Source organism: Cellulomonas sp. (genome assembly GCF_015234515.1).
Taxonomy (GTDB): domain Bacteria; phylum Actinomycetota; class Actinomycetes; order Actinomycetales; family Cellulomonadaceae; genus Cellulomonas.
The window spans coordinates 1-56538 of record NZ_JADGMY010000002.1 but is presented as its reverse complement, the minus strand read 5'-3'; the positions used below and the strand labels follow the sequence as shown (position 1 = coordinate 56538).

56 protein-coding genes and 1 pseudogene (1 of these 57 only partly in view) are annotated in these 56538 nt (G+C 73.8%); 34 read left to right on the top strand and 23 right to left on the bottom strand.

Features of this window, described 5'->3' with window-relative positions:
- Window positions 1–107 carry the 3' portion of an NUDIX hydrolase gene (locus IR158_RS00600; protein ID WP_291808116.1) on the top strand. 502 nt of this gene lie to the left of the window's left edge, so 107 of the gene's 609 nt are visible here — the last part of the coding sequence; its start codon lies beyond the left edge, outside the window; the stop codon is at window positions 105–107.
- A gap of 36 nt (window positions 108–143) precedes the next feature.
- On the opposite strand, the gene IR158_RS00595 is transcribed toward IR158_RS00600, so the two are convergent.
- From IR158_RS00595 to IR158_RS00585, 3 genes are all read right to left on the bottom strand, one after another.
- A complete protein-coding gene (locus IR158_RS00595; protein WP_291808113.1) occupies window positions 144–1226 on the bottom strand; it encodes a COX15/CtaA family protein in 1083 nt (360 codons plus the stop codon).
- 97 nt (window positions 1227–1323) lie between these two features.
- A complete protein-coding gene (locus IR158_RS00590) occupies window positions 1324–2097 on the bottom strand; it encodes an ABC transporter permease (RefSeq protein ID WP_291808110.1) in 774 nt (257 codons plus the stop codon).
- The gene (locus IR158_RS00585) at window positions 2094–3029 is read right to left on the bottom strand and encodes an ABC transporter ATP-binding protein (protein ID WP_291808107.1); all 936 of its coding nucleotides are present in this window, start codon (window positions 3027–3029) and stop codon (window positions 2094–2096) included. The genes IR158_RS00590 and IR158_RS00585 overlap by 4 nt, the downstream gene beginning before the upstream one ends.
- Before the next feature lie 157 nt (window positions 3030–3186).
- On the opposite strand from IR158_RS00585, the gene IR158_RS00580 reads away from it, so the two are divergent.
- The 9 genes from IR158_RS00580 (at window position 3187) to IR158_RS00540 (ending at window position 10984) form a co-directional block, all read left to right on the top strand.
- Window positions 3187–3807 (top strand): hypothetical protein, encoded by a 621-nt coding sequence (locus tag IR158_RS00580; protein WP_291808104.1) that lies wholly within the window; start codon window positions 3187–3189, stop codon window positions 3805–3807.
- 160 nt (window positions 3808–3967) lie between these two features.
- Window positions 3968–4789, top strand: coding sequence for a helix-turn-helix domain-containing protein (locus IR158_RS00575; protein WP_291808100.1), 822 nt, complete (start codon window positions 3968–3970; stop codon window positions 4787–4789).
- The gene (sufB, locus tag IR158_RS00570) at window positions 4786–6243 is read left to right on the top strand and encodes a Fe-S cluster assembly protein SufB (protein ID WP_291808097.1); all 1458 of its coding nucleotides are present in this window, start codon (window positions 4786–4788) and stop codon (window positions 6241–6243) included. The genes IR158_RS00575 and sufB overlap by 4 nt, the downstream gene beginning before the upstream one ends.
- Window positions 6243–7553 (top strand): Fe-S cluster assembly protein SufD, encoded by a 1311-nt coding sequence (gene sufD / locus IR158_RS00565; protein WP_291808094.1) that lies wholly within the window; start codon window positions 6243–6245, stop codon window positions 7551–7553. Before sufB ends, sufD begins: the two co-directional genes overlap by 1 nt.
- Window positions 7550–7882 (top strand): non-heme iron oxygenase ferredoxin subunit, encoded by a 333-nt coding sequence (locus IR158_RS00560; protein ID WP_227562778.1) that lies wholly within the window; start codon window positions 7550–7552, stop codon window positions 7880–7882. Before sufD ends, IR158_RS00560 begins: the two co-directional genes overlap by 4 nt.
- 16 nt (window positions 7883–7898) lie before the next feature.
- On the top strand, window positions 7899–8663 hold the full coding sequence (gene sufC, locus IR158_RS00555) for a Fe-S cluster assembly ATPase SufC (protein ID WP_291808085.1): 765 nt from the start codon (window positions 7899–7901) through the stop codon (window positions 8661–8663).
- A gap of 124 nt (window positions 8664–8787) precedes the next feature.
- Window positions 8788–10134 carry a SufS family cysteine desulfurase gene (locus tag IR158_RS00550; RefSeq protein ID WP_291808083.1) on the top strand — a complete coding sequence of 449 codons (1347 nt, stop codon included), beginning with the start codon at window positions 8788–8790 and terminating at the stop codon, window positions 10132–10134.
- Complete coding sequence (gene sufU, locus IR158_RS00545; protein WP_291808081.1) at window positions 10131–10646, top strand: Fe-S cluster assembly sulfur transfer protein SufU; 516 nt, start codon at window positions 10131–10133, stop codon at window positions 10644–10646. Before IR158_RS00550 ends, sufU begins: the two co-directional genes overlap by 4 nt.
- Window positions 10643–10984: a metal-sulfur cluster assembly factor gene (locus tag IR158_RS00540; RefSeq protein WP_227578535.1), complete on the top strand. Its 342-nt coding sequence runs from the start codon at window positions 10643–10645 to the stop codon at window positions 10982–10984. The genes sufU and IR158_RS00540 overlap by 4 nt, the downstream gene beginning before the upstream one ends.
- Window positions 10985–11160: 176 nt before the next feature.
- On the opposite strand, the gene IR158_RS00535 is transcribed toward IR158_RS00540, so the two are convergent.
- From IR158_RS00535 to IR158_RS00520, 4 genes are all read right to left on the bottom strand, one after another.
- Window positions 11161–12036 carry a neutral zinc metallopeptidase gene (locus IR158_RS00535; RefSeq protein ID WP_291808079.1) on the bottom strand — a complete coding sequence of 292 codons (876 nt, stop codon included), beginning with the start codon at window positions 12034–12036 and terminating at the stop codon, window positions 11161–11163.
- 89 nt (window positions 12037–12125) lie between these two features.
- Window positions 12126–12761, bottom strand: coding sequence for an energy-coupling factor transporter transmembrane protein EcfT (locus IR158_RS00530; RefSeq protein ID WP_291808076.1), 636 nt, complete (start codon window positions 12759–12761; stop codon window positions 12126–12128).
- The gene (locus IR158_RS00525) at window positions 12758–13519 is read right to left on the bottom strand and encodes an ABC transporter ATP-binding protein (protein ID WP_291808073.1); all 762 of its coding nucleotides are present in this window, start codon (window positions 13517–13519) and stop codon (window positions 12758–12760) included. Before IR158_RS00525 ends, IR158_RS00530 begins: the two co-directional genes overlap by 4 nt.
- A 7-nt stretch (window positions 13520–13526) precedes the next feature.
- Entirely contained in the window at window positions 13527–14192 is a 666-nt protein-coding gene (locus IR158_RS00520) for a biotin transporter BioY (RefSeq protein ID WP_291808070.1), read from the bottom strand.
- A 144-nt stretch (window positions 14193–14336) separates the two neighbouring features.
- Between IR158_RS00520 and IR158_RS00515 the strand changes: the two genes are divergently transcribed.
- Window positions 14337–15935 (top strand): ABC-F family ATP-binding cassette domain-containing protein, encoded by a 1599-nt coding sequence (locus IR158_RS00515; RefSeq protein WP_291808067.1) that lies wholly within the window; start codon window positions 14337–14339, stop codon window positions 15933–15935.
- On the opposite strand, the gene IR158_RS00510 is transcribed toward IR158_RS00515, so the two are convergent.
- The 3 genes from IR158_RS00510 to IR158_RS00500 are packed head-to-tail and all read right to left on the bottom strand — an operon-like array spanning window position 15908 to window position 17423.
- Complete coding sequence (locus tag IR158_RS00510; protein ID WP_291808064.1) at window positions 15908–16843, bottom strand: SURF1 family protein; 936 nt, start codon at window positions 16841–16843, stop codon at window positions 15908–15910. The genes IR158_RS00515 and IR158_RS00510 overlap by 28 nt on opposite strands.
- Window positions 16840–17091 (bottom strand): hypothetical protein, encoded by a 252-nt coding sequence (locus tag IR158_RS00505; protein ID WP_291808061.1) that lies wholly within the window; start codon window positions 17089–17091, stop codon window positions 16840–16842. The genes IR158_RS00510 and IR158_RS00505 overlap by 4 nt, the downstream gene beginning before the upstream one ends.
- Window positions 17088–17423, bottom strand: coding sequence for a DUF3099 domain-containing protein (locus tag IR158_RS00500; protein ID WP_291808059.1), 336 nt, complete (start codon window positions 17421–17423; stop codon window positions 17088–17090). The genes IR158_RS00505 and IR158_RS00500 overlap by 4 nt, the downstream gene beginning before the upstream one ends.
- A 145-nt stretch (window positions 17424–17568) precedes the next feature.
- Here IR158_RS00500 and fabG point away from each other — a divergent pair, with 145 nt between their 5' ends.
- The 3 genes from fabG (at window position 17569) to IR158_RS00485 (ending at window position 19771) form a co-directional block, all read left to right on the top strand.
- A complete protein-coding gene (fabG, locus tag IR158_RS00495; RefSeq protein ID WP_291808056.1) occupies window positions 17569–18321 on the top strand; it encodes a 3-oxoacyl-ACP reductase FabG in 753 nt (250 codons plus the stop codon).
- Between the two features lie 65 nt (window positions 18322–18386).
- Window positions 18387–19154 carry an enoyl-ACP reductase FabI gene (gene fabI, locus IR158_RS00490; protein ID WP_291808053.1) on the top strand — a complete coding sequence of 256 codons (768 nt, stop codon included), beginning with the start codon at window positions 18387–18389 and terminating at the stop codon, window positions 19152–19154.
- Window positions 19155–19249: 95 nt separating this feature from the next.
- Window positions 19250–19771 (top strand): histidine phosphatase family protein, encoded by a 522-nt coding sequence (locus tag IR158_RS00485; RefSeq protein ID WP_291808050.1) that lies wholly within the window; start codon window positions 19250–19252, stop codon window positions 19769–19771.
- 52 nt (window positions 19772–19823) lie between these two features.
- Here the strand turns inward: IR158_RS00485 and serB are convergent, their stop codons facing one another.
- Together serB and IR158_RS00475 are read right to left on the bottom strand one after the other, a co-directional pair.
- On the bottom strand, window positions 19824–20474 hold the full coding sequence (gene serB / locus IR158_RS00480) for a phosphoserine phosphatase SerB (RefSeq protein ID WP_291808048.1): 651 nt from the start codon (window positions 20472–20474) through the stop codon (window positions 19824–19826).
- A 95-nt stretch (window positions 20475–20569) separates the two neighbouring features.
- Window positions 20570–21811, bottom strand: a complete 1242-nt coding sequence (locus IR158_RS00475; protein WP_291808046.1) for a glucose-1-phosphate adenylyltransferase — start codon at window positions 21809–21811, stop codon at window positions 20570–20572.
- A 107-nt stretch (window positions 21812–21918) separates the two neighbouring features.
- Between IR158_RS00475 and glgA the strand changes: the two genes are divergently transcribed.
- Complete coding sequence (gene glgA, locus IR158_RS00470) at window positions 21919–23145, top strand: glycogen synthase (protein ID WP_291808044.1); 1227 nt, start codon at window positions 21919–21921, stop codon at window positions 23143–23145.
- 75 nt (window positions 23146–23220) lie between these two features.
- Here glgA and IR158_RS00465 read toward each other — a convergent pair whose 3' ends face one another.
- On the bottom strand, window positions 23221–23979 hold the full coding sequence (locus IR158_RS00465; RefSeq protein ID WP_291808041.1) for a hypothetical protein: 759 nt from the start codon (window positions 23977–23979) through the stop codon (window positions 23221–23223).
- A gap of 45 nt (window positions 23980–24024) precedes the next feature.
- Window positions 24025–26502, bottom strand: a complete 2478-nt coding sequence (locus IR158_RS00460) for a DNA topoisomerase IV subunit A (RefSeq protein ID WP_291808038.1) — start codon at window positions 26500–26502, stop codon at window positions 24025–24027.
- 144 nt (window positions 26503–26646) lie between these two features.
- On the opposite strand from IR158_RS00460, the gene IR158_RS00455 reads away from it, so the two are divergent.
- The 4 genes from IR158_RS00455 to IR158_RS00440 all read left to right on the top strand — a co-directional run bounded on the left by IR158_RS00455 (window position 26647) and on the right by IR158_RS00440 (window position 31970).
- Window positions 26647–29430 (top strand): GNAT family N-acetyltransferase, encoded by a 2784-nt coding sequence (locus tag IR158_RS00455; RefSeq protein ID WP_291808036.1) that lies wholly within the window; start codon window positions 26647–26649, stop codon window positions 29428–29430.
- Window positions 29431–29508: 78 nt separating this feature from the next.
- Window positions 29509–30081 (top strand): DUF5998 family protein, encoded by a 573-nt coding sequence (locus IR158_RS00450; RefSeq protein ID WP_191779176.1) that lies wholly within the window; start codon window positions 29509–29511, stop codon window positions 30079–30081.
- Window positions 30078–31259 carry an alkaline phosphatase family protein gene (locus tag IR158_RS00445; RefSeq protein ID WP_291808030.1) on the top strand — a complete coding sequence of 394 codons (1182 nt, stop codon included), beginning with the start codon at window positions 30078–30080 and terminating at the stop codon, window positions 31257–31259. Before IR158_RS00450 ends, IR158_RS00445 begins: the two co-directional genes overlap by 4 nt.
- 33 nt (window positions 31260–31292) lie before the next feature.
- Window positions 31293–31970: a thymidine kinase gene (locus tag IR158_RS00440; protein ID WP_291808027.1), complete on the top strand. Its 678-nt coding sequence runs from the start codon at window positions 31293–31295 to the stop codon at window positions 31968–31970.
- Between the two features lie 34 nt (window positions 31971–32004).
- On the opposite strand, the gene sepH is transcribed toward IR158_RS00440, so the two are convergent.
- Window positions 32005–33096: a septation protein SepH gene (gene sepH / locus IR158_RS00435; RefSeq protein WP_291808024.1), complete on the bottom strand. Its 1092-nt coding sequence runs from the start codon at window positions 33094–33096 to the stop codon at window positions 32005–32007.
- 162 nt (window positions 33097–33258) lie between these two features.
- Between sepH and IR158_RS00430 the strand changes: the two genes are divergently transcribed.
- A complete protein-coding gene (locus tag IR158_RS00430; protein ID WP_291808022.1) occupies window positions 33259–34128 on the top strand; it encodes an inositol monophosphatase family protein in 870 nt (289 codons plus the stop codon).
- Between the two features lie 221 nt (window positions 34129–34349).
- Window positions 34350–34649 (top strand): DUF4193 domain-containing protein, encoded by a 300-nt coding sequence (locus tag IR158_RS00425; RefSeq protein ID WP_089798812.1) that lies wholly within the window; start codon window positions 34350–34352, stop codon window positions 34647–34649.
- Between the two features lie 25 nt (window positions 34650–34674).
- Here the strand turns inward: IR158_RS00425 and IR158_RS00420 are convergent, their stop codons facing one another.
- On the bottom strand, window positions 34675–35226 hold the full coding sequence (locus tag IR158_RS00420; RefSeq protein ID WP_291808013.1) for a DUF3093 domain-containing protein: 552 nt from the start codon (window positions 35224–35226) through the stop codon (window positions 34675–34677).
- Window positions 35227–35334: 108 nt separating this feature from the next.
- Here IR158_RS00420 and dut point away from each other — a divergent pair, with 108 nt between their 5' ends.
- From dut to IR158_RS00400, 4 genes are all read left to right on the top strand, one after another.
- A complete protein-coding gene (gene dut / locus IR158_RS00415) occupies window positions 35335–35838 on the top strand; it encodes a dUTP diphosphatase (protein WP_291808010.1) in 504 nt (167 codons plus the stop codon).
- Window positions 35839–35953: 115 nt separating this feature from the next.
- A complete protein-coding gene (locus IR158_RS00410; RefSeq protein WP_291808007.1) occupies window positions 35954–36688 on the top strand; it encodes a DUF3710 domain-containing protein in 735 nt (244 codons plus the stop codon).
- Complete coding sequence (locus IR158_RS00405) at window positions 36685–37053, top strand: OB-fold nucleic acid binding domain-containing protein (protein ID WP_291808004.1); 369 nt, start codon at window positions 36685–36687, stop codon at window positions 37051–37053. Before IR158_RS00410 ends, IR158_RS00405 begins: the two co-directional genes overlap by 4 nt.
- 4 nt (window positions 37054–37057) lie before the next feature.
- A complete protein-coding gene (locus tag IR158_RS00400) occupies window positions 37058–37834 on the top strand; it encodes a DUF3159 domain-containing protein (protein WP_291808003.1) in 777 nt (258 codons plus the stop codon).
- On the opposite strand, the gene IR158_RS00395 is transcribed toward IR158_RS00400, so the two are convergent.
- Entirely contained in the window at window positions 37767–38441 is a 675-nt protein-coding gene (locus IR158_RS00395) for a TrkA family potassium uptake protein (protein ID WP_227578562.1), read from the bottom strand. The two genes, IR158_RS00400 and IR158_RS00395, sit on opposite strands and share 68 nt — an antisense overlap.
- Window positions 38438–39088 carry a TrkA family potassium uptake protein gene (locus IR158_RS00390; RefSeq protein WP_291808145.1) on the bottom strand — a complete coding sequence of 217 codons (651 nt, stop codon included), beginning with the start codon at window positions 39086–39088 and terminating at the stop codon, window positions 38438–38440. The genes IR158_RS00395 and IR158_RS00390 overlap by 4 nt, the downstream gene beginning before the upstream one ends.
- Before the next feature lie 127 nt (window positions 39089–39215).
- Here IR158_RS00390 and IR158_RS00385 point away from each other — a divergent pair, with 127 nt between their 5' ends.
- The 4 genes from IR158_RS00385 to IR158_RS00370 all read left to right on the top strand — a co-directional run bounded on the left by IR158_RS00385 (window position 39216) and on the right by IR158_RS00370 (window position 45892).
- A complete protein-coding gene (locus tag IR158_RS00385) occupies window positions 39216–41219 on the top strand; it encodes an APC family permease (protein ID WP_291807994.1) in 2004 nt (667 codons plus the stop codon).
- On the top strand, window positions 41209–42471 hold the full coding sequence (locus IR158_RS00380; RefSeq protein WP_291807991.1) for a class I SAM-dependent RNA methyltransferase: 1263 nt from the start codon (window positions 41209–41211) through the stop codon (window positions 42469–42471). The genes IR158_RS00385 and IR158_RS00380 overlap by 11 nt, the downstream gene beginning before the upstream one ends.
- 118 nt (window positions 42472–42589) lie before the next feature.
- Window positions 42590–42766: a translation initiation factor 2 gene (locus IR158_RS00375; RefSeq protein WP_291807989.1), complete on the top strand. Its 177-nt coding sequence runs from the start codon at window positions 42590–42592 to the stop codon at window positions 42764–42766.
- A 312-nt stretch (window positions 42767–43078) separates the two neighbouring features.
- Complete coding sequence (locus tag IR158_RS00370) at window positions 43079–45892, top strand: aconitate hydratase (protein WP_291807987.1); 2814 nt, start codon at window positions 43079–43081, stop codon at window positions 45890–45892.
- Window positions 45893–45975: 83 nt separating this feature from the next.
- Here IR158_RS00370 and IR158_RS00365 read toward each other — a convergent pair whose 3' ends face one another.
- Together IR158_RS00365 and IR158_RS00360 are read right to left on the bottom strand one after the other, a co-directional pair.
- Window positions 45976–46872, bottom strand: a complete 897-nt coding sequence (locus tag IR158_RS00365) for an aminoglycoside phosphotransferase family protein (protein WP_291807984.1) — start codon at window positions 46870–46872, stop codon at window positions 45976–45978.
- A gap of 14 nt (window positions 46873–46886) precedes the next feature.
- Window positions 46887–47303: pseudogene (locus IR158_RS00360) on the bottom strand (substrate-binding domain-containing protein); the annotation flags it as partial.
- A gap of 172 nt (window positions 47304–47475) precedes the next feature.
- On the opposite strand from IR158_RS00360, the gene IR158_RS00355 reads away from it, so the two are divergent.
- Entirely contained in the window at window positions 47476–47619 is a 144-nt protein-coding gene (locus IR158_RS00355) for a hypothetical protein (protein ID WP_366928390.1), read from the top strand.
- A 9-nt stretch (window positions 47620–47628) separates the two neighbouring features.
- Here IR158_RS00355 and IR158_RS00350 read toward each other — a convergent pair whose 3' ends face one another.
- The 3 genes from IR158_RS00350 to IR158_RS00340 are packed head-to-tail and all read right to left on the bottom strand — an operon-like array spanning window position 47629 to window position 50470.
- Window positions 47629–48309: a CoA pyrophosphatase gene (locus tag IR158_RS00350; RefSeq protein ID WP_291807982.1), complete on the bottom strand. Its 681-nt coding sequence runs from the start codon at window positions 48307–48309 to the stop codon at window positions 47629–47631.
- Window positions 48306–49010: a type 1 glutamine amidotransferase gene (locus IR158_RS00345; RefSeq protein ID WP_291807980.1), complete on the bottom strand. Its 705-nt coding sequence runs from the start codon at window positions 49008–49010 to the stop codon at window positions 48306–48308. The genes IR158_RS00350 and IR158_RS00345 overlap by 4 nt, the downstream gene beginning before the upstream one ends.
- A gap of 5 nt (window positions 49011–49015) precedes the next feature.
- Window positions 49016–50470, bottom strand: coding sequence for a GuaB1 family IMP dehydrogenase-related protein (locus tag IR158_RS00340; protein ID WP_291807978.1), 1455 nt, complete (start codon window positions 50468–50470; stop codon window positions 49016–49018).
- Window positions 50471–50557: 87 nt separating this feature from the next.
- On the opposite strand from IR158_RS00340, the gene IR158_RS00335 reads away from it, so the two are divergent.
- The 4 genes from IR158_RS00335 to pflA all read left to right on the top strand — a co-directional run bounded on the left by IR158_RS00335 (window position 50558) and on the right by pflA (window position 56463).
- A complete protein-coding gene (locus IR158_RS00335) occupies window positions 50558–51166 on the top strand; it encodes a DUF4126 domain-containing protein (RefSeq protein WP_291807976.1) in 609 nt (202 codons plus the stop codon).
- Between the two features lie 62 nt (window positions 51167–51228).
- On the top strand, window positions 51229–53106 hold the full coding sequence (dxs, locus tag IR158_RS00330) for a 1-deoxy-D-xylulose-5-phosphate synthase (RefSeq protein WP_291807974.1): 1878 nt from the start codon (window positions 51229–51231) through the stop codon (window positions 53104–53106).
- 124 nt (window positions 53107–53230) lie between these two features.
- On the top strand, window positions 53231–55501 hold the full coding sequence (pflB, locus tag IR158_RS00325; RefSeq protein WP_291807973.1) for a formate C-acetyltransferase: 2271 nt from the start codon (window positions 53231–53233) through the stop codon (window positions 55499–55501).
- Between the two features lie 77 nt (window positions 55502–55578).
- Window positions 55579–56463: a pyruvate formate-lyase-activating protein gene (gene pflA, locus IR158_RS00320; protein ID WP_291807971.1), complete on the top strand. Its 885-nt coding sequence runs from the start codon at window positions 55579–55581 to the stop codon at window positions 56461–56463.
- Window positions 56464–56538: the final 75 nt, after the last annotated feature.

The following is a 56538-nucleotide window of genomic DNA, read 5'->3' as shown; positions in this document are numbered from 1 at the left end:
TGATGGCCGGACGGCTGCACTGCCCGACGACGGTGACCGGCGTGCTGGCGGCCGCTGCTGCGCGCGCCGCCGGCTGGGCCGGGCTCGTGGAGGTCACGCCGTCGTAGGTTCGCGCAGGGCCCGGCGACGGGCCCTGCGCGCGCTCACGCGGCCCGGTGCCGCAGGGTGCCGAGGAAGAGGGCCAGCGCGGCCGTGAGGACGGCAGCGCCGAGCATGTGCAGGTTGACCAGGGCGATCGGCAGCCCGGTGAACAGCTGGACGTAGCCCACGAGTCCCTGGGCGAGCGTGACCCCGAGCAGCACGAGCCCCGAACGCAGCGGCCGGGCCACGCTCGTGGTGGCCTCCGGGGCGGGCACGGGTGCCACACCCCGTGCCGGCTGCGCGGCACCGTCTGCCCGGTCGTACGAGGGCGCGGCGACCTCGGCGCGCCGAGCGCGTACGAGCAGCGCCAGGACGACCAGGAGCGTGCCGACGAACGCCCACACCGACAGCGCGTGGACGCGCGCCATGGCGTACGGGTCGACCGCGAAGCGGTAGCCGACCTCGTCGTCGCCCGAGTGCGGCCCCGCGCCGGTGACCACGACACCCAGCACGAGCATGAGCGCACCGACGAGCACGAGGGCGCGCGCGACAGTCCGCACCCGCGGGTCCACCACGGGCGTCACAGGTCCGTCGCCCTCGCGGGTGCGGACCAGCACCCACGCCGAGACGGCCACGAGGATCATCGACAGCAGGAAGTGCGAGCCGACGACCGCGGGGTGCAGGTCCACGAGCACCGTGATGCCCCCGATCACGGCCTGCACCACCACGCCGACGAGCGGTGCCCAGGCCCACAGTCGGTAGTCGCGCGAGCGGGAGAAGTTGCGTCCCGCGAGCAGCGCGACCGCCAGGGCGACGACGACGAGCACACCGGTCAGCGTCCGGTTGCCGAACTCGATGAGCGAGTGGATGCCCATCTCGGAGTGGAACTCGGGCGTGAAGCGGCCCGGTTCGCAGTACGGCCACGTCGAGCACCCCAGGCCCGACCCCGTCAGACGCACGGCACCGCCCGTGACGACGATGCCGATCTGGGCGACGAGGTTGGCGACGACCGCGCGGGTCGTCCACCGCGGCCGCAGCCGGTCGAGCGCCGCGTCCGTCCTCGTGACGACCGCCCGGAGGCGGCCCGTGCGCGCCGTCGCCACGGGGGACGACTCAGGGGAGGGCGAGGGGGCGGTGCTGGTCACGGGGTCCAGGGTATGTGGCGCGACCGTCGGTCCCGGTGTGTCCGCACGACCCGCTCGTGCGGCGTACGTCTCATCGCCGCGGCGGGCCCGGGTCGGGTCAGTGCCAGCGGAACAGCCGCGCGGCGAGCGCGCCGAGGGCGGCCGTCCAGCCGACGAGCACCAGCACCGGGAGCAGCGGGAGCGTGCCGTCGAGGAGCGCGCCACGCATCACGTCCCCGAGCGCTCCCGACGGGAGCCACGCGGCCAGCGTCGCGAAGGGTCCGGGCAGCCGGTCGGCCGGCAGGATGACGCCGCCGCCGAGCGCGAGGACGAGCAGCAGGAGGTTCGCCAGTGCCAGGACGGCCTCGGCGCGCAGGGTGCCGGCCACGAGCAGGGCCAGGGCGGTGAACGCGGCGGTCCCCAGCACCAGCCCGACCAGCGCGAGCGCTGCGCCGACCGGGTCCGGCCGCCATCCGAGAGCCAGCGCCGCGGCCGCGATGAGCACCACCTGGACGGCCTCGACCGCCAGCACCCCCAGCACCTTGCCCGCGAGCAGCCCGCCACGTCCCAGCGGCGTCGTCGCCAGCAGGCGCAGCACGCCGTTGCGCCGGTCGAACGCCGTGGCGATCGCCTGCGACGTGAAGGACGCGGTCATCACGGCGAGGGCCAGCACGCCCGGTGCCAACAGGTCGATGCGTGCGTCACCGCCCGTGTCGATCTCGATGAACGAGGCCCGCACGAGCCCGACGAGGGCCAGCACCGGGATGACGACGGCCACCAGCACCTGCTCGCCGTTGCGCAGGATCATGCGCGCCTCGAACGCGGCCTGCGCCGCGACGCGGCGCGCGGCGGGTGCCGCAGCGGGCGTCGTGCCGTCGGTGGTGGTCGTCATCGCAGGCTCCGGCCGGTCAGGTCGAGGAAGACGTCCTCGAGGGTGCGTCGCCCCAGGTCCAGCTGCGTCACGAGGACCCCGCGCTCGGAGAGCCACGCCGTGGTGGCCGCGACCGTGCCCGGCACGACCGCACCGGTCACCACCAGGGACGTCCCGGACCTCCGCTCCACCACGAACCGCTCGCCGAGCCGCTCGCCGAGCCCTGCGGGGTCGACCTCGCTCGCGGTCTGCACGACGAGCGTCGCGGCGCCGTCCGGGTCGGTGCCCGCCGCCAGCAGCTCCGGCACGCTGCCCCGGGCGATCACCGTGCCGTGGTCGACGACGACGACGTGGTCGGCGACGTCCTGCGCCTCCTCCATCAGGTGCGTCGTGAGGATGACCGCCGCACCGTCGTCGCGCAGCTCGCGGACGAGCTCCCACACGGCGAGCCGGGACTGCGGGTCCATCCCCGCGCTCGGCTCGTCGAGGAACACGACGCGGGGCCGTCCGACCACGGCGACCGCCAGAGCCAGCCGTTGGCGCTGACCGCCGGACAGCCGCCGCACCGTCGTGCGGGCGAACGCGCCGAGCCCCAGACGCTCGGCCAGCGCGTCGGTGTCGAGCGGGCTCGCGTACATGCGCGCCACGTGGTCGAGCATCTCGCGCGCGCGCACCCCGGTCGGCAGACCGCCGTCCTGCAGCATCACGCCGACGGCGGGCCGCAGTGCGGCCGCGTCGGCGACGGGGTCGAGACCGAGGACGCGCACCGTGCCCGCATCGGGCACGCGCAGGCCCTCGCAGCACTCGACGGTCGTGGTCTTCCCGGCGCCGTTGGGGCCGAGGACGGCCGTGACGCGGCCGGCCTGCGCGCAGAGGTCGAGGCCGTCGACGACGCGGCGCCCGTCGTAGCTCTTGACGAGGCCGCGGACCTCGACGGCAGGGGAGTGCGGCACAGGGCGGGAGTCTAGGTGCTCGCGAACCTCGGGGTCGTGCGGTCGGTGTCCTGGTCGTGGACAGCGCGAACGGCGCATGCTCCGTGCGCTCTAGCCTTCCCGCCGGGGGGCGCGTCCGGATCGTCCCCGTACGCCCGAGCCAGGCCGGGGAGGCCACGTGGTCACGTACCGCATCGACACGACGACTCTGCGAGAGGTCCCGCAGGACGTCACCGCGACGTGGGAGCACGTGGAGCGTCTCGAGCGACGGGGGGCGGAGGGTGACGGCGAGCGTGTCGTGTGGCTGCGGATCCTCGGTGCGCTCGTGTCGGCCGAGCGGCTCGCGTGGTCCGACGTCGTCCGCCACGGCGGTCCGGCCTCGCTCGCCGCGGTGCCGCGTCCCGGGGACGAGGACGTCCCGGCCGGGGCATGGCGCCCGTTGCTGCGCCTGGCCCAGGTCCTGCACTGGCGGAGCCGGTTCGACGACGCGGACCTCGTCGTGGAGGCGGTCCGCCGCGCGGCGCAGTCCGTCGCGGTCCGTCCCGAGGTCGACGACGTGACGCGGCGCGACTGCTCCGCGGTGCTGGCGTTCGCCGACCAGGGGCAGGGCAAGGTCCGCTACGACGCGGGTCGTTGCGTCGAGGCCGTCCACCTGTTCTCGTCGGCGCTCGAGCGGCGCTCGCGCGACGGTGCACCGGCGGACCAGGTCGAGTCGAGCCGGATCGCGCTCGCGGCGGCGAGCAGCCGCGCCGCGAGCGGCAGCGCGGTGCACGGCCCGTGGGAGGCCGCTCGGGTGTGACGTGCGGCACCTTCGGCGCCCGGTAGGGGGTGCAGGAAGGTACGCCTTGCTTGCGGGGATGGATTTCGGCAACAAGGATGTTGCCGATATCGAGCGCAGTCCTGCGTTCGTCCCGTGCGGAGCCCCCAGGCCCCGTGCCACGGCTCCCCGGGAGGTGCGCATGACCGGTCCCACGCCCGTCGTCGACCGCACCCCCGAGCCCGCGCTCGACCACGAGGCGTCGACCCGCAGTCGCATCCTGCAGATCGTCGCCGCCGACGGCCCGGTCAGCGCCGCCGACCTCGCGAGCGCCCTGGACCTCGCGGCCGCCGGGGTGCGCCGGCACCTGCAGGCCCTCGAGGACGCCGACCAGGTGACCGTGCACCGCGGACGCGAGGCGTCGCGGGGTCGCGGCCGACCCGCCCGTCGCTACGTCGTCACCGGTGAGGGTCAGGCGGTGCTGTCGCACCGCTACGCCGAGATCGCCGCCGACGCGCTGACGTTCCTGGCGCGCACGGCCGGACCGCAGGCCGTCGAGCAGTTCGCCGAGCACCGGGTGCGCGAGCTCGAGGAGCGTCACACGGCCGCCGTGGACGCCGCCGGCCCCGACGTCGCCGCGCGCGCCGAGGCGCTCGCGCAGGCGCTCGCAGCCGACGGGTACGCCGCGTCCGTGCGTCCCGTGCCGGGGACGTCCGTCGTCCAGCTCTGCCAGGGGCACTGCCCGGTGCAGGACGTGGCGGCGCAGTTCCCGGCGCTCTGCGAGGCCGAGACGCGCGCGTTCGGACGGCTCCTGGGCGTGCACGTGCAGCGGCTGTCGACCCTGACGTCCGGCGGCCACGTGTGCACCACGAGCATCCCGACCGTCCCGATGCGGACGGCGGACCCCCGCGGTGCCGGACCCCCCGACGACCCCGTCCCGGGCACGACGGCGGACGCCGCCGGCCCCCCACCGACCTCGAACCCACCCGCCCCCGTGCACTCGACGGAAGGACCGACACGATGAGCGCACCCACGGACGACACGGCCACCCGGCCGGCGGCCGCAGAGCCGCTGAGCCAGGACGAGGCCATCGCCTCGATCGGCAACTACACCTTCGGCTGGCACGACCCCGACGTCGCCGGCTCGGTCGCGCGTCGCGGCCTGTCCGAGGACGTCGTGCGCGACATCTCCCGGCTCAAGAACGAGCCCGAGTGGATGCTCAAGACGCGTCTGAAGTCGCTGCGCCTGTTCGACAAGAAGCCCATGCCCTGGTGGGGCGCGGACCTGTCGGGCATCGACTTCGACAACATCAAGTACTTCGTGCGTTCGACCGAGAAGCAGGCCACCAGCTGGGAGGACCTGCCCGAGGACATCAAGAACACGTACGACCGCCTCGGCATCCCGGAGGCGGAGAAGCAGCGGCTCGTCGCCGGTGTCGCGGCGCAGTACGAGTCCGAGGTCGTCTACCACCAGATCCAGGAGTCGCTCGAGGAGCAGGGCGTCATCTTCCTCGACACCGACACCGCGCTGCGTGAGCACCCGGAGATCTTCGAGCAGTACTTCGGCTCGGTCATCCCGCCCGGGGACAACAAGTTCGCGTCGCTCAACACCGCGGTGTGGTCGGGCGGCTCGTTCGTCTACGTGCCGCCGGGCGTGCACGTCGAGATCCCGCTGCAGGCCTACTTCCGGATCAACACCGAGAACATGGGCCAGTTCGAGCGGACGCTGATCATCGCCGACGAGGGCTCGTACGTGCACTACGTCGAGGGGTGCACCGCCCCGATCTACCAGTCGGACTCGCTGCACTCCGCGGTCGTCGAGATCATCGTCAAGAAGAACGCCCGCGTGCGGTACACGACCATCCAGAACTGGTCGAACAACGTCTACAACCTCGTCACCAAGCGGGCGACCGCGGCCGAGGGCGCGACGATGGAGTGGGTCGACGGCAACATCGGCTCCAAGGTCACCATGAAGTACCCCGCGATCTACCTCATGGGTGAGCACGCGCGCGGCGAGACGCTCTCGATCGCGTTCGCGGGCGAGGGCCAGCACCAGGACGCCGGATCGAAGATGGTGCACGCGGCACCGCACACGTCCTCGTCCATCGTGTCGAAGTCGGTCGCGCGCGGTGGCGGTCGCACGTCGTACCGCGGTCTCGTGCAGATCCTCGAGGGCGCCGAGCACTCGGCGTCCAACGTGCTGTGCGACGCGCTGCTCGTCGACCAGATCTCGCGCTCCGACACCTACCCGTACGTCGACGTCCGCGAGGACGACGTGTCGATGGGTCACGAGGCGACGGTCTCCCGCGTGAGCGAGGACCAGCTGTTCTACCTGATGTCCCGAGGAATGACCGAGACCGAGGCCATGGCCATGATCGTGCGCGGGTTCGTCGAGCCCATCGCGCGCGAGCTGCCCATGGAGTACGCGCTCGAGCTCAACCGCCTCATCGAGCTCCAGATGGAAGGGGCCGTCGGCTGATGACGACCACCACGAACGAGACGGCACCCACCGCGGGCCTCTCGACCGACCACTCCCGTGCGGTCGCCGACGGCGCGCACACGCACGGCGGCCTCGTGCCCGAGGCGTCGCGCGCAGCGCGGCCCACGAGCTTCGACGTCGCCGACTTCCCCGTGCCCACCGGGCGCGAGGAGGAGTGGCGCTTCGCTCCCGTCGACCGCTTCGCCGGCCTGTTCGCGGCGGCGAGCGACGGCGTCCTGCCGGGCCGCGGGGTGCTCACCACGGTCGTCGAGGCGCCCGAGGTGCGGGTCGAGATCGTCGACCGCGACGACGCGCGTCTCGGCACCGCGGGCAAGCCCGGCGACCGCACGGCGGTGACCGCGTGGGCGTCGTTCGAGCGCGCGACCGTCGTGACGCTGCCGCGCGAGTCGGTGTCGTCCAAGGTCACGTCGATCGTCGTCGAGGGTGTCGAGGGCGCGGGCCTGGCCGACGCACCCCTCGAGCCGACCGCCGCGCACCTGCTCGTGCACGCCGAGCCGCTGTCGCAGGGCGTCGTCGTGCTCGACCACGTGGGGCACGCCAACCTCACCGAGACGGTCGAGATCGTCGCCGAGGACGGTGCGCACCTCACGGTCGTCTCGGTGCAGGACTGGGCCCCCGGCTCGGTCCACGCCGCGAGCCACCGCGTGCGGATCGGCCGCGACGCGTCGGTCAAGCACATCGTCGTCACGCTCGGCGGCGACGTCGTGCGCATCACCCCTGACACCGAGTTCGTCGGCGAGGGCGCGTCCGTCACGGCGCACGGCCTCTACTTCGCGGACGCGGGCCAGCACCAGGAGCACCGCCTGTTCGTCGACCACGCGGTCCCGAACTGCGTGTCGCGCGTGACGTACAAGGGCGCCCTGCAGGGCGTCGGCGCGCACACGGTGTGGGTCGGCGACGTCCTGATCCGTGCGGCCGCCGAGGGCACCGACACGTACGAGCTCAACCGCAACCTCGTCCTGACGGACGGTGCGCGCGCGGACTCCGTGCCGAACCTCGAGATCGAGACGGGCCTCATCGAGGGCGCCGGTCACGCCAGCGCCACCGGCCGGTTCGACGACGAGCAGCTCTTCTACCTGCGCTCGCGCGGCATCCCCGAGACCGACGCGCGTCGTCTGGTCGTCAAGGGCTTCTTCGCCGAGCTCATCCAGGAGATCGGCGTCCCCGAGGTCGAGGAGAGGCTCAGCGCCGCGATCGACGCGGAGCTCGAGAAGTCGATGAGCGTGATCCTCGGCACCGAGCCGACGGTCGAGGGCTCGCAGGCCGCGCTCGCCACGGAGCGTGCATGAGCGCCCAGCTGGCCTGCTACACCGCGGACGTGCCCGTCGCCGGCGCGCTGCGCGTCGAGCTCGAGGGCGAGGCGGGACCCGTCGAGGTCGCCGTCGTCCGTGACGAGTCCGGCGACTGGCACGCGATCAGCGACATCTGCTCGCACGGTGCCGTCTCCCTGTCCGACGGCGAGGTCGAGGACTGCACGGTGGAGTGCTGGCTGCACGGGTCGAGGTTCGACCTGCGCTCCGGCAAGCCGCTGTCGCCGCCCGCGATCAAGCCCGTCCCCGTCTACCCCGTGACCGTCGACGGCGAGCGTGTGCTCGTCGACGTCGACGCGCCGCTCTGAACCCGAGGAGTACCCGATGTCCACCCTGGAGATCCGCGACCTGCACGTCAGCGTCGAGACGAAGGAGGGCCCCAAGCCCATCCTGCGCGGCGTCGACCTCACCGTGAGCAGCGGTGAGACCCACGCCATCATGGGCCCCAACGGGTCCGGCAAGTCCACGCTCGCGTACTCGCTGGCGGGCCACCCCAAGTACCAGATCACCTCGGGCAGCGTCCTGCTCGACGGTGAGGACGTCCTCGCGATGAGCGTCGACGAGCGCGCCCGCGCCGGCATGTTCCTCGCCATGCAGTACCCCGTCGAGGTCCCCGGCGTCTCCGTGTCGAACTTCCTGCGGACCGCCAAGACCGCGATCGACGGCGAGGCGCCGCCGCTGCGCTCGTGGGTCAAGGACATGCGCGCCGCCATGGACGGCCTGCGGATGGACTCCACCTTCGCTGAGCGTTCCGTCAACGAGGGCTTCTCCGGCGGTGAGAAGAAGCGGCACGAGATCCTCCAGATGGAGCTGCTCAAGCCGCGCTTCGCGATCCTCGACGAGACCGACTCCGGCCTGGACGTCGACGCGCTGCGCGTCGTGTCCGAGGGCGTCAACCGCGTCAAGGCCGGCGGCGACGTCGGCGTGCTGCTGATCACGCACTACACGCGGATCCTGCGCTACATCCAGCCCGACTTCGTGCACGTCTTCGTCGACGGCCGGATCGCCGAGGAGGGCGGCCCGGAGCTGGCCGAGCGCCTCGAGTCCGAGGGCTACGACCGCTTCCTGCCCACCGGCACCGCGGTCTGAGACCGTCGCGACGGCCGCCGGGGTGACCCGGCGGCCGCCGCACCCGTCGTCCCCGGGGCGACCGTCGCCACTGCGTGAGAGCACCGCGCACCGTCGGCCGCCTCCCGTCCGCCCGGAGGACCTGATGACCAGCACGCTCGAGCCGCTGCGGCCCGCACCTGACGACGTGAGCCTGTCGGCCACGGAGCTGGCAGCGGTCCGCGCCGACTTCCCGCTGCTCGAGCGCACGCTGCGCGACGGGCGGCGGCTCGTGTACCTCGACAGCGGTGCGACGTCGCAGAAGCCCGAGGTCGTCCTCGACGCCGAGCAGGACTTCTACGTGCGTCGCAACGCCGCCGTGCACCGCGGCGCGCACCAGCTCGCCGAGGAGGCCACCGAGGCGTTCGAGGACGCGCGCTCCCGGGTCGCCGGATTCGTCGGCGTCTCAGCGGGCGAGCTCGTGTGGACGTCGAACGCGACGGCCGCGATCAACCTCGTGGCGTACGCGATGTCCAACGCGTCCCTGGGCCGCGGGGGAGAGGCGGCACGCCGGTTCGCGCTCGCACCCGGCGACGAGATCGTCGTCACCGAGGCCGAGCACCACGCCAACCTCGTCCCGTGGCAGGAGCTGGCGGCCCGCACGGGCGCGACGCTGCGCTGGCTCGGCGTCGACGACGACGGGCGCATCCGCACCGAGGATCTCGCGACGGTCGTCACCGACCGGACCCGCGTGCTGGCGTTCACGCACGCGTCGAACGTCACCGGGGCGATCACGCCCGTCGAGGCGTTCGTCGCGCGTGCCCGCGAGGTCGGTGCTCTCACCGTGCTGGACGCCTGCCAGTCCGTGCCGCACCTGCCGGTGGACCTGCGCGCGCTCGGCGTGGACCTCGCGGCGTTCTCGGGGCACAAGATGTACGGACCGACCGGTGTGGGTGCGCTGTACGGGCGGCGTGAGCTGCTCGAGGCGATGCCGCCGGTGACCACCGGCGGCTCGATGGTCGAGGTCGTCACCATGGAGTCGACGACGTACGCACCGCCGCCCCAGCGGTTCGAGGCAGGCACGCAGATGGTGTCGCAGGCCGTCGCGCTCGGCGCGGCCGCGCAGTACCTCTCGGAGCTCGGTATGGCGGGCGTCGCCGCGCACGAGCACCACCTCGCGGGTCTGCTGCTCGACGCCGTCGCGTCCGTGCCCGGGGTCCGGGTGGTCGGGCCGACCGAGAACGTCGACCGGCTGGCGGCGGTGTCGTTCGTCGTCGACGGCGTCCACGCGCACGACGTCGGCCAGGTGCTCGACGACGCGGGTGTCGCGGTGCGCGTCGGCCACCACTGCGCGCAGCCCCTGCACCGGCGGTTCGGCATCGCGGCCACGGCCCGCGCGTCGGCGGGTGTCTACACGACGGACGACGACGTCGCCGCGTTCCGGGAAGCACTCGCGGGGGTCCGCGCGTTCTTCGGTCTGGACGACGCGACGACGGACGGGAGGCCCGCATGAGCTCGGCCATGGAGCAGCTGTACCAGCAGGTCATCCTCGACCACGCGAAGTTCCCGCACGGCCGCGGGCTGCCCGAGGGCGCGACCGGCGTCGGCGTCGCGACCGCCGACCACGGCACGTGCGCCGCCACGTCGCACCAGGTGAACCCCACCTGCGGCGACGAGGTGACGCTGCACGTCGACGTCGACACGAGCGGCGAGGTGCCGGTCCTGCGCGAGGTCGCGTGGGAGGGTCAGGGCTGCTCGATCTCGCAGGCGTCGGTCTCGGTGCTGCACGACCTGGTCGCCGGCCAGGACCTGCCCACGGTCGACCGGCTCGCCGCCACCTTCCGCGAGCTGATGCAGTCCCGCGGCGCCGGGGTGTCCGACGACGCGGAGGAGCTGCTCGGCGACGCCGTCGCGTTCGCGGGCGTGTCCCGCTACGCCGCCCGCGTCAAGTGCGCCCAGCTCGGCTGGGTCGCCCTCAACGATGCCCTCATCCTGTCCGGAGCCCGTACGACGGAGGACGCATGACCACCGAACCGATCACCACCCCCGCCGGCCCGCCGACGGCCGCCGACGTCGAGGAGGCGATGCGTGACGTCATCGACCCCGAGCTCGGCATCAACGTCGTCGACCTCGGCCTCGTCTACGGCGTCGTCGTCGACCAGACCAGCACCGCGGTCATCGACATGACCCTCACATCGGCGGCGTGCCCGCTGACGGACGTCATCGAGGATCAGACGGGCCAGGCGCTCGAGGGCCTGGTCGACGGGTTCCGCATCAACTGGGTGTGGATGCCGCCGTGGGGCCCGGAGAAGATCACGCCCGACGGGCGTGAGCAGATGCGGGCGCTGGGGTTCAACATCTGACGACAGGTCGAGACGGGAGCAGACGGCCGGTCAGCCGGACGGACCGCGAGGCGGACGCCCCGAGCTCGTGCGCGAGTACTGGCGTCGGAGCTCCGAGCTGTTCGCTCTGCCCGCCTCATGTCGCCCGGGGCGGGTGCGACTGGATCGCACTCTCGCGGCGGGGTGGGTGGGGTGGGTCAGAGGTCGGTGGCCGCGAACGTGTCGCACGCGGCGAGCGAGCCCTGCTCGTAGCCGATCGTGAACCACTTCTGGCGCTGCTCGCTCGACCCGTGCGTCCAGGTGTCGGGGTCCACGCTGCCACCGGACTGCTGCTGGATGTGGTCGTCGCCGACCGCGGCGGCGGCGTCGAGGGCCTGGGCGAGCTCCTCGGCGGTGGGGGGCTGGAGGAACGTCACGCCGGGCCGGTCCGGGTCCTCGCGCGTCGCGGCGTCGCCGGCCCACATGCCCGCGTAGCAGTCGGCCTGCAGCTCGACGCGCACGGAGTCCGACTCGGCGCCACCACCGCTGCGGTCGGCGGAGTCGAACACGCCCGTGAGGTTCTGGATGTGGTGCCCGTACTCGTGCGCGTAGATGTACATCTCGGCCAGCGGCCCGCCCTGGGCGCCGAACTGCTGCTGCAGCAGCTGGAAGAACGAGGTGTCGAGGTAGATGCCCTGGTCGGGCGGGCAGTAGAACGGGCCCGTGGACGACGAGGCCTGGCCGCACCCGGTGGCGATGCCACCCTGGAACTCGTTGGCGGTGGGCGGCGCGAAGGCCGTCCCGGCGGGGACCGTCGCGGCCCAGAACGCGTCGAGCGACTGCATCGTCGCCGAGAAGCGGCACAGTGGGTCGGAGTTCGCCTGCTCGACCGTGCACTCGGCGACGTCCTCGACCGGCTGGCTGCCGCCGCCCTGCCCGCCGGTGTCGAGGACGCCGGACAGGTCCTGGCCGGTGAACAGGAAGATGGCCAGCGCGATGATCCCGATCAGGCCACCGCCCCCCGCGGCCGCGGCGCCGCGCCCGTGCCGCCGGACGCGGCCACCCTCGAAGCTGCCACCCTCGCTGAAAGTCACGCGCTCACGGTAGTGGGAAGCCCCGCGGGCCGCGCGGGCTGGACGGTCGACCGAGTCGCACGCGACAGCGGCGGCACAGGCGCTGGGTGTCAGTCGGCCAGGCCGCGTGCGGCCAGCGCGTCACCCGTCGTCCGCGCGTGGCCCACCATGCGCACGGCGGCGGGGACGACGACCGCGCGCGGGTCGCGATCGAGGCCGCGGGCGCGCGCGGCGTCGCGCGACTCGCCGACGACCTGCACGAGCAACGGCACCGTCCGCAGGAAGAGCCCCACCGTGAGCGCCACCGTCTCCGGGGGCAGCCCGACGTGCCGCAGCGGCCCGGCCGCGCGTGCCACGACGGCCAGGAGGTCGTCGGCGCGGGTGGTCGCGGTCACGAGGGCACCTGCCAGGACGAGCGTCAGCAGGTCGAGCGCGACCTCGGCCCCGAGCGCGGGACCGCGCACCCACGTCTGGTAGGCGGCGAGCACCGCCGCGGTCACGAGGACCGGCAGGAGCCCGCGCGTCGTGCGGTGCCACGGCACGCGCGCGAGCGCCGTGACGAGGACCACGACCGCGAGGCCGGCCGCCGCCACGACCGGGCCGGCAGGCAGGACCACCGCGACGCCGGTCAGCGCGAGCAGCAGCAGCTTCGCGGCGGCCGGCAGGCGGTGGACGACGCTGTCGCCGGGGTGGTGCAGTCCCAGCGGCCCTGCCCACGGCGGGCGCAGCGGCCGTCCGCGCGTCACGACGCTCCCGCAGGGGCGCGCCCGGCACGGTCGGCGCCGTGCGGGGGCGGTGCGGCCGCCATGAGGGCGCGGTAGCGCGCGAGCGCGGGACCCGGCTCGTCGTCCGCGACGACGAGCCCGCCGTCGACGACGAGGACCCGGTCGGCGCGCGCGGCCGCCTCCAGGTCGTGCGTCACCACGACGACCTGCTGAGGGAGCGACGCGAGCAGCCTGTCCACGTGCGTCCGCCACCGCAGGTCGAGCAGCGTGGTCGGCTCGTCGCAGACGAGGACCGCCGGTTCCGTGGCGAGCACCGCGGCCAGCGCGAGGAGCTGGCGCTGACCCCCGGACAGCGCGTGCACCGAGACGTGCGCGCGGTCCGCCAGGCCGTAACGGGCGAGCGCGTCGAGGGCGCGCGCCTCGCGCTCGCGGGCGTCCGGGACCGCGCGCCGCAGGGACAGCGCGACGTCCTCGACCGGTGTCGGCATGACGATCTGCGCGTCGGGGTCGGTGAACACGAACCCGACGCGGCGCCGGACGGCGGGACCGTCGGACGCCGTGTCGAGCCCGTCGACCCGCACGCGCCCTGCCGACGGCAGGACCAGGCCGTTGAGCAGACGGGCGAGCGTCGACTTGCCGGACCCGTTGGCACCGACGACGGCGACGTGCCGCTCGGTCAGCTGCAGCGAGACCGGGCCCAGCAGGCGCACGATGCGGTCGGGGCCGCCCGCCGGGTCCGGGGACCAGGCGGTGACCTCGGCCGCGTCGAGCTCGATCACGGGCGTCTCAGCGCCTGCCGCGTCGCAGGTCGGGGAAGGCCCGCAGGACGGCCAGCGTCACGGCCGCCGCGAGCAGGTTCTTCACGACGTCCCCCGGCCAGTAGACGAGGTCGATCGCGAGCGCCTCGCGGGCGGTGACGCCGAGACGCGCCATGAGGCCGACGATGCCCGACGGGTGCGTCACGAGGAACGACGAGCCGAGCCCTGCGGCGACGAGCAGGGGGTACCGCCACGCGGGGCGCGCCCGCAGCGCGAGGCCCCCGAGCCACCCGGCGACCGCCGCGGCGAGCGGGAACGCGAGCAGGTAGCCGACGGAAGGCTTGCCCAGCACGCCGAGCCCACCGGTCATCTCCGCGAACACGGGGACTCCAGCCAGGCCGACCACCAGGTAGAGCGCGACCGCGAGGAAGCCCCGCCGGGCACCGAGCACCAGACCGGCGACGACGACACCGAACGTCTGCAGCGTGATCGGCACGGGCGTTCCCGTGGGGATCGCCGGGACCAGCGCGCACGCGGCGACGAACGCCGCGAACGTGGCCACGAGCGCGACGTCGGTGCCCGTCCGGCGCGTGTGCGGGGGTGCCGGGGGATCGGGCAGGAGACCGGGGACCACCGCGTGCGGTTCCGGTGCGGTCGTGGCCGTGGTCCTGTCGTCCGGGGAACTGAGGGACATGCCGTGGCTCCTGCCGGGTGAGGATGACGTGGAGGGTCGGGCGTCCGACCGTTCGCCACGCTAGCGGCTGGGTACGATGGTCGGCGTTTGTGCCGGGAGCCAGAACCCACCCGGTCTTCTCGTAGGAAACCGAGGAACTTCCCTGTGATCACCGCTTCGGGCGTCGAGCTGCGCGTCGGCGCCCGCGTCCTGCTGGAACCGACGACCTTCCGGATCGCCTCCGGCGACCGGATCGGCCTCGTCGGCCGCAACGGTGCGGGCAAGACCACCTTGACCAGGACGCTCGCGGGGGAGACCCAGCCGACCGGCGGGACCATCTCGCGCAGCGGCGACGTCGGGTACCTGCCGCAGGACCCGAGCGCGGGCGACCTGACGCAGCTCGCGATGGACCGGGTCCTCTCGGCGCGCGGGCTGGACGCGATCCTGGCGTCGATGCGCGAGACCGAGGGGGCGATGGCGTCGGCCGACGACGCGACCCGTGACAGGGCCATGGAGCGGTACACGCGGCTCGAGGCGCGCTTCACCGCGGCCGGCGGGTACGCGGCCGAGAGCGAGGCGCACCGCATCACGGCCGCGCTCGCGCTCGACGACCGCGTCCTGGGCCAGAACCTCGGCACGCTGTCCGGTGGCCAGCGCCGCCGCGTCGAGCTCGCACGCATCCTGTTCTCCGGCGCCGACACGCTGCTGCTCGACGAGCCGACCAACCACCTCGACGCCGACTCCATCGTGTGGCTGCGCGAGTACCTCAAGAGCTACCCGGGCGGGTTCGTCGTCATCAGCCACGACGTCGAGCTGCTGCGCGCGACCGTCAACAAGGTGTTCTACCTCGACGCGAACCGCTCGCACCTCGACCTGTACAACCTGGGCTGGGACGCGTACCTCAAGCAGCGGGAGACCGACGAGAAGCGTCGCCGCCGCGAGCGGGCCAACGCCGAGAAGAAGGCCGCGACGCTCCTGGCTCAGGCCGACAAGATGCGCGCGAAGGCCACCAAGGCCGTCGCGGCCCAGAACATGGCTCGCCGTGCCGAGCGCATGCTGTCCGGCCTCGACGCGGTCCGCGCGTCGGACAAGGTCGCGCGCCTGCGGTTCCCCGACCCGGCACCCTGCGGCCGCACCCCGCTGACCGCCGAGGGGCTGTCGAAGTCGTACGGCTCGCAGGAGGTCTTCACGGACGTCTCGCTGGCGATCGACCGCGGGAGCAAGGTCGTCGTGCTCGGGCTCAACGGCGCGGGCAAGACCACGCTGCTGCGGATGCTCGGCGGCCTGCAGGAGCCCGACACCGGTGAGGTCAAGCCGGGCCACGGCCTCAAGCTCGGGTACTACGCGCAGGAGCACGAGACCCTCGACCTCTCGCGCACCGTCCTGGAGAACCTGCGCACCGCGGCACCCGACCTCACCGACACCCAGGTGCGGTCCGTCCTCGGCTCGTTCCTGTTCTCCGGCGACGACGCCGACAAGCCGGCCCGCGTGCTGTCCGGCGGGGAGAAGACGCGCCTCGCGCTCGCGACGCTCGTCGTGTCCAGCGCCAACGTGCTGCTGCTCGACGAGCCGACGAACAACCTGGACCCGGCGTCACGCGAGGAGATCCTCGCCGCGCTGCGCGGCTACCAGGGGGCCGTGGTGCTCGTGAGCCACGACGAGGGCGCGGTCGCGGCCCTGGAGCCCGAGCGCGTCCTGCTGCTGCCCGACGGCGACGAGGACCTGTGGAGCGCCGACTACCTGGACCTCATCGCGCTGGCCTGACGGTCGCGCCCGGCGTCCTGCTGCGCGTCGATCTCGGCGTCCTCGTCGAGCTCGTCGCGGCCACGCGCCCGGCGGGGCCGCGCGGGCCGGGACGGGGGCGCGCCCTCGCCGACGGTGACGACCGACGTCCACTCGCGCCGCGCGGCGACGATGAACGCCACGAAGCCGCCGAGCGCGAAGACCCACCACTGGAACGCGTACGACAGGTGTGATCCCGGGTCGGTGCTCGGCGCGGCCAGCGCGCCCAGCGGCGCTCCCGGCGCGGGGTCCTCGCGCACGAGCGCGCCGTAGGCCGCGTACGGCTCGACGTCGACCCCGCCCGCGGCGAGCACCTGGGCAGGGGCGATGGCCTGCACCTGCCCGGACGGCGCGTCCCGGCCGCTCGTGGGCTCGCCCGGGCGCAGACGGACGGTCGCCGTGACCTCGCCGGCCGGCGGGGGCGGGACGTCGACGTCGACCGACCCGTCGGCCCCCGTGGGCACCCAGCCGCGGTCGACCACCAGGACCCGCCCTGCGCCGACCGGGTCGCCCGCGTCACCGGGCGCCGCGTCCGTCACGAGGAACGGCACCAGGGCGTGGTACGCGGGGGTGCTGTCGACGGGGCGGTTGCGCAGGAGCACGGTCGCGTCGTCGAGGTAGCGCCCGCGGACCTGGACCGAGCGCCAGGCGTCGGACTCGGGAAGCGCGGCGTCGGGGTCCGCGACGACGTCCGTGAGGTCGACGGGTGCGGCGGCGTAGTTGGCCTCCACGACCGCGATGGCGGCGTCCCGGTCGACGTGCCGCTGCCACTGCCAGCGGCCCAGGAACGTGCACGTCACGGCCACGGCGACCGCGAGGACGACCAGGCCGAGCGCCTGCCGACGTGCCGCGGCGCGCAGGTCCCCGCCCGCGGGTCCCGCCCCGTTCACGGCTCGGACCGGACCAGCTCGTCGACGGGGACGACGTCGCGCAGGAAGTCACGGACGCGCAGGTACTCCGACAGGTGCTCGCGGTGCCCGTCGCACGCGAGCCAGACCTTGCGCCGCTCGGGTGTGTGCAGCTTCGGGTTGTTCCACAGGACACCCCACGCGGGCGCCTCGCGGCAGCCGCGTGCGCTGCACACCAGCTCGCCGACGGTGTCGGGGGTGGCCTGCTGCTGGGGGGTCGAGTCGTTCACTGGCCGTCTCCGAGCTCGTCGTGGCGGGGGGCGGGGTCGATCTGGCGCGCCTCGAAGGGCACGTCCGGCGCGTCACGCCGCTCGCGCCCGGCGTTCGCCAGCAGCACCGCCACGTAGGGCAGCACGGCGGCCGCCGTGATGAGCGCGAGCGACACCGCCACCGGGACGTGCGACCAGAGCAGACCTGCGGCGACGAAGCACAGGACGCGCACGCCCATCTGCCACAGGTAGCGGCGCTGCCGGCGCGCGAGGTCGTCGGACAGCGACTCGGGGGCCGAGGTGATGCGGTGCACCTCCGGCTCGGCCCGCGCGGCGCGACGACGTGTGCTCACCACCCGATGGTAGGCGTCGTGCGGCACCGTGGCCGTGCGACGTGGGCCGACCCACACTTTGTGGGCCTCCCACAACGAGGGGCCCGCAACTCAGGACGGCGGGCACCCCGCCACGGCGCCGGGTGGTCGGCTAGCGTCGTGTCCCGTGCCTGCGACGACACCCGTGACCACCCCGGACGCCCCGACCTCTCCCGCACCGCGCTCCGTGCTGGTGACCGGCGCCAACCGCGGCATCGGCCGTGCCATCGCCGAGCGGTTCGTCGCCGCCGGTGACAAGGTCGCGACGATCGTCCGGTCGGGCGGCGCGCCCGACGGCGTCCTGGAGGTCATCGGGGACGTGCGTGACACCGCGTCCGTCGACGCCGCGTTCGCCCAGGTCGAGGCCGCGCACGGCCCCGTCGAGGTCCTCGTCGCGAACGCCGGCGTCACGCGCGACGGCCTGCTGATGCGGATGACCGACGAGGACTTCGCCGAGGTGATCGACGTCAACCTCACCGGCGCCTTCCGTGTGGTCCGGCGTGCGAGCAAGGGGATGATCCGGCTGCGCCGCGGCCGCATCGTGCTCATCTCGTCCGTCGTCGGGATGTACGGGTCGCCCGGGCAGGTCAACTACGCGTCCTCGAAGTCTGCGCTGATCGGCATGGCACGCTCGGTGACGCGCGAGCTCGGGGCGCGGGGCATCACCGCGAACGTCGTGGCGCCGGGCTTCATCGACACCGACATGACCAAGGCGCTGCCCGAGGACCGCCAGCAGGCGTACCTCGGCTCGATCCCCGCCGGACGGTTCGGGCACGCGGACGAGGTCGCTGCGGCCGTGCAGTTCCTCGCGTCCGACGCCGCCGCGTACGTGTCCGGCGCCGTGCTGCCCGTCGACGGCGGCCTCGGCATGGGGCACTGACCCCTCGCACTCCCTCCGCCGGCGCCCAGCGCGCCCGGCCCACCCGACCGAGAGGCACCTGGACCATGGCACTGCTCGAGGGCAAGACCCTGCTCGTCACCGGCGTCCTGACGGACAGCTCCATCGCGTTCCACGTCGCGCGCCTCGCGCAGGAGCAGGGAGCGAACGTCGTGCTGACGTCGTTCGGGCGGCAGCTGCGCCTGACGCAGGCGATCTCGAGGCGCCTCCCGCAGGCCGCGCCCGTCGTCCAGCTCGACGTCACGAGCGAGGAGGACCTCTCCGCACTGGCGGACCGCGTCCGGGAGCACACGGACCACCTCGACGGCGTCGTGCACTCCATCGGGTTCGCGCCGCAGTCCGTCATGGGCGGCAACTTCCTGGCCGGGGAGTGGGAGGACGTCGCGACCGCCGTGCACGTCAGCGCGTACTCGCTCAAGGCCCTCGCGGTGGCGTCCCAGCCCCTGCTGACGCGCGGGTCCAGCATCGTCGGCCTGACGTTCGACGCGCGCTACGCGTGGCCCGTGTACGACTGGATGGGCGTCGCGAAGGCCGCGTTCGAGTCGACCGCCCGGTACCTCGCGCGCGACCTGGGGCCGCAGGGCATCCGCGTGAACCTCGTCTCGGCCGGGCCCATCCGCACGACCGCCGCCAAGTCGATCCCCGGCTTCGAGGCGATGGAGGGTGGCTGGCCCGAGCGTGCGCCCCTCGGCTGGGACGTGCACGACCCCGAGCCGACCGCGCGCGCCGTCGCCGCGCTGCTCTCCGACTGGTTCCCGGCGACGACGGGCGAGATCGTCCACGTCGACGGCGGCGTGCACGCCATGGGGCTGTAGGCGCAGGGGACGGTCGCGAGGGGCGTCGTGTTCGTCACGTCCGTTCTCGCCGCTGCGGCTACCTCGGTGGCGGGGCCGGATGGCACCCTGGTGCCGTGACACTGCGCCGACTCGTCCTCCTGCGGCACGCCAAGGCGGAGCCGGCCGGCGTCGTCGTCGACCACGAGCGGCCGCTCGCCCTCGTCGGACGACGGCAGGCCGCGGCCGTCGGTGCTGCGCTGGCGACCACCGGCCCGGCGCCCACGCACGTCCTGTGCTCGTCGTCGCTGCGCACCCGCCAGACGTGGGAGATCGCACGGACGGCGCTGGTCGCCGCGGGCGTCCCGGGCCCGGTCGTGTCGGTCACGGACGCGCTGTACGACGCGTCCGCGGGTGATCTCGCCGCACTCCTGCGGACGCAGCCCGACGAGGCGTCGACCGTGCTGGTCGTGGGGCACGAGCCGACGATGTCGCACGCGGCCGACGTGCTCGCCGGCCCGACGTCCGACGAGGCCCTGCGCGCACGCGTGCGCGGCGGGGTGCCGACCGCGGCCTGGGCCGTGCTCGAGCTCGACGGACCGTGGGACGCGGTCGCACCCGGGGCGCTGCGGCTGGTCCACCTCGACCGTCCGGCCTGACGGCCCGCGGACGCCGGTGCGGGCGGCGTCGGGGACGCCGCGGTCCGGACCGTCAGGCCGCGAACGGCGCGAGCGTCAGCACGGCGTCCAGGCGCCCGGCCACCGCGACGTCGGCGGCCTGCGCGACGACCGGCTTCGCGTTGAACGCGATCCCCGTCGCGGCGGCGGCCAGCATGTCGAGGTCGTTCGCACCGTCCCCGATCGCCACGGTCCGGCTCATCGGCAGACCGAGCTCGAGCGCCCACGCCGCGAGCGTGGCCGCCTTCGCGGCCCGGTCGACGACCGGCCCGTCGACCCGGCCCGTGAGCACGCCGTCACGGACCTCGAGCCGGTTGGCGTGCACGCGCGTGATCCCCAGGCGCGTCGCGAGCGGTCGTGCGACCTCCATGAAGCCGCCCGACACCAGGCCCACGGGCCACCCGCGGCCCTGGAGCTCGGCCACCAGCTCGACGGCACCCGGCGTCAGCTCGACCTCCGCGAGCACGTCGTCGAACACCGACACCGGAAGACCCGCCAGCGTCGCGACTCGCTCGCGCAGCGACTGGGCGAAGTCGATCTCGCCGCGCATCGCCCGCTCGGTGATCTCCGCGACCACCGGACGGGACCCCGCGTGGCCCGCCAGCATCTCGACCACCTCGCCCGTGATGAGCGTGGAGTCGACGTCCATGACGACGAGCCGGGCAGCAGCCGTACAGGTGTCCACGCCCGCAGGCTAGCGGGCGCCGAGCAGCGGGAGCGCCGGTGTCCGCATGACGTGCGCGCCCGGACGCGTCCGTCCCACGTCGTGGCGGCAGGACGTCAGTCCGTGATGATCGTGCCCTTCGGGACGACGGTGATGCCGCTGTCCGTCACGGTGAACCCTCGGGCACGGTCGTGGTCGTGGTCCAGCCCGATGCGTGCCCGCTCCGGGACGATCACGTTCTTGTCCAGGATGGCGTGGTGGATCTGGGCGTACCGCTCGACCTGCACGCCGTCCATGAGCACCGAGTCCGTGACCTGCGCCCAGGAGTGCAGCCGGATGCCGGGGGACAGGATCGACCCGGACACGGTCGCACCGGACACGACGACGCCGGGGGAGACGATCGAGTCGGCCGCGTGCCCCAGGCGCCCGGCACCCGCGTGGACGAACTTGGCCGGCGGCAGGCCGGTGTAACCGGTGTGCAGCGGCCAGTCGTCGTTGTAGAGGTTGAAGACCGGCTCGATCGAGATGAGGTCCTGGTTCGCGTCGAAGTACGAGTCGAGCGTCCCCACGTCGCGCCAGTAGTCACGGTCGCGGTCGGTGGAGCCCGGCACGTCGTTGCGGATGAAGTCGTAGACCCCGGCGGTACCGCGCTCGACGAACCACGGGACGATGTCGCCGCCCATGTCGTGACGGGAGTTCACGTCCTCGGCGTCGACCGTCACGGCGTTGACCAGGGCGTCGGCGTTCACGACGTAGTTGCCCATCGACGCCAGGATCTCCATCGGCGAGCCGGGGACCGGCGTCGGGTCCGACGGCTTCTCGCGGAACGCGGCGATGCGCGACGGGTCGCCCGGGACCGTCTCGATGACGCCGAACTGGTCGGCCATGTCGATGGGCTGCCGGATTCCCGCGACCGTCAGCTCGGCTCCCGACTCGATGTGGGAGTCCACCATCTGCGAGAAGTCCATGCGGTACACGTGGTCGGCGCCGACCACGACGACGATGTCGGGGCGCTCGTCGTCGATGATGTTCAGGCACTGGTAGATCGCGTCGGCGCTGCCGAGGTACCAGTGCTTGCCGACGCGCTGCTGCGCCGGCACGGCGGCGACGTAGTTGCCCAGCAGCGCCGACATGCGCCACGTCTTGGAGACGTGCCGGTCGAGCGAGTGCGACTTGTACTGGGTCAGCACGATCACGTGCAGGTAGTGCGAGTTGATGACGTTCGACAGGGCGAAGTCGACGAGACGGTAGATGCCGCCGAAGGGCACGGCGGGCTTCGCGCGGTGCGCGGTGAGCGGCATCAGGCGCTTGCCCTCCCCCCCGGCGAGGACGATGGCGAGGACACGCGGCGCTGGCATGCACCCAACCTAGGCCGAAGGGGCGTCCGCAGCGAGATGCACGCGCGCACGAGCGCTAGCGTGTCGCCAGACGACCGGCGGTGGGCCGGTCACGACTGGAGGCAACGGTGCGCGTCGACCTGCTGACCCGCGAGTACCCCCCGCACGTGTACGGGGGTGCGGGCGTCCACGTGGCGGGCCTGACCGCCGTGCTGCGCGAGCTGATCGACGTGCGCGTGCACAGCTTCGACGAGCCCGTCGCCGAGCCCGGCACCCACGGCTACTCCGTGCCCGGCGGCCTGGGCGGTGCCAACGCCGCGCTCGCCACCATGGGCGTCGACCTCGCCATCGTCGACGGCATCGGGCGCGACACGGCCGACGGCGGCACCGACCTGGTGCACTCCCACACGTGGTACGCGAACCTCGCGGGCCACCTCGCGTCGCTGCTGTACGGCGTGCCGCACGTGCTCACCGCGCACAGCCTGGAGCCGCTGCGGCCGTGGAAGGCCGAGCAGCTCGGCGGCGGGTACGCGTTGTCCTCGTGGGTCGAGCGCACCGCGTACGAGGCCGCCGACGCCGTCATCGCCGTCAGCGGCGGCATGCGCGCCGACATCCTGCGCTCGTACCCCGCGGTCGACCCGGCCAAGGTGCACGTGGTGCACAACGGCATCGACCTCGACGGCTGGCAGCGGCCCACCACCGACGAGGGCCTCGCGCAGGCGCGTCGCGTGGTGCAGGACCTCGGCATCGACCCCGACCGCCCGTCCGTCGTGTTCGTCGGCCGCATCACCCGGCAGAAGGGTCTGCCGTACCTGCTGCGCGCCGTCGAGGCGCTGCCCTCCGACGTGCAGGTCGTGCTGTGCGCCGGCGCGCCCGACACGGCCGAGATCCTCGCCGAGGTGAACGCGCTGGTGGCGGACCTGCGCACGCGCCGGTCCGGGGTCGTGTGGATCGACCGGATGCTGCCGCGCGACGAGCTCGTCGCGGTGCTCGCGCACGGCACGGTCTTCGCCTGCCCCTCGGTGTACGAGCCGCTGGGCATCGTGAACCTCGAGGCCATGGCCGTGGGTCTGCCGGTCGTCGGCACGGCGACCGGCGGCATCCCCGAGGTCGTCGACGACGGCGTCACCGGCGTGCTCGTGCCGATCGACCAGGTCCAGGACGGCACCGGGACGCCGGTCGACCCCGACGCGTTCGTCGCCGACCTGGGCGCCGCGCTCGCGGACGCCGTGTCCGACGCCGAGCGCGCGGCCCGTTGGGGCGTCGCCGCGCGTCGTCGCGTCGAGGACCACTTCTCGTGGCACGCGATCGGCGAGCGGACCCTCGAGGTGTACCGCGGCGTCCTCGCCGGCTGACGCGCCCAGCTCGTCCTTCGGCGGCTCAACGGTCGTCGGAGGCCGCCGAAGGACGAGGTCGCGGCGCCGGAGGCCTCAGTCGCGGGTCAGGTGGGTCGCCGCGGCGGCCATCGCGCGGCGCGCGACGCGGTCGACCTCGCGCAGTGCGGTCGACCGTTGGTCGGCCTGCCACGTGTTGACCGCGCCGCCGTCGTCCTGGGTGGCCAGCGCGACGATGCCCCGCAGCCTCGCGGCGCTGGACAGCACACGCAGCCGCTGCGCCTCGATCCCGCGCGGGATCCGGCGCTCGGGCAGCGCGCCGTCCCGCACCCCGGCGATCGCGTCGGCGGCGTCCGGCCGCCACCGCTCGACGCCCAGGGACACGAGGGCCTCGGTCGCGGTCAGCAGGCCCTGCCGCAGGTCGCGCTCGGCGTCCTCCAGCGTGCCGACCTGGGCCCACACCGCCGTGCGCCAGTCGGGGACCGGCGCGGTCCGCCACGTCACCGCGTGGCCCGGCTCGTACACCGACCCGAACTGCTCGACGTGCGGCACGGCCGCGACGGTCCGGGCGCCGGCCCGCAGCAGCACGCACTCGCCGGCCAGCACGGCGTCGTGCGACACCGTGGGCGGCGCGGCGACCGGGTCGCCGGGGACCGGCAGGACGACCGCGACGTCGTCCACCGGGCCGCCCAGCCACGTCAGCCAGTCCCGCAGCGTCACCGGCTCGCCGTCCGCGTCGACCGCGTGCGGCTCGTCGTCCTGCTGCACGGCGGCCACCGTCGCGTCCGGCTCGGCGGACGCGGCGAGCCAGAGCGCGAGCAGGACGGACCGGGGCAGGTCGAGTGCGGCAGCCACGGCACCACGGTAGGCGCTGGGGCGGCCGGCCCGGGACCGCGCGTGTCAGCCGATCGCGTGGACCGGTGCCGTGAGCGGTGCGCCGGAGCCGTCGCGTCGTTCGTCCACCGGTGGCAGGTCGACCGGCTGACCGCCGGACCCGGTGGCCCGTGCGGGCGCCGGACCCACGTGGGCGAGGATCAGTGCGTCCTCGCCCTTGAGGAACCGGTGCGAGCGCACCCCGCCCGTCGCGCGTCCCTTGCCGGGGTACGCGGCGAACGGCGTGACCTTGGCGGCACCGGTCTGCGTGCCCGGCAGCGCGGACGACGAGCCGGAGACGGTGACGACGACGGCGTCCTCGTCGGGCCGCACGACCCCGAAGGCCACCACCCGCGCGCCGGCGGCCAGCTTGATGCCGGTCATGCCGCCCGCGGCCCGACCCTGCGGGCGCACCTGCGAGCCCGGGAAGTGCAGCAACGAGGCGTCGGAGGACACCAGGACCAGCTCGTCGTCGTCGGCCGCGAGGGCGGCGCCCACGACCGAGTCGCCGTCCTTGAGGCTGATCGCCTCCCACGAGTCGCGGTTGTTCGGCACGTCCCCCGGCGCGACGCGCTTGACGACGCCCTGAGCGGTCGCGAGCGCCAGCGGGGGAGCGTCGTCGACCAGCGGCACGAGGGCGACGACGCGCTCGTCCTTCTCGAGCGTCACGGCCTCGCCGACCGGCAGGCCGCCCGACAGCGACGGCGGTCCGTCGGTCGGCGGCAGCGCCGGCAGCTCGAGGACCGACAGTCGCACGACCCGGCCGCTCGACGTCAGCGCACCGATGTCGGCACGCGCGGTGGTGGCGACCGCCGAGGCGACCACGTCGTGCCGGCTGCGCGTCGCGCCGTCGCCGCGCACGGGCGCCACGTCCTCCCCGGTGCGCGCCACCAGGCCCGTGGCCGACAGCAGCGCCCAGCACGGCGTGTCGGGGATCTCCAGGGGTGCGCCGCCCTTCGCCGACGTCGGCGCGCCGGCGGCCCCCCCGAGGCTGGTGCCACCCGCGTGCTCGAGCAGCACGGTGCGTCGCGGCGTCCCGTACGTCGCCGCCACCTCGGCCATCTCGTCGGACGTCACACCGCGGAGCAGCGCGTCGTCGGCGAGGATCGCCTGCAGCCGGGCGATCTCCTCGATCAGCTCGTCGCGCTCGCGCTCGAGCTCGATGCGCGAGAACCGCGTCAGACGACGCAGCCGCAGCTCCAGGATGTACTCGGCCTGCAGCTCGGACAGGTCGAACACCGTACGGAGCCGCGTGCGCGCCGCGTCGGCGTCGTCGGACGCCCGGATGACCTGGATGACCTCGTCGATGTCGAGGATCGCGATGAGCAGGCCCTCGACGAGGTGCAGCCGCTCCTGGCGCTTCCTCAGGCGGTACGACGTGCGCCGGCGCACCACCTCGAGGCGGTGCTCGACCCAGACCCGCAGCAGCTCGACCAGACCGAGCGTGCGGGGCTGGCCGTCGACGAGCGCGACGTTGTTGATGGAGAACGAGTCCTCCAGCGGCGTGTGCCGGTAGAGCTGCTCGAGGACCGCCTCGGGGTGGAACCCCGTCTTGACCTCGATGACCAGCCGCAGCCCGTGCGCGCGGTCGGTGAGGTCGACCGCGTCGGCGATGCCGGAGAGCTTCTTGGACTGCACGCCCTCCTTGATCTTCTCGATGACCTTCTCCGGGCCGACCGTGTACGGCAGCTCGGTGATGACGATGCCCTTGCGCTTCGGGGTGACGTTCTCGATCCGTGCGGTCGCCCGCGTGCGGAACGCGCCGCGCCCCGTGCGGTACGCGTCGCGCACGCCGTCGAGACCGACGATCTTGCCGCCCGTCGGAAGGTCGGGGCCGGGGACGAACCGCATGAGGTCCTCGAGCGTCGCGTCCGGGTGCTTCACGAGGTGCCGCGCCGCCGCCACGACCTCCACGAGGTTGTGCGGCACCATGTTCGTCGCCATGCCGACCGCGATGCCCGTCGCGCCGTTGACCAGCAGGTTCGGGATGGCCGCGGGCAGCACGCCCGGCTGCTTGAGCTTGTTGTCGTAGTTCGGGACGAAGTCCACGACGTCCTCGTCGAGGCCGTGCGTCATCGCCACCGCCGCGGGTGCCATCCGGGCCTCGGTGTACCGGGACGCCGCAGGCCCGTCGTCCAGGGAGCCGAAGTTGCCGTGGCCGTCGACGAGCGGCAGCCGCAGGGAGAACGGCTGCGCCAGGCGCACCATCGCGTCGTAGATCGCCGAGTCGCCGTGCGGGTGGAGCTTGCCCATGACCTCGCCGACGACGCGCGCCGACTTCACGTAGGGCCGCTCCGGACGCAGGCCCATGTCGGCCATCTGGTAGATGATCCGCCGCTGCACGGGCTTGAGACCGTCGCGGGCGTCGGGCAGGGCGCGCGAGTAGATGACCGAGTACGCGTACTCGAGGAACGAGCCCTCCATCTCCGTCGTGACGTCGACGTCGATGATCCGCTCGACGAGGTCCTCGGGCGGCAGGTCGGGGCTGGCGGGGCGACGCGCCATGGGCTGGTGTGCTCCTCGGGTGCTGCGAAGTCTCGGTGACGGGTCTCGGGGTCGTGCGCGGGGCGGCGTGACCGCGACCGCGCATCGACCATTCTCGCCGCCCGGCCGGCCTCCACGGTGCAGCCGCGCCGCTAGCCTGGCGGCATGGCCCACGTCGTCCCCGGAGACGGGCACCCCGGCCCGGCAGCAGCGCCGGGGCTCGCCGCCGCACCTTACCCGGCGGGCTGGGAGGCGGACGTCGTGCTGACGGACGGCTCGACCACGCGCCTGCGGCCGATCCGCCCCGACGACGCCGCCGCGCTGCAGGCCTTCCACGTCGCGCAGTCCGAGCGGTCGACGTACCTGCGGTTCTTCGCCTCCCTCGAGCGACTGCCCGACCGCGACCTCGAGCGGCTCGTCACCGTCGACCACCTGACCCGGGTCGCGCTCGTCGCCGTGAGCGGCTCGCCGGGGACCGACGCGCACGAGCGCATCATCGGCGTCGCGCGCTACGACCTGGTCGAGCCCGAGACCGCCGAGGTCGCGTTCAACATCTCCGACGCCCACCAGGGCAAGGGCCTGGCCTCGGTGCTGCTGGAGCACCTGGCGGCGGCGGCGCGCGAGCGCGGGGTGCGGCGGTTCGTCGCCGAGGTGCTGCCGCAGAACGGGCGCATGCTCGCGGTCTTCAAGGAGGCCGGCTACGAGGTCCGCCAGCGCACCGAGGACGGGGTCGTGCAGGTCCGCTTCGACATCGACCCCACGGACCGGTCGCTCGCCGTCGCGGCGGACCGGGAGCACCGCGCCGAGGCGCGCTCCATGCGCGCGCTGCTCACGGCACGGTCCGTCGTGGTCGTCGGTCCCGGGCCGGACCCGGGACCGGACGGCGCGCTCGCGGCACGCCAGGCCGCGCGGGTCGTCGAGGGCCTCGTGCCCGAGGCGCGGACGGGCCGGGTCACGGTGCACGCGGTGGGCGTCGGTGACGCCGGGCTCGACGCGAACGGCGTCTCCCACCACGCGCGCATCGACGACGTCCCCGGGCCGGTCGAGCTCGCGGTGGTCGCGCTGCCCGCGGCGCTCGTGCTGGACGCCGCGCGACGGCTCGGTGACCTGGGTGTGCGTGGTCTGGTGCTCGTCTCCGGCGGGTTCGCGGAGTCGGGGCCCGAGGGGCTCGCACGGCAGCGGCTGCTCGTGGGCATCGCGCACGGTGCCGGCATGCGGGTCGTCGGGCCCTCGTCGTTCGGTCTGCTCGCGACGCACGACGGCACGACGCTCGACGCCTCGCTCGCGGCGCGCCCGCCACGCCCCGGCCGGGTCGGGCTGTTCTGCCAGTCGGCACCGCTCGCGGTCACGCTGCTCGCCGCCGTCGAGCGCCGCGGGCTCGGGCTGGCGCAGCTCGTCTCGGCAGGGCACCGCGCGGACGTGTCCGGCAACGACCTCATGCAGTTCTGGGGGGAGGACGAGGACACCGACGTCGTGGCGCTGTACCTGGAGTCCATCGGCAACCCGCGCAAGTTCTCCCGGGTCGCGCGCAGGCTCTCGGCGCACAAGCCGCTCGTGGTCCTCACCGCCGGCCGGTCGGGGCACGTCGTGCCTCCGGGGCACGCGGTCCGGCCGACGCGCGCGCCGCGCCGGACCCTGGAGGAGGTGCTGCGGCAGTCCGGCGCCATCCGGGTGGAGAACGTGCACCAGATGCTCGACGTGGTGCAGCTGCTCGCGCACCAGGCCCTGCCGGCAGGCCGGCGCACCGCGGTCATCGCCAGCTCCGCGGGCGGCGCCGCGCTCGTCGCCGAGGCGGCGGCCGCCGCCGGCCTGGTCGTCACCGGGTGCGTCGAGCTGCTGAGCGAGGACGCCGACGCCGCGCAGGTGCGGGCCGCGGTGGAGCGGGTCTACACGGAGCCCGACGTCGACGTCGTCGTGGTCGTGCGCATCCCCACGCTCGGTGGCCAGGACCCGGTGCTGCGCAGCGAGGTCGCGCGCGCCGCCGCCCGGACGGGCCGCACCACCGTGGCCTGCGTGGACGACCTGCACGGCGTGACCGCCGAGCTCACGGCCGCGGACGACGACGGACGCGACCGGACCGTGCCCGCCTACGCGGCGCCCGAGGACGCCGCGCTCGCGCTCGGGCACGCCGCGCGCTACGCCGCGTGGCGTGCCGGTGGGCGCGGCGTGCCGGTGCACCCCGACGGTGTCGACACCCGCGCCGCAGGGCGTCTCGTGGCCGGCCTCCTGAGCGCGTCGGGGGCGACCGACGGGGCGCCGTTGACGCTCGACCCTGCGCAGACCGCCGAGCTGCTGGCGGCCGCGGGCATCCACCTGTGGCCGTCGGTGCGCGTCCACGACGCCGACGAGGCGGTCGGCGCGGCCGACCGGCTGGGCTGGCCCGTGGCCGTCAAGACCACCGTGCCCGCGCTGCGGCACCGCGCGGACCTCGGCGGCGTGCGGCTCGACGTCGCGGACGAGACGGAGCTGCGGGCCGACGTCGAGGGGATCCTGGCGCTCGCGGGCGAGCACGACCCCGGGCCGGGGGTGCCGCCGCTCGAGGTCCAGGCGATGGCGCCGCACGGCGTCGCGTGCGTCGTGCGGTCCTCCGAGGACCCGTTGTTCGGGCCCGTCATCAGCCTGGGGCTCGCAGGCGACGCCTCCGACCTCCTCGGCGACGTCGCGTACGGCGTGCCACCCCTCACCGACGTCGACGTCGCCGAGCTCGTGCGCACGCCGCGAGCGGCGCCCCGGCTCTTCGGGTACCGGGGCCTGCCCGCGCTCGACGTGGCGGCGCTCGAGGACCTGGTGGCACGGGTGTCCGTGCTGGCCGACGCGCTGCCCGACGTGCGGTCCCTCGAGCTGAACCCCGTCGTGGTGTCACCTCACGGGCTGGCCGTCCTGGGGGCGTACGCGTCCGTCGCGCCGGCGGACCGGGCCGATGCGGCGCGTCGGCTCGCTCGGCCGTGACACCGTCGCTGCCGTGCGCGCGGCGCGCCTCCCGCCGAGACGCACCACGCCCCGCCGACGGGATGGGAAGATGGTCGGGTGCCTGCCCTCTCCACCCCGCTGCGTGACGACCTGCGCCGTGCCGGCTACTACCCGGACCTCGTGGGCGAGGTCCTCGAGGTCGCCTTGGCCGGCGAGGACGCGGTCGCCCACCTGGTCCACCCCGAGACGACGTTCGACGGGGCCGAGGTCCGTCGTCACGTCACCGTCCTCGCGCTGACCGCGACCCGCCTGGTCGTCGCCCACGTCGACGACCACCCGGCCGACTCCGAGCACCCGTCGGCCAGTGCCCAGGCGACGACCGAGGCCGTGCCGCTCCGCGAGCTCCGCTCGGTCGCGTTCACCCACGTCGTGAACGACCCGCAGGACCACCGCGCCGGTGACGGCGCGTCGGAGCTGACGCTCGCGATCGGCTGGGGCGCCGTCTCGCGCGTGGACCTCGAGCCCGCGACGTGCGGCGACCCGCAGTGCGACGCCGACCACGGCATGTCCGGGTCGATCACGCCGGACGACGTGGTGGTCCGCGTCAGCGCGGCGGCCGAGGGTCGCGAGGCCGTGCTGGCGGCGGTCCGGTTCGGTCGCACCCTGTCGGCGGCGACGTCGCAGCGGTGAGCACGCCCACGACCGCGGGCCCGGCGGCGTCCTCCGAGCCGCATCCCGACGACCTGGTGACGCCCCGGGCCGGTGCGCCGTCGCTCGCGCACGTCCTGCCCGCCGTCGCGGCGTCGCTGGGCACGGACCTGGACGGGGGAGCGGACGCGCGGTCGCTCCTCGGCCTGCCGACCGCGAGCCGGGCGTGCGTGGTCCTCGTCGACGGGCTCGGCCACCTCAACCTCGCCGAGCGCGGCGGGCACGCTCCGTTCCTCCGGTCGCTGCTCGCGTCGTCACGGTCGCTGCTCAGCACCTTTCCCTCGACGACGGCGACGGCCGTCGCCGCGTTCGGGACCGGACGTGGCCCGGGCGAGACCGGCATGCTCGGGTACACCGTGCGGGTCCCGGAGACGGGGCAGCTCGGCAACCTCGTGTCGTGGACCGAGATGCCGCCCCCCGAGCAGTGGCAGCCGCACCCCACCGTCTTCGAGCGCCTGGTCGCGGACGGGGTCCGGGTGACCAGCGTGGGACCGGCGCGGTTCCACGGCTCCGGCCTGACGGGGGCCGCGCTGCGGGGCGCCGCCTACGCACCTGCGGAGTCCCTCGGTGCCCGTGTCGACGCAGTGGTGCGGGCTCTGCGCGAGCCCGGTCTGACGTACCTGTACTGGCACGACGTCGACAAGACGGGGCACCACCACGGCTGGGGCTCCTGGCAGTGGGGCGAGGCGCTCGCGGAGCTCGACTTCGAGCTGGGGCGCCTCGCGCGCTCGCTGCCGCGTGACACGCTGCTCGTGGTCACGGCGGACCACGGGATGGTCGACGTCGACCCGGCCCGGCGCCGTGACGTCGGGACCGACCCCGTCCTGGGGGCGCAGGTCGGCACCACCGGGGGAGAGCCGCGTGCACTGCACCTCCACGTCGAGCGCGGCGCCGACCCCGAGGTGGTCGCCGCCCGCTGGCGCGACGAGCTCGGTGACGACGCCGTCGTGCGGACCCGCGACGACGCCGTCGACGCGGGCTGGTTCGGCCCCGTCGATCCTCGCGTGCGTCCGGTGGTGGGCGACGTCGTGGTCGCCATGACGGGCGCGGCGACCGTCGTGGACTCGCGCACGCAGACGCCGGCGTCGATCGCGCTGCGCGGCGTGCACGGCTCGCTGACGGCCCGCGAGATGCTCGTGCCGTTGCTGGTGCTCGGGTGAGCGCCCGACCGGTGCGTGGGGAGGACTGACGTCGTGGCCGAGCTGGTGTTCTTCTCCGGGACGATGGACTGCGGCAAGTCGACGCTCGCGCTGCAGATGCACCACAACCACGCGGCGCGGGGACGCGACGGCGTGCTGTTCACGCGGCAGGACCGCGCGGGCAACGCGACCATCTCCTCCCGGCTGGGCCTGCAGCGCCGTGCGGACGAGGTCGACGACACGACGGACTTCTGGGCGGAGGTCGTCACACGGCGCACGCGCGGACGCCCCGTCGACTACCTCGTCGCCGACGAGGCGCAGTTCTACACGGCCGCCCAGGTCGAGCAGCTCGCGCGCGTGGTGGACGAGCTGTCGGCCGACGTCTTCGCGTTCGGCATCACCACCGACTTCCGGGCCCGGTTGTTCCCCGGCTCCGCGCGGCTCGTCGAGCTCGCGGACCGGGTGGAGGTGCTCCAGGTCCGGGCACTGTGCTGGTGCGGCTCACGTGCGACCCACAACGCGCGCACGGTCGACGGCATCATGGTCGTCGAGGGCGACCAGGTGGTCGTCGGCGACGTCGGCGCGGCCGTGGGCGAGGCGGCCTACGAGGTCCTGTGCCGGCGGCACCACGTGCGCCGGATGACCGCCCGCGTGGCACGTGCGACGGGTCCGTCGGCGCAGACGCTGCTCTTCGACGACGGGGACGTGCCGTCCGGGGACACCGGCCGCTGAGCCCGGCGCCTGACCCGAGAGCCGCGACCGCGGGTCACTCGGGCTTGGCGCCGAAGACGATCTCGTCCCAGCTGGGAACCTTGGCGCGCGTCCGGCGGGGCCGACGCTCGGCGGCAGCGGGGGGCTCGTCACGCCCGGGAGCGGTGTCGCCGTCCCCCGGAGCCGCCGCAGGACCGGCGGGGTGCGGGCTCGTGCTGCCGCGCTGCGCCCGGGGCGACGACGCCCTCTCGCCGCGGGGCGGGGTCAGGACGACCGCTTCCTTCGCCGGGTCGGCGTCCACCGGGTGGGCGCCAGGTGCGCTCGCCTCGTCCACCGTCCCGGCCGCCTCGTCGGCGGCCGCACCCGGGGCGAAGTCGAAGGCGTGCTGCGGTCCGAAGCCCTCGAACTCCTCGTCGTCGCCCTCCAGGTCGAGCGGCTGGCGGACGCCGCGACGTGTGCGCAGCTCGTCCAGCAGCGCGTGCGTCGGCTCGTGCTCCTGCCCGCCGTCGAGGGCGTCGACGGCGTCGAGGTCGAACACGACGTCCTGCACGGCCGCGAGGTGGCGACGGGACACGGGCTCGTCGAGCTCCGTCTCGGACAACCAGCGGGCCTCGTCCTCGTCGGCGACCACCGCGCGGCGGACCGGGTCGTACGTCCACCGGGCCAGGTGCGGCTCCTCCGAGACGACGAACCTCGCCAGGACCGTCCACGGTCCCGCGCCCTCACGCGCGGCGTCCCACGCGAGCGACCCGACGTCCACCCCGCGTGCCGCGAGACGGTCGGTCACCAGGTCGCCGAGCACCGGTGCGCCGGAGTCGCGGCCGACCCGCGTGGCACGCGCCTGCTCGGCGATGTACTCACGTTCGGCCAGGACGGGACCCTCGTAGCGGCGGACCGCCTCGACGGGCACCCCCGCGGCGTCGGCGACCTCCTGCGCTGTCGCACCCGCCCGGATCCGTGACTGGATCTCGCGCGGGCTCAGCGCGCTCGCCTGCTCGGCCCGCAGCTGCTCCAGCTGCGGCCGGTCCCGGCGCACGGCGGCCCGCAGCGGGTCGTCGATGCGCAGGCGGAAGCGCTGCCCGTCGGGCGCGGCGACGACGAGGTGCTCCCCGTCCTCGTGCAGACCGACCAGCTCCAGCTCACCCATGCGACCTCCTCGGGCTCCACGGGCGAGCCTGCCACCTCGCGGGCCCGAACGCGTGGACGTTCGTCGGTGTGCCGTGGTCGGAGGCCGTGCGCGCCGGGATCCGGGCGCGCGCCGCGGTCGGGTCCCGGCGGTCGGGCGCACCCGCTGCGGCAGGATGGTGACGTGACCTCACCCCGCGAACCGGCACCGGCCGGCCTTCCACCCGTGCCCGAGCTCGTCGCCGTCGCCGAGCGGATCGCGCGCGAGGCCGGTCGGCTCATCCTCGACGGCAGGCCGCAGACCGTCGGCGTCGCCGCCACCAAGTCGAGCGCGGTGGACGTCGTGACGGCGATGGACCTGGCGTCCGAAGAGCTCCTGCGGCGCATGCTCGCGGAGCTGCGCCCCGACGACGCGGTCCTCGGCGAGGAGGGCGGGCACCGGGCCGGCACCTCGGGCGTGACCTGGGTGGTGGACCCCATCGACGGCACGGTCAACTACCTCTACGGGCTGCCCGCGTACGCCGTGAGCGTGGCCGCCGTGGTCGGCGAGCCGACACCAGCGACCTGGACCGTGCTGGCGGCCTGCGTGCACGCGCCCGCCACGCAGGAGACGTGGACCGCGGGCCGCGGGCTCGGCGCGCACCTGGACGGCCGGCGCCTGACGCTCGGCGCGACCCCGCCGCTCGCCGGCTGCCTGCTCGGCACCGGGTTCGGCTACGTGGCCGAGCGGCGTCGCGCGCAGGCGCGCGTGCTGGCCGCCCTGCTGCCGCAGGTCCGTGACGTCCGGCGCATGGGCGCCGCGGCCATCGACCTCTGCCAGGTCGCCACGGGTCGGCTCGATCTCTACTACGAGCGTGGGCTGCAGCCGTGGGACCTGGCGGCCGGGGCGCTCGTCGTGGCGGAGGCGGGCGGTGTCGTGACGGGTCTGCGCGGCGCGCCGGCCGGGTCGGGGATGACCGTCGCGGGCACCCCGGAACGGGTCGCCGAGCTGGTCCGGATCCTCGAGGAGCAGGCCGCCGACGCACCCGACGGCGCGGGCCGCGAGAGCGGGTGAACCAGGCGCCCGACGGGGCCGACGTCGGGGGCGTGACCTGCACAGATGTCCGTTTCGCGGGTGGCGCTGGTCACGTTCGACCACATGGTCACGCGTCCGTGTTCGCATCCGCGCCCGCGGTGATGCAGAATCCGTCCGCGCGGGGGAACAAATCGCTGGTGCAGCGAATTGATCTCGCGTACCACGACACTGCTGCAGAAGACGGAGTGTGACGCTCACACATGGCAACCGACTACGACGCCCCGCGCAAGACCGAGGAGGACCTGAGCGAGGACTCGCTCCAGGAGCTCCAGGCTCGGCGCTCCGACAAGAACTCGGGCGTGGTGGACGAGGACGAGACGGAGGCTGCCGAGGGCTTCGAGCTCCCCGGCGCCGACCTCTCCGGCGAGGAGCTCTCCGTCCGCGTCCTTCCCCGCCAGGCTGACGAGTTCACGTGCTCGAAGTGCTTCCTGGTGCACCACCGCAGCCAGCTCGCCTACGAGCGCGACGGCATGCCCGTGTGCTCGGAGTGCGCGGCCTGACCGCCTCGACCACCTGACCGGCCGGTCACCCCTCGGGGTGGCCGGCCGTCGCCGTCGGTGGGGTCGGCAGGCGCGTCCCGCCGAGCGCCGCGACCAGGTCGTCCGGCCGCCGCGTCGAGACGATCCAGTAGGGCGTCGGGTCCTGCGGGTCGCGGACCTCGACGCGCACGGCGGTCCCGATCCACGAGCGCAGGCACGCGAAGGCGCGGGCGTCGAGCGCCGGCCCGAGCTCGGTGCGCAGCGCCGCCCGGTCCAGCACCCGGGGCGCCGCCAGGAGCCGCACGGGGATGTGCGCGGTGCCGGCCCGCAAGGTGCCGCGCTCGACCTCCACGCGAGGGGTGGTCAGGACGGCCCCCGCCAGGCCCCCCAGCAGCGCGAGGACGCCCACGACGAGGGAGAGCAGGGTGTCGACGGGGACGAACGCGGCGCCCAGGACGGCGGCGAAGGCGACGACCGCCGCCCAGCCCAGCGGTCCGGGCCACAGGCGCTCGCTGAACCCCGGCCGACCCGCCGGTGCTGCCGACGTGGTCGGCGACGGTCCGTCGTGGGGCGTGGCGGGCTCGGGTGACGTGGTCATGCCCCCAGGATCTCATCGCCCGGGACGTCGCCGCAGCGTCCGTCCGGGCGGCCGACGTGGGCCCGCCCCGGTGCCCGTGCGCCGCCGGGCGCGGTAGGGTCGGCCCCCGTGACAGCGACCAGCCATGCAGGCCCCGACGACGCCGACGAGGGTGTGCAGGTGCTGCTGCGCCGGCTCGACCCCGAGCTGCCGGCCCCGGCCTACGCGCATCCCGGTGACGCGGGCGCCGACCTGGTCGCGCGCGAGGACGTCACCCTGGCTCCCGGAGCGCGGGCGACCGTCCCCACGGGCGTGTCGATCGCGCTGCCGCGCGGGTACGCGGCCTTCGTCCACCCCCGGTCCGGTCTGGCGTCCCGGCACGGTCTCACCGTCGTCAACGCACCGGGCACGGTCGACGCGGGCTACCGCGGCGAGATCGCCGTCACGCTGCTCAACACGGACGGCGAGCACGCGATCACGCTGCGTCGCGGTGACCGCATCGCGCAGCTCGTGGTGCAGCGTGTCGAGCACGCCCGGTTCGTCGAGGTCGACGCGCTCCCGGACTCCGTCCGGGGTGCCGGGGGGTTCGGGTCCAGCGGTGGGTGGGCGGCGGCGGGGGCGTCCACGGCGTGACCGCCGCACGGCCGTCGGCCGGGCGCGGAACTACTGTCGTCACGACCGACGTTGAGGATCGTGAGGACGTCGTTGCAGGGCGAGGGCGCGTGAGCGCCGGTCGGAGGAAATGAACGTGGGTCTGTTCCGTCGTGGCCCCAAGGAGCGCGGCCCGGCCGACGCGCCGGCCGACGTCCCGCAGGACGAGCTGGAGGTCGTCGAGCCCGGGGAGGACCTCGAGCAGGGCGAGGACCTCGGATCCGGTGTGCGCGGCCCGTGGGACGCCGAGGGGACCTTCCCGGCGATGCCTCGCGTCGACCTCGGTGCCATCCAGCTGCCCTCGCTCGAGGGCATGGAGGTGCGCCTGGAGGTCGACAAGGCGACGAACGTCGTCTCGGCCGTCGCCGTCCTGCTCGACGGCTCGTCGCTCCAGCTGCAGGCGTTCGCCGCCCCTCGCAGCGAGGGCATCTGGGACGAGATCCGTGACGAGATCGCGGCGTCGATCACGCAGCAGGGCGGCACGGTCGACGACCTGCCCGGACCGTTCGGTCGCGAGCTGCTCGCGCGCCTGCCCGTCCGCACGCCCGAGGGTCGTACGGGTCACCGTCCCGCGCGGTTCATCGGCTGCGACGGTCCCCGGTGGTTCCTGCGCGGCGTCCTCACGGGGCGCGCCGCCGTGGAGCCCGATGCGGCCGACGCGCTGGAGAACCTGTTCAGCCAGGTCGTCGTGGTGCGGGGGAGCGACGCCCGGCCCCCGCGCGACCTCCTGCCGCTGCAGCTGCCCGGGGGAGCGGCGCCGCCGCCTCCGCCGCCCGCCGACCCCCGGCTCGCACCTCCCGAGCGCGGTCCGGAGATCACGGAGATCGGATGACCGTCGCCGACCGCGTGCGCAAGGCGCTCGCCTCGCAGGCCGAGATCGAGGCCGACGAGGAGCGCGCCGACGCCCTGGGGGTCCCGGGCTGCTGCCCGGTCGCCGCGCTGCCGCACCGCGAGCGCGCGAGTGTCTCGGGCGTCCTGCGGTCGGTGACGTTGCGTCCCCGCGACGGCGTCCCGGCCATCGAGGCCGAGCTCTACGACGGGTCGGGCGCGCTCGACCTGGTCTGGCTCGGGCGTCGACGCATCGCGGGGATCGAGCCGGGTCGACGGCTGAAGGTCGACGGCATGGTGTGCCAGGTCGCAGGACGTCGGACCGTCTTCAACCCGCGCTACGAGCTGCGCGCACGACCAGGAGAGTGAAGCGATGAGCGGCACGACGGGCGAGCGGAACGGCGCACCGGGAGACGACGAGCCGGTCGTCCTGGACGCGGTCGACGACGTGGTCCCCCCCGAGGAGGGCGGCGCCCGCGGGCTGCGTGCGCTGACCGCCGACGAGTTCTCGGCCGCCGACGCGGTGGGTGGGGTGCGCGGCGTCGTCGAGGCGGTCGCGCCCGGGCTGCTGTTCGTCGTGGTGTACATCGCCACGGGGCAGCAGCTGCGTCCCGCGCTGATCGCCGCGTCGGTGGCGGCTGCCGCGGCCGTCGTCGCCCGGCTCGTGCAGCGCACACCCGTCACCCAGGCGTTCTCCGGTGTGCTCGGGGTCGGCATCGGCGTGGTGTGGGCCTGGCGGACCGGCGACGCCAGCGACTACTTCGCGTACGGGCTGCTCGTCAACGTGACCTACCTGGTGGGGACGCTCGCCTCGGTCCTCGCCGGGTGGCCGCTGGTCGGCCTGGTCATGGGGTTGTTCAGCGCGCGCGGACCGCTCGGCGGGGGGCCGTGGTCGGCGGCCGTCGAGTGGCGGCGCGACCCCGTGCTGCGCCGGCGGTACTCCCTGGCCACATGGCCCTGGGTCGCGATGTTCGGGCTGCGGCTGCTGGTGCAGCTGCCGCTGTTCCTCTCGGACGAGGTCGTGTGGCTCGGTACCGCGAAGCTCGCGATGGGCCTGCCGCTCACGGCGGTCGCGCTGTGGATCAGCTGGATGCTGGTCCGCGGGTCAGCAGGCGCTCGAGAGCCTGCTCGTCCACGTCACGACCCGTGACGAAGAGCAGCTCGTCGCGCCCCTCGAGGGTGTCGTCCGGGCTGGGGGTGAGCGGGCGTGCGTCCCGCACGATGCACGCCAGCACCGTGTCGGTGGGCCACTCGACCTCACCGATGCGGACGCCCGCGAGCGGGGAGCCCTGAGGCAGCGTCAGCTCGAGGATGTTCGCCTTCGACTGGTGGAACGTGAAGATGCGCACGAGGTCGCCGACGGCGACGGCCTCCTCCACCATCGCGGTCATGATCCGCGGCGTCGAGACGGCGACGTCGACACCCCACGCCCCGTCGAACATCCACTCGTTCTTCGGGTTGTTCACGCGGGCGACCGTGCGCGGCACCCCGAACTCCGTCTTGGCCAGGAGCGAGATCACGAGGTTCGCCTTGTCGTCGCCGGTGGCGGCGACCATGACGTCGCACTCGTCCGCGCGCACCTCACGCAGCGTGGGCAGCTCGCACGCGTCGGCCAGCAGCCAGTCCGCGTCGGCCACCTGCGCGACGCGCATCGCCGACGGCTGGCGGTCGACCAGCGTGACCTCGTGGTCGTGCGCCAGCAGCTCACGCGCGATGGACCGGCCGACGGAGCCCGCCCCGGCGATGACGACCCTCATGCGCCCACCACCGGCGGCGCGGTGAGGACGCGTTCGACGGCCGGCGCGTCGTCGACGCGCAGCAGCATGTGCACGACGTCGTTCTCCTGCAGGACCGAGCCGACGGCGGGCAGCAGGCCGTCCCCGTAGCGCGTGACGTACGCCACGCGTGCTCCGGTGGCGTCCTCGAGTGCTCGCAGCGGCCGACCCACCCAGCCGGGGTGGACGTCCACCTGCGCGAGCTGGATCTTGCCGGACGCGTCACGGTGCTCGTCCGTCATGCCCATCGGCAGCATGCGGCGCAGCACCTGGTCCGCCGTCCACCGCACGGTCGCCACGGTCGGGATGCCGAGCCGCTGGTAGATCTCGGCGCGGTGCGGGTCGTAGATGCGGGCCACGACGTTCTCGATACCGAACGTCTCGCGCACGACGCGCGCCGCGAGGATGTTCGAGTTGTCGCCGTCGGAGACCGCGGCGAACGCGTAGGTGTCGTCGATGCCGGCGGTGCGCAGGGTGTCGCGGTCGAACCCCAGGCCGGTGACCTTGTTGCCGGAGAAGGCGACGTCGAGGCGGCGGAAGGCGTCCGGGTTCTGGTCGATCACCGCGACCGAGTGCCCGCGGGACTCCAAGGACTGCGCGAGGGTCGCCCCGACCCGTCCGCATCCCATGATGACGAAGTGCACAGCCGGTCACGCTATACCCCGCTCGCGCCGACGCGCAGCGCACGGGCCCGCCAGACGGCTGCTGGCCGGGTCACCTGTGCCGGGGCGCCCGGCAGGCATACGATCGCTGATCGTGTCCGATCTCGCAGACGCCGCCAAGCGGCTCGTGCTCGGCCGACCGGTCCGTAGCGACCGGCTCGGCCACACCCTGCTCCCCAAGCGCGTCGCCCTTCCCGTGTTCGCGTCCGACGCGCTGTCGTCGGTCGCGTACGCCCCGGACGAGATCCTCCTCACGTTGTCGCTGGCGGGGTTGTCGGCACTGACGATCTCGCCGTGGGTCGGCGTCGTGGTGGCGCTCGTGCTGCTGACGGTGGTGGCGTCGTACCGGCAGAACGTGCACGCGTACCCGTCGGGCGGGGGCGACTACGAGGTCGCGTCGGTCAACCTGGGCCCCCGGGCCGGCGTGACCGTCGCGAGCGCCCTGCTGGTCGACTACACCCTGACGGTCGCGGTCTCGATCTCGGCAGGTGCGCAGTACGCCGCGACCGCCGTGCCCGCGCTACGAGGGCACGAGACGGCGTTCGCGATCGGTCTCGTCGTGTGCCTTGCCCTCGCGAACCTGCGGGGCGTCAAGGAGTCCGGCAGCGCGTTCGCCATCCCCGTCTACCTGTTCATGGCGGCGATGGGATCCCTGGCGGTGGTGGGAGCGCTGCGCTACTTCACCGGAGGGCTGCCGCCGGCCGAGAGCGCGTCGCTCGACGTGGCGGCCGAGGCGGGCTTCGACCAGGGGCTCATGGGCCTGGCAGGTGGGTTCCTGGTCCTGCGGGCGTTCGCGTCCGGGTGCGCCGCCCTGACCGGGGTGGAGGCGATCAGCAACGGGGTCCCCGCGTTCCGCAAGCCGAAGTCCCGCAACGCGGCGACGACGCTCGCGCTGCTGGGCGGGATCTCCATCTCGATGATCATGGCGATCCTGCTGCTCGCCCAGGCGACCGGCGTGAGGTTCGCGCAGGACCCTGCGACGCAGCTGCTCCGCGACGGGGTGCCGGTGGGGGAGGACTACGAGCAGCACCCTGTGATCAGCCAGCTCGCGGCCTCGGTCTTCTCGGGCGTCGACGTGCTGTTCGTCGCGGTGTCGGTGGTGACGGGCCTCATCCTGGTGCTGGCGGCCAACACGGCCTTCAACGGCTTCCCGGTGCTCGGCTCGATCCTGGCGCGCGACGGCTACCTGCCCCGTCAGCTCCACACGCGCGGGGACCGGCTGGCGTTCTCCAACGGGATCATCACGCTGGCAGCCGCTGCCATCGCGCTCATCTGGGTCTTCGACGCACAGGTCACGCGCCTGATCCAGCTCTACATCGTGGGGGTGTTCGTCTCCTTCACGCTGTCGCAGCTCGGCATGGTGCGGCACTGGACCCGCAAGCTGCGCACCGAACCCGATCCGGGCGTCCGGACCAGGATGCGGCGCTCGCGGGTCATCAACGCGATCGGCCTCGGTATGACGGGCACGGTGCTCGTCATCGTCCTGCTCACCAAGTTCACGCACGGCGCGTGGCTGGCGATCCTCGCGATGGGCGTGGTCTTCGCCGCGATGCAGGCCGTGCACCGGCACTACACGCGCGTGCGGGCCGAGCTCGCCCTGGACGAGGACCTGCAGGCCGCCCGCGCGCTGCCCAGCCGGGTGCACGCCGTGGTCCTCGTCTCGCACCTGCACCGCCCGACGATGCGCGCGCTGGCGTACGCACGTGCGTCGCGGCCCAGCGTCATCGAGGCCGTGACCGTCGGTGTCGACGCCGACGAGGTGGCCGCGCTGCAGGCGCAGTGGGAGGCCGCGGACCTGCCGGTGCCCCTGAAGGTCCTCGACTCGCCGTTCCGGGAGATCACCCGGCCCGTGCTGACGTACGTGCGCTCGATCCGCCGCGAGAGCCCGCGCGACCTCGTGGTCGTCTACATCCCCGAGTACGTCGTGGGGCACTGGTGGGAGCAGCTGCTGCACAACCAGAGCGCGCTGCGTCTCAAGAGCCGGCTGCTGTTCACGCCGGGGGTCGTCGTGGCGTCGGTGCCGTGGCAGCTCGCGTCGACCGCCGGACAGACGGGGCTCGAGGACACCGTCCGGGGTACCGTGCCGCGTGGCTACTGAAACCCTGCGTACCGGTACGACCGTCGAGCTCGAGATCGGGCCGGTCGCTCACGGCGGGCACTGCGTGGCCCGTCACGAGGGGCGTGTCGTGTTCGTCCGGCACACGTTGCCGGGGGAGCGGGTGCGTGCGCGGCTGACCGACGCGGGGCCCGAGGCGAAGTTCTGGCGCGCCGACGCGATCGAGGTGCTCGACGCGTCACCGGACCGCGTGCCGTCGCCGTGGCCCGCGGCCGGACCCGGTGGTGCGGGCGGCGGAGAGCTCGCGTACGTCGCGCTGCCCGCGCAGCGGGCCTGGAAGGAGACCGTGCTCGCGGAGCAGCTGAGCCGCCTGGCGCGGCTCGACCTCGCGCCGAGTGTCGAGGCGGCGCCCGGCGACGACGAGCGCGGGGGCCTGGCGTACCGGACGCGCATCGACCTGCACGTCGACGCCGAGGGGCGCGCCGGCATGCGCGCGCACCGCTCGCACGACGTGGTGCCGCTGACGGACATGCCGCTCGCGACCGAGGACGTCGCGGCGCTCGGGCTGTTCGACCGCCGGTGGCCCGCGGGCTCGCGGATCGAGGCCGTGGCGCCCGCGGACGGCTCGCCGGCGATGGTGCTGCTCGACGGCGCGCCGTTCGACCTGCACTCCAACCGGCGCGACCTGCGGCCCAACGCGCGCGCGGCCGTGCGCGAGCACGTCCGGGTCAGGGGGGTCGACTACACGTACCGCGTGGCCGCGGCGGGGTTCTGGCAGGTGCACCGGTCGGCGCCGGGGCTGCTGGCCGCGCGCGTGCTGGACGCCGTCGGTGACGTCGCCGGCGCGACCGTGCTCGACCTGTACTCGGGTGCCGGTCTGTTCTCGTCGCCGCTGGCGGACGCCGTCGGTCCGGACGGTCGGCTCGTGGCCGTCGAGGGTGACGAGCGTGCCGTCCGCGACGCGCGCCGCAACGCGCACGACCGGCCCCAGGTCGAGCTGCACGCCGGCGACGTCGCGGACGTGCTGACCGGCCGGCGCGGCGCCGTCGCGCCGGCCGCCGCGGCGGACGTCGTCGTGCTGGACCCGCCGCGGACCGGCGCCGGTCGGCGCGTGGTGGAGGCCGTGGCAGCGCTGCGCCCGCGGCGGATCGTGTACGTGGCGTGCGACCCCGCGGCACTGGCGCGTGACATCGCCCTGTTCGGTGAGCGGGGCTGGTCGGACGTGACCGTCACGGGCCACGACCTGTTCCCGATGACGCACCACCTCGAGGCCGTCGCCGTCCTGGACCGCTGACACGCGCCCACGTCCGAGGGGCGGCGCGTCCGCCCCGGGCCTAGCGTGGAGCCGAGCCCGCGGGACGGGCTCCGACGGGACGACGGGACCCGCCGAGGACCGACGACAGGAGTGCACGATGACCGCGTCGCAGGACCCCGCAGCGCGGCTCGCGGAAGCCAGCCGGATCGCGACCCAGGAGCTCCACAAGCAGGGCACGCCGGAGTACGACCGACGCTCGCACGAGCGTGCGATCGAGGCGGAGCGCAAGGCAGCCGAGGCGCTGCGCGCGAGCCAGGAGGCCGACGCGGGCTGACGGCCTGCTCGCGGGCGGGGGCGGTCGCCGACGGCCCCCGCCCGTCCGCGCGGCGTGGCGCTGCGTGCGCGCACGGGGCGGGACGCGGTACCATCTATCTCGACATCAAGATATTCGTCCAGAGGTACGCCCGGACGCCATGTCGCCGTCGTCGCACCGCACGCAGCGAGCGCCTCCGGGTGCTCCGCCGGTACGACCGGCGCAGCCGTCCGCGGCACGGCCGTACCGCCCGGTCCTAGGCTGGGTCGTACGCCACCCCCAGGACACGCCGGGCCTCGTAACGCCCGGGCACCCGCCAGCGAAGGAGCACCCGTGAGCAGCGTCGACAGCTTCGGATCGAAGGGAACCCTGGAGGTCGGTGACGCCTCGTACGAGATCTACCGGCTCGCCGCCGTCCCGGGCGCGGAGCGCCTGCCCTACAGCCTGAAGATCCTCGCCGAGAACCTGCTGCGCACCGAGGACGGCGCGAACATCACCGCGGACCACGTGCGTGCCCTCGCCGCCTGGGACCCCCAGGCGCAGCCCGACACCGAGATCCAGTTCACGCCCGCACGCGTCATCATGCAGGACTTCACCGGCGTGCCCTGCGTGGTCGACCTCGCGACGATGCGCGAGGCCGTGGCGGACCTGGGCGGCGACCCCGCGCGCATCAACCCGCTCGCACCTGCCGAGCTCGTGATCGACCACTCGGTGCAGATCGACGTCGCGGGCCGCCGCGACGCGTTCGCGCGCAACGTCGAGCTCGAGTACGAGCGCAACTTCGAGCGCTACCAGTTCCTGCGCTGGGGCCAGACCGCGTTCGACGACTTCAAGGTCGTCCCGCCGGGCACCGGCATCGTGCACCAGGTCAACATCGAGTACCTCGCGCGCGTCGTCATGGTGCGCGACGGCAAGGCGTACCCCGACACGTGCGTCGGCACCGACTCGCACACCACGATGGTCAACGGCCTGGGCGTCCTGGGCTGGGGGGTCGGCGGCATCGAGGCCGAGGCGGCCATGCTGGGCCAGCCGGTGTCGATGCTCATCCCGCGCGTCGTGGGCTTCAAGCTCACCGGCACGATCCCGTCCGGCGTCACCGCCACCGACGTCGTCCTGACGATCACGCAGCAGCTGCGCCAGCACGGCGTCGTGGGCAAGTTCGTCGAGTTCTACGGTGACGGCGTCGCCTCCGTGCCGCTCGCGAACCGCGCCACCATCGGCAACATGAGCCCCGAGTTCGGCTCCACGGCCGCGATCTTCCCGGTCGACCGCGTGACGATGGACTACCTGCGCCTGACGGCCCGGTCGGAGGAGCAGCTCGCGCTCGTCGAGGCGTACGCCAAGGAGCAGGGCCTGTGGCACGACCCCCAGGCGCCCGGCTACGTCGAGCCGGTGTTCTCCGAGTACCTCGAGCTCGACCTGTCGAGCGTCGTGCCCTCGATCGCCGGTCCGAAGCGCCCGCAGGACCGCATCGAGCTGACGGCGGCGAAGCAGTCGTTCGCGACGTCGATCCTCGACTACGTGGACCCGCACGAGGCCGCGCCGTTCACGGGGCTCGACGAGTCGGTCGCGGAGACGTTCCCCGCGTCCGACCCCATCGCTGCGGGTGAGCACGAGGACGGCTCGGACAAGCCCACGCACGTCGAGGGTGGTGACGCCACGCGCCGCCCCCACAAGCGGGTGCCGGTGAGCCTGGCCGACGGCACGACGACCGAGCTCGACCACGGGCACGTCGTCATCGCGTCGATCACGAGCTGCACCAACACGTCGAACCCGTCGGTCATGCTCGCCGCCGCGCTGCTGGCCAAGAACGCGGTCGAGAAGGGCCTGACGGCCAAGCCGTGGGTCAAGACGTCGATGGCGCCGGGCTCGCAGGTCGTCACGAACTACTACGAGAAGGCCGGCCTGTGGCCGTCCCTCGAGAAGCTCGGCTTCCACCTCGTCGGCTACGGCTGCGCGACCTGCATCGGCAACTCCGGCCCGCTCGCCGAGGAGATCTCGGCGACCGTCAACGAGCACGACCTGTCGGTCGTCTCCGTGCTGTCGGGCAACCGCAACTTCGAGGGCCGCATCAACCCCGACGTGAAGATGAACTACCTCGCGTCGCCGCCGCTGGTCATCGCGTACGCGCTGGCCGGGACGATGGACTTCGACTTCGAGAACGAGCCGCTGGGGACCACCGAGGCCGGTGAGCAGGTGTTCCTGCGCGACATCTGGCCCACGCCCGAGCAGGTCCAGGCGACGATCGACACGTCGATCGACCGCCAGATGTTCACGGACGACTACGCGGACGTCTTCGCCGGCGACGACCGGTGGAGGGCGCTGCCGACGCCCGAGGGCAACGTCTTCGCCTGGGACGCCGACTCGACCTACGTGCGCAAGCCCCCGTACTTCGAGGGCATGGGGGCCACGCCGGAGCCCGTCACGGACATCTCGGGTGCGCGCGTGCTGGCCAAGCTGGGCGACTCGGTGACCACCGACCACATCAGCCCCGCCGGGTCCATCAAGGCCGACAGCCCCGCGGGCCTCTACCTCGCGGAGCACGGTGTCGAGCGTCGCGACTTCAACTCCTACGGCTCGCGCCGCGGCAACCACGAGGTCATGATCCGCGGCACGTTCGCGAACATCCGCCTGCGCAACCAGCTCGTGCCGGGGGTCGAGGGCGGCTTCACCGTCAACCACCTGACGGGCGAGCAGTCGAGCATCTACGACGCGTCGGTCGCGTACCAGGAGGCCGGTGTGCCGCTGGTCGTGCTCGGTGGCAAGGAGTACGGCTCGGGCTCGTCGCGGGACTGGGCCGCCAAGGGCACGCGCCTGCTCGGGGTGCGCGCCGTCATCACCGAGAGCTTCGAGCGCATCCACCGCTCGAACCTCATCGGGATGGGCGTGCTGCCGCTGCAGTTCCCCGAGGGCGAGACGGCCGACTCGCTGGGCCTGGACGGCACCGAGACGTTCGACGTCGCCGGCGTGACCGCGCTCAACGACGGCACGACGCCGCGCACCGTCAAGGTCACCGCCACCAAGGGCGACCGGTCGGTCGTCGAGTTCGACGCGGTCGTGCGCATCGACACCCCCGGCGAGGCGGACTACTACCGCAACGGCGGCATCCTGCAGTACGTGCTGCGCCAGGTGGCCGGCGTCGCCTGACGACCCACCGCACGACGTGAGGGGCGCCCTGCCTGGCGGGGCGCCCCTCACGCGTCGGTGCGTGGGCGTCCTCGTGTCGGGCCTCAGTCGTGGGCGAGCTGCGCGGCGCAGTGCCGGCCGACCGCCGCCATGAGCGGGTACTCGTCGGGGTGGGCGAGCAGCACCGGCACGTAGGACGCGGCCCAGGCGCGTGCGCGTACCCACGTCGCGTCGTCCCAGGCGTGGACCGCCTGCGTGCGCTCGACGAACGCCGCCCGTCCGGCGGGGTCGAACGTCATCCACGCGGTCGCGAGGTCGCTGGCAGGGTCGCCCGCGCACAGGTCCCCGAAGTCCAGCAGCCCCGCCAGGTGACCGTCGCGGCTCACGAGGTTCCCGGGGTGCGGGTCACCGTGGACCCACACGGCGGCCCCGTGCCAGCGCTGCGCGGCGAGGCCCGCGTCGAGCGCCTCCCGCAGGGCGTCGGCGTGCGGCACGTCCGGTGTCAGGCGTCCGACCATCACCGGGTACCGGTCGGCCAGGGGGACGCCGCGGACCGGGTTGGTGGGGGCGTCGGGCGGCGCGGGGTGGTGCATCGCGGCCAGCGCGTCGGCGAGCTCCGTCGCCCAGCCGGTGCGCCCGGCGACCGGCGTCGCGGCCACCGGTGCGCCGTGCAGCCACGGCACGACGCTCCACGTCCACGGGTAGCCGAGCCCCGGGCGGCCGTCGCGGACGGGGCGGGGGACGGGGACCGGCAGGCGGTCCGCGAGGACCGGCAGCCACCGTTGCTCGCGCTCGACGAGCGTCGACGACATCTCCCGCACGGGGAACCGCAGCGCGAGGTCCTCGCCCAGGCGCCACGTGAGGTTGTCCCAGCCGAACGTGCGCCCGTGCAGCGGGAGGTGCGCGAGGTCGGGGTGCTGCTCGGCCAGCAGCGCGTGGGCGAGGTGCGCGTCGACGTCGACCTCGATCTTCGGATGGCGAGGCAGCGGGGGCGTCGTCACGGGGCGACGCTACGTCATGGCCGCGCGGTCCGGGCCGCGGGCGGGGCGGTGGACTCCCGCCAGACGATGGTGGTGAGCGGGGGCAGGCCGTCGGGCGCGGGCTCCTGGTTCAGCGCGGCGACGAGCTGCCGCATCGCGCGCCGTCCGGCCTCGGCGCGGTCGGTGTCGACGGTGGTGAGGGACGGTGTCAGGTAGGGCCCGACGTCGGCGTTGTCCCACCCGGTGACGCTGACGTCCCCCGGGACGGACCAACCGCGCTCGGCGGCACCGCGCATCACCCCGACGGCGACGAGGTCGTTGCTCGCGATGACGGCGAGGGGTGGTGCGTCCTGGGGCAACGACCTGATCGCGTCGAGGCCCGCGCGGCCGGACCAGTCGCCCTCGACGACGCCGAGCTCCCGGCGGCGTGCATCTCGTCGTCGAACGTCTCGGACACCGTGACGGGGACGCCGGCCGGTGCGTCCTGCTCGACGGTGGGCAGGAGCGGGGTGAAGGACACGACCCCCTCGAACTGACCTGACCTCGCGAGCTCGAGGACGCGCTCGCTGCGGGTCTCGATGCGCGAACGGCGAGCAGGAGACCGCCGGCCACCTGACGGGCGAGGTGGGCTACCCGTACTTCGGCGAGCTGGTCCTCGACTGCCTGAACCGGACCGAGAACGCCATGACGCAGCAGCACGCGTTCAAGGCCGCCGAGCTGTCGGTCAAGGCGCAGGTCCACGCCGTCGACCTCACCGGGCGCGGCTGAGGCGCTGCATCAGGGGACGACGGTGCGCGAGTGGTCCCACGGGACCGACCAGCCCGCCGCGTCGAGCACACCCGACAGGACGAGGGCCGTGAAGCCCCACACCACGACGCCGCCGTCCAGCGTGAACGCGGGCGTCCGCACCCGGCCACGGCCGGCGGGGTGCACGACGACGCCGCGGCGGGCGGGGTCGACGAGGTCGGCCACGGGGGCCCGGAAGACGTCCACCGCCTCGCGGTGGTCCACCGCGACGACGCGGGACGGCACGGACCACCAGGCGAGGACCGGCGTGACGAGGTTGTCGCTCACCGGCACCGGGACGTCGGCGAGCGTGCCGAGCACGTCGACGCCGTACGGGTCGAGCCCGGTCTCCTCGACCGCCTCGCGCAGCGCCGCGCCGACCGGTCCGTCGTCCTCGGGGTCGATGCCGCCACCGGGGAACGCCACCTGCCCCGGGTGGTGGGCCAGGGTCGCGGCCCGTCGGTGCAGCAGCACGTCGAGCTCGGCCGGCACCGGGAGCGTGTCACCGTGCGCCGGCACCGCGTCGAGCACACCGAAGAGCACGAGCACCGCCGAGCGCCGCGCAGGCGGGGTGCCGTCACCGGGCCGGAGGGGGACGCCCGGCCAGGTGACGCCCTCGCGTGCGACGCGGACCAGGTCGGCGCGCGCGTCCTCGACGGCCGGGGGTGTCACCCGCGCGCCCTGACCTGCTCGGCGAACGCACCGAAGGCCCGCGCTGACGCGGGCAGCAGGCCGGGCAGGTGGCGCGCCCCGTCGTCGCGGATCGCCGCGATCTCGTCGTCGTCCATCCCGGCGACCATGTCGGGCGTCGTGAGCCAGAGGTCGAGCATCGCCGCGTCGAGCTCCGGGTGGAACTGGAGGCCGACCGCGCTCCCGGCCCGGAACGCCTGGACGGGTGTGGCGTCGCTGGACGCGAGCAGGGTCGCACCCTCGGGCAGGTCGACCTCGTCGCTGTGCCAGTGCAGGACCGTCGGCTCGGAGCCCCTAGTGCCGAGGCCACCGAGCACGGGGTCGTCGGCGACGACGCTCACGGGCGCGAAACCCACCTCGTGGGCGGTGCGCCGGTGCAGCCGCGCGCCGAGCGACAGCGCGAGGAGCTGGTGACCGAGGCACACGCCGAGGACCGGCACGTCCGCGTCGACGGCGGCCGCGAGCAGGGCGCGTTCCGCCGCGAGGCCCGGGTGCCCGGCGACGTCGTCGGCGTCCATGGGCCCACCCATGACGACGACGCCCGACAGGTCGTTCAACGCCGGCAGCCGCGGCTCGGCGACGTCCAGGACGGTCCGCACCCCGTACGGCACGTCCCCCAGGGCGCGGGCGATCGCGCCCGGACCCTCGTGCGGGGCGTGCGTCAGGACGAGGACCGGGCGCACGCGGCTCACCAGCCGTCGGGCAGCGGACGGCCCTCGTCGTACCCCGCGGCGGACTGGATCCCCACGACGGCCCGCTCGTGCAGCTGCTCGAGGTCGGTCGCACCCACGTACGTCGCGGCCGAGCGGACGCCGGCGGTGATCTGGTCCAGCAGGTCCTCGACGCCGGGGCGGCGCGGGTCCAGGTACATCCGGGAGTGCGAGATGCCCTCCTCGTACAGGCCCTTGCGCGCACGCTCGAACGCCGACCCGCCCTGCGTCCGCGCCGCCACGGCACGCGCCGACGCCATCCCGAAGCTCTCCTTGTACAGGCGCCCCTGGCTGTCGGTCCGCATGTCGCCCGGCGACTCGTGCGTGCCGGCGAACCACGAGCCCACCATGACCTGTGACGCGCCGGCGGCCAGTGCGAGCGCGACGTCGCGCGGGTGCCGCACGCCGCCGTCGGCCCACACGTGCCTGCCCAGGCGGCGGGCCTCGGCCGCGCACTCGAGCACCGCCGAGAACTGCGGGCGTCCCACGGCGGTCATCATGCGGGTCGTGCACATCGCGCCCGGCCCGACGCCGACCTTCACGATGTCCGCGCCCGCCTCGACGAGATCCCGGACACCCTCCGCGGTGACCACGTTGCCCGCCACCACGGGCACCTGCGGGTCGAGCGACCGCACGGCCGCCAGCGCGTCGAGCATCTTGCGCTGGTGACCGTGCGCGGTGTCGACGACGAGGACGTCGACGCCCGAGTCGAGCAGGTGCGCCGCCTTGGCCCGCACGTCACCGTTGATCCCGACGGCCGCGGCGATCCGCAGCCGTCCCTGCGCGTCGAGCGCCGGGGTGTAGATCGACGACCGCAGCGCGCCCACGCGCGTCAGCACGCCCACGAGCCGGCCCTGGGAGACCACGGGGGAGAAGCGCCGACGTGACCGGTGGAGCTGCTCGAACGCGTCCTCGAGACCGTGCGTGCCGCCCTGCTCGATCACCGCGAGGTCCACCGTCGTCGGGTCGGGCGTCATCACCTGGTCCACCTGCGTGAACAGGTCGACCCCCTGGCAGTCCGCCTCGGCGACGACCCCGACGGGACGGCCGTCGTCCACGACGACCGCAGCACCGTGAGCGCGCTTGGCGATGAGCGTCAGCGCGGTGTGGACCGTGTCGTCGCGTGCCACGACCGTCGCGGTCTCGACCACGGGGTGCCGCTGCTTGACCGTCGAGACGACCTTGCGGACCACCGCCTCGGGGGTGTCCTGCGGGAGGACGGCCAGGCCGCCGCGGCGCGCCACGGTCTCGGCCATGCGACGGCCGGCGACGGCCGTCATGTTGGCGACGACCACGGGGATGGTCGTGCCCGTGCCGTCAGCCGTGGCCAAATCGACGTCGAAGCGGGAGACGACCTCGGAGCGGGACGGGACGAGGAACACGTCGCCGTACGTGAGGTCGGAGGTGGCCACGTGGCCGGTGAGGAAGCGCATAGGGGTCCCCTTTCCGCGTCATCCTAACGAGCGGGCCTCGCCGGGCCACCCAGCGGTGCACCGCCCGGCACCGGTAGTGTCGCGCGCATGCTCGTGGCGCTCACCGGTATCGGCCTGTCGGCCGCGGCGGGCCTCAACGCGTACATCCCGTTCCTGGTCGTCGCGCTGCTCGCCCGGTTCACCGACCTGGTGACGCTGCCGTCGGGTCTCGCCTGGATGGAGAGCTGGTGGGCCATCGGCGTCGGCGCAGTCCTGCTGCTGGCCGACGTCGTGCTCGACAAGGTGCCCGCGGTCGACACCGTCAACGACGCGGTGCAGACGTTCATCCGGCCGGCGACCGGCGGGATCGTGTTCGCCGCGACGTCCGCCGCCGAGGAGCTCGAGGCGTCGTCGTGGGTCCAGGACAACCCCTGGCTGCCCATCCTCGCGGGGGTCGTGGTCGCCGGGATCGTGCACGCGGGCAAGGCGGCTGCCCGGCCGGTGGTCAACGCGGGCACGGGCGGGCTCGGCGCGCCCGTCGTGTCGACCCTCGAGGACGGCGCGGCGGTCGGGCTGAGCCTGATCGCCGTGTTCCTGCCGCTGCTCGTGCTGCTGGTGCTGGCCCTGGCCGTCTGGGGTCTGGTGGTGCTGCGGCGACGGTGGCGGGCGCGACGTCCGCCGCGGACGCGGCAGGACGGACCGCTGCCCGGGATCTAGAGTGGGACGTCCGGAACCGCCGGGACACCGCCGGACGGACCCGGCACGACAGGGAGGCCCACGTGGGGCTGCTCGACCGCATCTCGTCACCGCAGGACGTGCGTCGGCTCACGACGCTCGAGGTCCGTGAGCTCGCGGACGAGATCCGCGCCTTCCTCGTGGACCAGGTCTCGCGCACCGGGGGTCACCTCGGTCCGAACCTCGGCGTCGTCGAGCTGTCCATCGCGCTGCACCGCGTGTTCGACTCCCCGCGCGACACGATCGTGTTCGACACCGGGCACCAGGCCTACGTGCACAAGATGCTGACCGGGCGGCGGGACTTCTCGGAGCTGCGTCGGCGCGGCGGGATGTCGGGCTACCCGAGCCGGGCGGAGTCCGAGCACGACGTGGTCGAGAACTCCCACGCGTCGACGGCGCTGTCCTGGGCGGACGGCATCGCGAAGGGGCGCCAGCTGCGTGGTGAGAGCGACCGCCACACCGTCGCGGTGATCGGTGACGGCGCCCTCACCGGGGGGATGGCCTGGGAGGCCCTCAACAACATCGCCGCCGGGGTGGACCGCCGCCTGGTCATCGTCGTCAACGACAACGGCCGGTCCTACGCCCCCACGATCGGCGGCCTCGCGCAGCACCTCGACACGCTGCGCACGACGCAGGGCTACGAGTCGGTGCTCACGTGGGGCAAGACGACGCTGCGGCGCTCGGGCCCGCCCGGACGGCTGGCGTACGAGGCGCTGCACGGCCTGAAGAAGGGCATCAAGGACGTCGTCGCGCCGCAGGGCATGTTCGAGGACCTCGGCCTGAAGTACGTCGGCCCTGTCGACGGGCACGACGAGCAGGCCGTGGAGCACGCCCTGCGCCGCGCGCGGGCGTACGGCGGACCCGTGATCGTGCACGTCATCACCGAGAAGGGCCGCGGCTACACGCCGGCCGAGCAGGACGTCGCGGACCGGTTCCACGCCGTCGGCAAGATCCACCCCGAGACGGGTCTGCCGCTCGCGCCCTCGCGGTTCGGGTGGACCAGCGTGTTCGCGGACGAGATCGTCCGCATCGGCCGCCGCCGGCCGGACGTGGTGGCCATCACGGCGGCCATGCTCCAGCCGGTGGGCCTTGCGCCGTTCGCCGCCGAGTTCCCCGAGCGCGTGTTCGACGTCGGGATCGCCGAGCAGCATGCGGCGACGTCGGCCGCGGGGATGGCGTTCGCGGGGCTCCACCCCGTCGTCGCGGTCTACGCGACCTTCCTGAACCGTGCGTTCGACCAGGTCCTCATGGACGTCGCGCTGCACCGTGCCGGCGTCACGTTCGTCCTGGACAGGGCGGGCATCACGGGTGACGACGGGGCCAGCCACAACGGCATGTGGGACCTCGCGATGCTGTCGATCGTCCCGGGCCTCCACCTGGCCGCGCCGCGCGACGAGCCGACGCTCCGCGCCGCGCTGCGGCAGGCCGTCGACGTCGACGACGCCCCCACGGTCGTCCGGTACCCCAAGGGGACGATGGGGGACCCGATCCCCGCGCTGGAGGACGTCGACGGCGTCGACGTGCTCGTGCGGCACGACGGCGAGGGGAGTCGTGTCCTCGTCGTCGGGATCGGCTCGATGGTTCGCACTGCCCTCGCGGTCGGCGAGCTGGTCGCCGCGCACGGTGCGGCGGTCACGGTCGTCGACCCCCGGTGGGCGCTGCCGATCCCCGCGGCGCTCGTGAAGCTCGTCGGTGAGCACGACCACGTCGTGACGCTCGAGGACGGGCTGGTCGACGGCGGCATCGGCTCGTTGCTGGCGCAGCGTGCTCGCGAGGCGAACGTCGGCGCGACCGTGCAGTCGTTCGGCATCCCCGCGCGGTTCCTCGACCACGCGTCGCCGGCCGAGATCGTCGACGAGCTGCGGCTGGGGCCGCACGACGTGGCGGGCGACGTGCTCGCGGCGCTGCACGCCCGCGGCTGACCTGCGCGCGCGTGTGGTAGGCGTCACTGCAGCGGTGAGCCTGCGAGGACAGAGGTCCCAAGACATCCCATCATTTGGTCCGTAGCGTTTGAGACATCGACCCGGACCCCAGGGAGACATACAGATGTCCATCACCGCCGTACCCAGCGACCGCAGCGACATTGCCGTACCGGCGGCCTGGGAGGGCTTCGTCACCGGACCGTGGACCGACCACGTCGACGTCCGCGACTTCATCCAGCGCAACTACACGCCCTACGAGGGTGACGCGAGCTTCCTCGCCGGCCCCACGGCCCGCACCACGGGCATCTGGGCCACGCTCTCGGAGATGTTCCCCGAGGAGCGCGAGAAGGGCGTCTACGACGTCGACGCGACGACCCCCTCGACCATCACGTCGCACGCCCCCGGCTACATCGACGAGACCAACGAGGTCATCGTCGGCCTGCAGACCGACGCCCCGCTGAAGCGCGCGATCATGCCCAACGGTGGTTGGCGGATGGTGCAGACCTCGCTCGAGACCTACGGGTACGAGGCGCCGCAGGAGATCGTCGACATCTACACCAAGTACCGCAAGACCCACAACGACGGGGTCTTCGACGTGTACCCGCCGAACGTCCGCGCCGCGCGCTCGTCCCACATCATCACGGGACTGCCGGACGCGTACGGCCGCGGTCGCATCATCGGTGACTACCGCCGCGTCGCGCTGTACGGCGTCGACCAGCTCATCGCCGCGAAGAAGCTCGAGAAGGCGTCGCTCGACATGGAGCGCTCCGTCGAGGAGGTCATCCGCGACCGCGAGGAGCTCTCCGAGCAGATCCGCGCGCTGGGCGAGCTCAAGACGATGGCGGCGTCCTACGGCTACGACATCTCGCAGCCCGCGGCGAACGCCCGCGAGGCCGTGCAGTGGCTGTACTTCGGGTACCTGGCCGCGGTGAAGGAGCAGAACGGCGCCGCGATGTCGCTGGGCCGCACCTCGACCTTCCTCGACGTGTACCTGCAGCGTGACATCGAGGCCGGTGTCCTCGACGAGTCGGCCGCGCAGGAGATCATCGACGACTTCGTCATCAAGCTGCGCATCGTGCGGTTCCTGCGCACGCCGGAGTACGACCAGCTGTTCTCGGGCGACCCGACCTGGGTGACCGAGTCCATCGGCGGCATCGGTGAGGACGGGCGTCCGCTCGTCACTCGCACGTCGTTCCGCTTCCTGCAGACGCTGTACAACCTGGGCCCGGCACCCGAGCCGAACATGACCGTGTTCTGGAGCGAGCGCCTGCCCGAGGGCTTCAAGCGGTACTGCGCCCAGGTGTCGATCGACACGTCGGCCGTGCAGTACGAGTCCGACGAGCTCATCCGCGCCTCCTGGGGCGACGACGCGGCCATCGCGTGCTGCGTGTCCCCGATGCGGGTCGGCAAGCAGATGCAGTTCTTCGGTGCCCGCGTCAACATCGCCAAGGCGCTGCTCTACGCCATCAACGGCGGCCGTGACGAGATCACCGGCAAGCAGGTCGCCCCGGTCAGCGCGCCCGTCGAGGGCGACGTGCTCGACTACGACGACGTGCTCGCCAAGTTCGACAAGACGCTCGACTGGCTGGCCGAGACGTACGTCGACGCGCTGAACTGCGTGCACTACATGCACGACAAGTACGCGTACGAGCGCATCGAGATGGCGCTGCACGACCGCACCGTGCTGCGGACGCTGGCCTGCGGCATCGCCGGTCTGTCGGTCGTCGCGGACTCGCTGTCGGCGATGAAGTACGCCAAGGTCACGCCCCTGCGGACCGCGGACGGCCTCATCACCGAGTACGCGATCGAGGGCGACTTCCCGACGTACGGCAACGACGACGACCGGGTCGACGACATCGCGGTGTGGCTCGTGCGACGCTTCATGGAGAAGATCCGTGCGGTGCCCACCTACCGCAACGCGCTGCACACGCAGTCGGTGCTGACGATCACGTCGAACGTCGTGTACGGCAAGAACACCGGATCGACCCCCGACGGGCGCAAGCTCGGCGAGCCCTTCGCCCCGGGTGCCAACCCGATGAACGGCCGTGACACGCACGGCATGCTGGCCTCCGCGCTGTCGGTCGCCAAGCTGCCGTACTCCGAGGCGCAGGACGGCATCTCGCTCACCTCGTCGATCGTGCCCTCCGGGCTCGGCCGGACGCCGGACGAGCAGGTGACCAACCTGGTCGGTCTGCTGGACGCGTACGTGCTGTCCGCCGGGTACCACATGAACGTCAACGTGCTGAACCGCGAGACGCTCGTGGACGCCATGGAGCACCCCGAGAACTACCCCCAGCTGACGATCCGCGTCTCGGGCTACGCCGTGAACTTCGTGCGGCTGACCCGTGAGCAGCAGCTGGACGTGCTGTCCCGCACGTTCCACGGCGGGGTCTGACCCACACGCCCGGCCCGGCGGTACCCCCGCCGGGCCGGGCGTCCGCACCCTGCACCACCGACACGGGCGAGGCGACGATGACCAGCACCACCGAGCAGACCGGGGCACCGGTCGTGCCGCTCGGTCTGCCGCTCGTCGGCGGGTCGCACACGCGCACGCAGGGTCACGGGACCGCAGGGCTCGAGACGACGGACGCCGAGCGCAGCGAGCGCCTCGCGGCCGTCCGTGAGGGGCGCCTGGGCTCCGTCCACTCCTGGGAGCTCGTCACCGCGGTGGACGGTCCGGGCACGCGCCTGACGGTCTTCCTGTCCGGGTGCCCGCTGCGGTGCCTGTACTGCCACAACCCCGACACGATGGAGATGCGCCGGGGGACCGACGTCGCCGCCGACGAGCTCCTCACCCGCATCGCCCGCTACCGCGGTGTCTTCAAGGCGACGGGCGGCGGCATCACGATCTCGGGCGGTGAGCCGCTCATGCAGCCGGCGTTCGTCCGGCGCCTGGTGCGCGGCGCGGCCGCCATGGACGTGCCCGTCGCGCTCGACACGTCCGGGTACCTCGGCGCCCAGGCCACCGACGAGATGCTCGACGACGTCGACCTGGTCCTGCTCGATGTGAAGTCCGGCCTCCCCGAGACGTACAAGCGGACCACGGGGCGCGAGCTGCAGCCCACCCTCGACTTCGGCCGGCGTCTGGCCGCGCGCGGCAACCGCATGTGGATCCGGTTCGTGCTGGTTCCCGGCCTGACGGACGCCCCGGAGAACGTCACCGCCGTCGCCGACTACGTCGCCTCTCTCGGTGAGGCCGTCGAGCGCGTCGAGGTGCTGCCGTTCCACCAGATGGGCCGCGACAAGTGGGCCGACCTGGGCATGCGCTACGAGCTCGAGGACACCGAGCCCCCGTCGCACGAGACCACCGAGTCCGTCCGCGACGTCTTCCGCGCCCGCGGCCTGACGACCTTCTGACGGACCCCGCCCCCCGGGCGTGAGAGTGCGATCCGGTCACCCCCGCCGGGCGTGAGAGTGCGATCCGGTCACCCC

Coding starts and splice junctions, on each gene's coding strand:
- IR158_RS00590 (WP_291808110.1), bottom strand. CDS start 2,097: ATGACGACCACCACCGACGGCACGACGCCCGCTGCGGCACCCGCCGCG.
- IR158_RS00575 (WP_291808100.1), top strand. CDS start 3,968: ATGACCGGTCCCACGCCCGTCGTCGACCGCACCCCCGAGCCCGCGCTC.
- sufB (WP_291808097.1), top strand. CDS start 4,786: ATGAGCGCACCCACGGACGACACGGCCACCCGGCCGGCGGCCGCAGAG.
- sufD (WP_291808094.1), top strand. CDS start 6,243: ATGACGACCACCACGAACGAGACGGCACCCACCGCGGGCCTCTCGACC.
- IR158_RS00560 (WP_227562778.1), top strand. CDS start 7,550: ATGAGCGCCCAGCTGGCCTGCTACACCGCGGACGTGCCCGTCGCCGGC.
- sufC (WP_291808085.1), top strand. CDS start 7,899: ATGTCCACCCTGGAGATCCGCGACCTGCACGTCAGCGTCGAGACGAAG.
- IR158_RS00550 (WP_291808083.1), top strand. CDS start 8,788: ATGACCAGCACGCTCGAGCCGCTGCGGCCCGCACCTGACGACGTGAGC.
- sufU (WP_291808081.1), top strand. CDS start 10,131: ATGAGCTCGGCCATGGAGCAGCTGTACCAGCAGGTCATCCTCGACCAC.
- IR158_RS00540 (WP_227578535.1), top strand. CDS start 10,643: ATGACCACCGAACCGATCACCACCCCCGCCGGCCCGCCGACGGCCGCC.
- IR158_RS00520 (WP_291808070.1), bottom strand. CDS start 14,192: ATGTCCCTCAGTTCCCCGGACGACAGGACCACGGCCACGACCGCACCG.
- fabI (WP_291808053.1), top strand. CDS start 18,387: ATGGCACTGCTCGAGGGCAAGACCCTGCTCGTCACCGGCGTCCTGACG.
- IR158_RS00475 (WP_291808046.1), bottom strand. CDS start 21,811: ATGCCAGCGCCGCGTGTCCTCGCCATCGTCCTCGCCGGGGGGGAGGGC.
- IR158_RS00460 (WP_291808038.1), bottom strand. CDS start 26,502: ATGGCGCGTCGCCCCGCCAGCCCCGACCTGCCGCCCGAGGACCTCGTC.
- IR158_RS00455 (WP_291808036.1), top strand. CDS start 26,647: ATGGCCCACGTCGTCCCCGGAGACGGGCACCCCGGCCCGGCAGCAGCG.
- sepH (WP_291808024.1), bottom strand. CDS start 33,096: ATGGGTGAGCTGGAGCTGGTCGGTCTGCACGAGGACGGGGAGCACCTC.
- IR158_RS00425 (WP_089798812.1), top strand. CDS start 34,350: ATGGCAACCGACTACGACGCCCCGCGCAAGACCGAGGAGGACCTGAGC.
- IR158_RS00420 (WP_291808013.1), bottom strand. CDS start 35,226: ATGACCACGTCACCCGAGCCCGCCACGCCCCACGACGGACCGTCGCCG.
- IR158_RS00405 (WP_291808004.1), top strand. CDS start 36,685: ATGACCGTCGCCGACCGCGTGCGCAAGGCGCTCGCCTCGCAGGCCGAG.
- IR158_RS00400 (WP_291808003.1), top strand. CDS start 37,058: ATGAGCGGCACGACGGGCGAGCGGAACGGCGCACCGGGAGACGACGAG.
- IR158_RS00395 (WP_227578562.1), bottom strand. CDS start 38,441: ATGAGGGTCGTCATCGCCGGGGCGGGCTCCGTCGGCCGGTCCATCGCG.
- IR158_RS00390 (WP_291808145.1), bottom strand. CDS start 39,088: ATGGGATGCGGACGGGTCGGGGCGACCCTCGCGCAGTCCTTGGAGTCC.
- IR158_RS00375 (WP_291807989.1), top strand. CDS start 42,590: ATGACCGCGTCGCAGGACCCCGCAGCGCGGCTCGCGGAAGCCAGCCGG.
- IR158_RS00340 (WP_291807978.1), bottom strand. CDS start 50,470: ATGCGCTTCCTCACCGGCCACGTGGCCACCTCCGACCTCACGTACGGC.
- IR158_RS00335 (WP_291807976.1), top strand. CDS start 50,558: ATGCTCGTGGCGCTCACCGGTATCGGCCTGTCGGCCGCGGCGGGCCTC.
- pflB (WP_291807973.1), top strand. CDS start 53,231: ATGTCCATCACCGCCGTACCCAGCGACCGCAGCGACATTGCCGTACCG.
- pflA (WP_291807971.1), top strand. CDS start 55,579: ATGACCAGCACCACCGAGCAGACCGGGGCACCGGTCGTGCCGCTCGGT.